Origin of the sequence: Streptomyces sp. CB02009, from assembly GCF_001905825.1 — a bacterium.
Classification (GTDB): domain Bacteria; phylum Actinomycetota; class Actinomycetes; order Streptomycetales; family Streptomycetaceae; genus Streptomyces.
Window position 1 is genome coordinate 1 of record NZ_LIVV01000006.1, and the last position, 55414, is coordinate 55414.

The following is a 55414-nucleotide window of genomic DNA, read 5'->3' on the forward strand; positions in this document are numbered from 1 at the left end:
GCCGAGGAGAAGCAGGTCGTCCCGGTGCACTGACGCACCGACCGGCAGACACCTCGAAGGGCGCCCCGTTCCGTACCCACGGAACGGGGCGCCCCTCGCCGTCCCCGCCACCGTCTCCTCCGGGAGCACCCTTCGTCGCGCCCGGCACCGTCCCCCTCCCGCAGCGCCCTTCGCCGTCCCCGCCACCGTCTCCTCCCGCAGCGCCCGCCACCGTCCGGCGGCCGTAAAAGTGCAGCCCCGTCAATATCAGGTGATATTGGGGCCTAAGTCATACTGAGGACATTCGGGAGGCACTCCATGCGCGGAGCCACGCACGCCAAGTGGGCCGCTCTGGCCACCGCAGTCGCCCTCGCGGCGACCGCCTGCGGTGGCGGCGACGACAGCGGCGGTGGCGGAGCCGACGGCATCGTGAGTTCCTCGTGGGGCGACCCGCAGAACCCGCTGGAGCCCGCCAACACCAACGAGGTCCAGGGCGGCAAGGTCCTCTCCATGATCTTCCGGGGACTCAAGCAGTACGACCCGAAGACCGGCGAGGCCAAGGACATGCTCGCCGAGAAGATCGAGACCACCGACTCGATCAACTTCACCATCACGGTCAAGGACGGCTGGACCTTCTCCAACGGCGAGAAGGTGACCGCCAAGTCCTTCGTCGACGCGTGGAACTACGGCGCCGATCTGAAGAACAACCAGAAGAACGCCTACTTCTTCGGCCAGATCGAGGGCTACGACAAGGTCCACCCCGAGAAGGGCGAGCCGTCCGCCACGTCCATGTCGGGCCTCAAGGTCACCGGCCCCCAGACCTTCACGGTCAAGCTCACCCAGAAGTTCTCCACGTGGCCCATCACCCTCGGCTACGCGGCCTTCTCGCCGCTGCCCCAGGCCTTCTTCGACGACCGCCAGGCCTGGCTGTCGAAGCCGATCGGCAACGGCCCGTACGCCGTCGACTCGTACTCCAAGGGCTCCCAGATGGCCCTCAAGCGCTGGGACGCCTACCCGGGCACCGACAAGGCCCAGAACGGCGGCATCACCCTCAAGGTCTACACCGACAACAACACCGCCTACACGGACCTGACGGCCGGCAACCTCGACCTCGTCGACGACGTCCCCGCCTCCCAGCTCAAGAACGTCGAGGCCGACCTCGGCGACCGGTACATCAACGTCCCCGCCGGCATCATCCAGACCCTGTCGTTCCCGTTCTACGACCCGGCCTGGAACAAGCCCGGACAGGAAAAGCTCCGCCAGGGCCTCTCCATGGCGATCGACCGGAACCAGATCACCGACACGATCTTCCAGAAGACCCGGACCCCCGCCGTCGACTGGACCTCCCCGGTCCTCGGCGAGGACGGCGGCTTCAAGGACATCTGCGGCGACTTCTGCAAGTACGACGCCGACGAGGCGAAGAAGCTCGTCGCCGAGGGCGGCGGCATCCCCGGCGGCACCATGAAGATCTCGTACAACGCCGACACCGGCTCCCACAAGGAATGGGTCGACGCGGTCTGCAACTCCATCAACCGCGCCCTCGGCAACAACAAGGCCTGCGTCGGCAACCCGGTCGGCACCTTCGCCGACTTCCGCAACCAGGTCACCCAGTCGAAGATGGACGGCCCGTTCCGGGCCGGCTGGCAGATGGACTACCCGCTCATCCAGAACTTCCTCCAGCCGCTGTACTACACCAACGCCTCGTCCAACGACGGCAAGTACTCCGACCCCCAGTTCGACAAGCTGGTGAACGAGGCCAACGCCGAGGCGGACACCGCGAAGGCCATCGGGCTGTTCCAGCAGGCCGAGGAAGTCCTCAGGGACGACATGGGCGCCATTCCGCTCTGGTACCAGAACGGCAGCGCCGGCTACTCGGAGCGGGTCAGCAACGTCTCCCTGAACCCGTTCAGCGTCCCGGTCTACGACCAGATCAAGGTCAACTGACGTCGTAGCAGGTCGGCGGCGTACGGCCCGGCCCGCGGACCCCCGCGCCGCCGGGCCGTACGCCTTCCACAACCCTCTCCCCGGAGCCAACCCCCGGAGCCCCCCCATGGGTCGATACGTGATCCGGCGGCTGCTGCAGATGATCCCGGTCTTCTTCGGCGCGACGCTGTTGATCTTTCTGATGGTGAACGTGATGGGCGACCCCATCGCCGGACTGTGCGGCGACCGCCAGTGCGACCCGGCGACCGCCGCCCAGCTGGAGAAGGAGTTCGGCCTCGACAAGCCCGTCTGGCAGCAATACCTCACCTACATGGGCAACGTCTTCACCGGAGACTTCGGCACCGCCTTCAACGGGCAGCCCGTCACCGAACTGATGGCCAGCGCCTTCCCCGTCACCATCCGGCTCACCATCGTCGCGATCCTCTTCGAGATCGTCATCGGCATCAGCCTCGGCGTGGTCACCGGCCTCAAGCGCGGCCGCCCCGTCGACACCACCGTCCTGCTGCTGACCCTGGTCGTCCTCTCCGTCCCGACCTTCGTCACCGGCCTCCTCGTCCAGCTCCTCCTCGGCGTCAAATGGGGCTGGATCAAGCCGGCCGTCTCACCCGAGGCCACCTTCAGCGAACTCATCGTGCCCGGCCTGGTCCTCGCCTCGGTCTCGCTGGCCTACGTCACCCGGCTCACCCGGACCTCGATCGCCGAGAACAAGCGCGCCGACTACGTCCGCACCGCCGTCGCCAAGGGCCTGCCCCGCCGCCGGGTCATCAGCCGGCACCTGCTCCGCAACAGCCTCATCCCCGTCGTGACCTTCATCGGCGCCGACGTCGGCGCCCTCATGGGCGGAGCCATCGTCACCGAACGGATCTTCAACATCCACGGCGTCGGCTACCAGCTCTACCAGGGCATCGTCCGCCAGAACACCCAGACCGTGGTGGGCTTCGTGACCATCCTCGTGCTGGTGTTCCTGCTGGCCAACCTCCTGGTCGACCTCCTGTACGCCGTCCTTGACCCGAGGATTCGCTATGCCTGAGCAGCCCGAGCCGCTTGAGTCGTACGAAGAGGGCCAGGCCATCGCGCCCACCGGCGCCGGCGGCGCCTCCGATCTCGCGACCGCCGAGGGCGAGACCCTGGAACAGAGTCCGTCCGCCGCCGACGGGCGGGCACCCGGCGGCCCGCTGGGCACCGGATCGGACAAGAAGCCCCGCTCCCTGTGGTCCGACGCCTGGCGCGACCTGCGCCGGAACCCGATCTTCATCATCTCCTCGCTGGTGATCCTCTTCCTGGTCGTCATCTCCATCTGGCCCCAGCTGATCGCCTCCGGAGACCCCCTCGACTGCGACCTCGCCAAGGCCCAGGAGGGCTCCCAGCCCGGCCACCCCTTCGGCTTCAACGGCCAGGGCTGCGACGTCTACACCCGCACCGTCTACGGCGCCCGGACGTCCGTGACCGTCGGCGTCCTCGCCACCCTCGGCGTCGCCGTCCTCGGCGGCATCCTCGGCGGTCTCGCCGGCTTCTTCGGCGGCGCCTGGGACGGCGTCCTCTCCCGCATCACCGACGTCTTCTTCGCCATCCCCGTCGTCCTCGGCGGCCTGGTGCTCCTCTCCGTGGTGACCAGCTCCACCGTCTGGCCCGTCATCGGCTTCATGGTGCTGCTCGGCTGGCCGCAGCTCTCCCGCATCGCCCGCGGCTCCGTCATCACCGCCAAACAGAACGACTACGTGCAGGCGGCCCGGGCCCTCGGCGCCTCCAACTCCCGGATGATGCTCCGCCACATCACGCCCAACGCCATCGCCCCGGTGATCGTCGTCGCCACCATCGCCCTCGGCACGTACATCGCGCTGGAGGCGACCCTGTCCTACCTCGGAGTCGGCCTGAAGCCGCCGACCGTCTCCTGGGGCATCGACATCTCCTCGGCGTCGCAGTACATCCGCAACGCGCCGCACATGCTGCTCTGGCCGGCCGGCGCGCTCGCCATCACCGTGCTCGCCTTCATCATGCTCGGCGACGCCGTCCGCGACGCCCTCGACCCGAAGCTGAGGTAGGGACCCATGCTGCTCGAAGTGCGCGACCTGCACGTGGAGTTCCACACCCGCGACGGCGTGGCCAAGGCCGTCAACGGCGTCGACTACTCCGTCGACGCGGGGGAGACCCTCGCCGTCCTCGGCGAGTCCGGCTCCGGCAAGTCCGTCACCGCCCAGGCCGTGATGGGCATCCTCGACGTCCCCCCGGGCAGGATCAGCCAGGGCGAGATCCTCTTCCAGGGCCAGGACCTGCTGAAGCTCAAGGAGGACGAGCGGCGCAAGATCCGCGGCGCCAAGATGGCGATGGTCTTCCAGGACGCGCTGTCCTCGCTCAACCCCGTGCTCAGCGTCGGCGACCAGCTCGGCGAGATGTTCCAGGTCCACCAGGGCATGTCCCGCAAGGACTCCAAGGCCAAGGCCGTCGAACTGATGGACCGGGTCCGCATCCCCGCCGCCAAGGAACGCGTCGGCCAGTACCCCCACCAGTTCTCCGGCGGCATGCGCCAGCGCATCATGATCGCGATGGCGCTGGCCCTCGAACCCGAGCTGATCATCGCCGACGAGCCCACCACCGCCCTCGACGTCACCGTCCAGGCCCAGGTCATGGACCTCCTCGCCGAGCTCCAGCGCGAACTCAACATGGGCCTCATCCTCATCACCCACGACCTCGGCGTCGTCGCCGACGTCGCCGACAAGATCGCCGTCATGTACGCGGGCCGGATCGTCGAACAGGCCCCCGTCCACGAGATCTACAAGGCGCCCGCCCACCCCTACACCCGAGGCCTGCTCGACTCCATCCCCCGCCTCGACCAGAAGGGCCAGGAGCTCTACGCGATCAAGGGCCTCCCGCCCAACCTCCTCGCCATCCCGCCCGGCTGCGCCTTCAACCCCCGCTGCCCCATGGCCCAGGACGTCTGCCGCACCGACGTCCCCCCGCTCTACGACGTGACCGAGTCCCCGGTGAAGCGCTCCAGCGCCTGCCACTTCTGGAAGGAGTGCCTCCATGGCTGAGGCGATTCTCGAAGTCCGGGACCTCCACAAGCACTACCCCCTCACCCAGGGCGTCGTCTTCAAGAAGCAGGTCGGCTCCGTCAAGGCCGTCGACGGCGTCGACTTCGACCTCCGCGCGGGCGAGACCCTCGGCATCGTCGGCGAATCCGGCTGCGGCAAGTCGACGGTCGCGAAGATGCTCGTCAACCTCGAACGACCGACGTCCGGCGAGATCCGCTACAAGGGCGAGGACATCAGCAGACTCTCCCCCCGCGCGCTCAAGGCCGTCCGCCGCAACATCCAGATGGTGTTCCAGGACCCGTACACCTCGCTCAACCCGCGCATGACCGTCGGCGACATCATCGGCGAGCCGTACGAGATCCACCCCGAGGTCGCGCCCAAGGGCGACCGGCGCCGCAAGGTCCAGGACCTCCTGGACGTCGTCGGCCTCAACCCCGAGTACATCAACCGCTACCCGCACCAGTTCTCCGGCGGCCAGCGCCAGCGCATCGGCATCGCCCGCGGCCTCGCCCTCCAGCCCGAGATCATCGTCGCCGACGAACCCGTGTCCGCCCTCGACGTCTCCGTCCAGGCCCAGGTCATCAACCTGATGGGGAACCTCCAGTCCGAGTTCTCCCTGTCGTACGTCTTCATCGCCCACGACCTGTCGATCGTCCGGCACATCTCGGACCGGGTCGGCGTCATGTACCTCGGCCGGATCGTCGAGATCGGCAGCGACGCCCAGATCTACGACCACCCCACCCACCCCTACACCCAGGCGCTGCTCTCCGCCGTCCCGGTCCCCGACCCCGAGGCGCGCGCCCACCGCGAACGCATCATCCTCACCGGCGACGTCCCCTCCCCGGCCAACATCCCGTCGGGCTGCCGCTTTCGCACCCGCTGCTGGAAGGCCCAGGAGCGCTGCGCCCTGGAGGTCCCGCTGCTCGCCGTCCCGGCCGTCTTCCGCCTCACGGACAGCCCGGCGAAGCACGACTCCGCCTGCCACTTCGCCGAGGAGAAGCACGTCGTCCCCACCGAGGAGGGCGGCGAAGGTCCCGGAGCACCGCCGGCGCCCGGCGGCGAAGGCCCCGCGGCGGCACCGGAGCCCGGCGGCGAAGGCCCCGCGGCGGCACCGCCGCCGGAGGACGGGGGCGACGGCGACGACCCCTTCAGGAAGCCCGAATCGCCTTAACGCACCGGCAACTTCACCGAATCGGCTCCGATATACGAACAGGTCAGACTGCACAGCGTACGGCCGTGCGGGTGCCGTGAGCCGGGCCGGGGCGCGCCATGTCGCCCCGGCCCGGACCCATGCGTTCCCCGCGCCCCACAGGTTTCGCGGAACCGCTTGTTTCGCTTGGTGGCGACCGTGAGTATCGGGACCGTGACTGTGACACGACCGGCACGTCTCACGGGCGCCGCGCTGTGCGCCGCGCTCGCCCTCACCGCCGCCGTGTGGATCCTCAAGGACCTCGCCGCGCTCGGCTCACCCGCCGACCTCGCCCGGTACTGGGCCGGGGACCACCACTTCCTCGTCCGGGGACGGTCCGCCACCTCCCTGGTCGACGCCGTGCTGCTCGTCGTCTCCGCGGCCGCCGCGGCCGCCGCGATCCGCTCCCGGCACGCGGCCTCCGCGCTCGCCGCCACCGGCGCCGTGACCCTGGCCCTGCGCCTCCCCGGTCTCTGGGAGCCCGACACCGGCGCCCTCGTCACCGCCCTCCTCGAACTCGCCCTCGCCGCCGGTCTGGTCGTCACCGCCGCCGTCGGCCGCCGCCCGGCCACCGCCTCGTACGAGCCGCTGCCCACGCGCCCGCGCACGGGCCCCGCCGTCGCCGCCGGAGCCCTCCTCGCGACCTCCGCGCTCGTCGTGGCCCTGTGGGAGCTGTACTGGGCCACCGAACTGCCCCTGGAGATCACCGTCGACCGCTTCACCGGCGGCCGGTCCATCATGAAGGCGGCCCTCGCGCCCCCGCCCGGCTGGCTGTCGCTGACCCTCGTCGCCCTCTACGGGACCGGCGCCGTCTCCGCCTTCTTACGGGCCCGCCACAGCCGGGCCGTCGGCCTGCTCGGCGGAGCGTTCCTGGCGGCCGGCGGCCTCGCCGAGGTCGTCAGGACCACCCGCTACGACATGATCGGCGACTTCGCGGACCTCCCGAACACCGCCCGGCTGAGCGTCCTCACCGCCTTCTTCGGGCTGCTCGCCGGCATCGCCGTGCTCGTCCTGCTCGCCGGACGCGGCGCCCCCGCCGACGCGCCGAGCCCGTACCCGCCGGCCGGGATGCCGCCCCCGGCCCCGCCCTACCCGCCGCCGCCCGGCTGGTGACTCAGTCCCGCGTCCCGCCGAGGGACCGCTTCAGGAAGTCCACCTGGAGCAGCAGCAGGTTCTCCGCGACCTGCTCCTGCGGCGTCATGTGGGTGACCCCCGACAGCGGCAGCACCTCGTGCGGCCGGCCCGCCGCGAGCAGGGCCGAGGAGAGCCTGAGCGCGTGCGCGACGACCACGTTGTCGTCCGCGAGACCGTGGACGATCATCATCGGCCGCACGGGCACCTCCGGCGCGGAGAGCCCGTCGTCGGTGAGCAGCGACTGGGCCGCGTACACCTCGGGATCGTCCTGCGGAGTGCCGAGGTACCGCTCGGTGTAGTGGGTGTCGTACAGCCGCCAGTCCGTCACCGGCGCCCCCACCACCGCCGCGTGGAACACATCGGGGCGGCGCAGCACCGCCCGGGCCGCCAGGTAGCCGCCGTACGACCAGCCCCGGATCGCGACCCGGTCCAGATCCAGCGGGAAGCGTCCGGCGAGGCCCTGGAGCGCGTCCACCTGGTCGTCGAGGGTCGGCCCGAAGTCCCGCGTGATCGCCTTCTCCCAGGCCGGGGAGCGGCCCGGCGTGCCCCGCCCGTCCGCCACGACCACCGCGAAGCCCTGATCGGCGAACCACTGGGACGTCAGATACGTGTTGTGCGCGGCGAGCACCCGCGGCCCGTGCGGACCGCCGTACGGATCCATCAGGACCGGCAGCGGACCGTCACCGTCCGCGTACCCCGACGGCAGCAGCACCGCGCACGGGATCCGCCGCACGCCGGCCTCCGTGAGCCGCACGCGCGGGCGGAGCACCGGATCCTGGGCGTACGAGGCCACCACCGCGACCTGCTCGCCGTCCCGCAGCACCCGTGCCACGCTCCCCGGCGTCTCCGGCCGCGCCGACACCAGCACGGTCACCGCCCCCGAACGCACCGCGCCGTGCACGCCGACGCCCTCGGACAGCCGCTCCACGCCCTCACCGGTCACCCGGTACACATGGACCTCGCCGGTCTCCGGGAGAGTCGCCTCCGCGCCCGCGGACGCGGACACGAGGACGTCGTCCTCCCCGACGTCGAGCACCGCCCGCACGTGCAGCGCGGCGTCCGTCAGCACCTCGTCGCCCACGGCCAGGGCCCGCGCCCCGGTCTCGTCCGTGAGCCGTACGAGCCGCCCGTCGCGGGCGCCTTCCGGGCCGGGCCCCGAGGGGGCCCACGCCGGCACCCCCGGCAGCAGCTCCAGCCACACCGGGTCCCGCTCCGCCCGGACGGTCCTCGTCTCCCCGGACTCCGGGTCCACCGCCAGGAAGAGCTGCTCCCGCTGGTCCCGCGCCTGGACGAGCAGCAGCGGCGCCCCGGCCGCCGACCAGTGCACACGCGCGAGGTACGGATACCGCTCCCGGTCCCACACCACCTCCGTGCGGGCCCCGGCGAGATCCATGACGAACAGCCGCACGTCCGCGTTGGCCGTCCCCGCCGCCGGGTACGCCACCGGCTGCGGCTCCCGTTCCGGATGCGCCGGGTCGGCGATCCACCAGCGCCGCACCGCCCGGTCGTCCGCGCGGGCCACGAGCAGCCGGTCCGAGCCGGGTGACCACCAGAAACCCCGGTCCCGGGTCATCTCCTCCGAGGCGATGAATTCGGCCAATCCGTAGGTCACGTGGGCCTCTTCCGGAACGGCCAGCTCCCGGTCGTCCGACCCGTCCGCGCCGACCACCCGCAGCGCGCCCTCCGCCACGTACGCGACCAGGCGTCCGTCCGGCGAGGGCCTGGGGTCGATCACCGGCCCCGGCACCGGCAGCTCCCGCGCCGTCCCCGCCCTCAGCTCGGCCGCGAAGAGCCGCCCCGACAGGGCGAAGGCCGCCAACTCCACGGCCGCGTCCACCGCGTACGCCACGACACCGGCCGAGCCCTCCCGGCTCCGCTCCCGGCGCGCCCGCTCCTGGGGCGACAACTCCTCCTGGCCGCCGGAGAGCAGCACCTCGGGGTCGGCGGCCACCCGCTCCACGGGCGCGCCGTCGCGCGGCAGGTCGAGGACCCAGAGCCGGTGCGTGCGGTCCACGCCGGACGCGGCCCTGACGAACACGACGCGCTCCCCGTCGGGGGAGACCGAGAAGGCACGCGGAACGCCCAGGGTGAAACGCTGGGTACGGGCGTGACGGCGGGGGAAGGAGAGCCCGGCATGGGGTGTGGCCGGCTGCTGTCGAGACGAGGTCATGCGGCTGAAACTAGCGCTGTGCGCCCCCCTCGTGCCTCCGTCCGCCGATCGATGCGGCCGCACGGATAGTTATGATCCGTAGCGCTAGGTGGGTATGCATCCGACGGGCCTGCCCCCTGGCACATGCTGATCGACCGAACCACTCGAATATCCGACCGAAGAAGTGTGGAGGTGAACCGCCGTGGCACTCTCGATCTCCGTGGTGGTGCTGCTGGCGATCGTCGTCTTCCTTCTGATCCGGAAATCCGGGTTGAAGGCTGGTCACGCGGCGATCAGCGCGCTCCTGGGCTTCTACCTGGCGAGCTCGTCCATCGCCCCGTCCATCAGCACCCTCACCACGAACGTGGCGAACATGGTGGGCGGCCTCAAGTTCTGAGCGCGCCCCCGCGCGCCGACCTCGTAGGGTGGGGACATGTCCGATCTCCCCGCCCGCCGTCTGCTGCTCGTGCACGCGCACCCGGACGACGAGTCGATCAACAACGGCGCGACCATGGCCAGGTACGCGGCCGAGGGCGCCCTCGTCACCCTGGTCACCTGCACGCTGGGCGAGGAGGGCGAGGTCATCCCGCCCGAGCTCGCCCACCTCGCGCCCGACCGGGAGGACCGGCTCGGCCCGTACCGGGTCGGCGAACTCGCCGCCGCGATGGCCGAGCTCGGGGTCACCGACCACCGGTTCCTCGGCGGCCCCGGGCGCTTCCGCGACTCCGGAATGATGGGCGTCGAGCAGAACGAGCGCGCCAACGCCTTCTGGAACACGGACGTCGACACCGCCGCCCCGTACCTCGTCGAGGTGATCAGGGAGACCCGCCCGCAGGTCCTCGTCACCTACGACCCCGACGGCGGCTACGGGCACCCGGACCACATCCAGGCCCACCGGGTCGCCATGCGCGCCGCCGAACTGGCCGCCCACCCGGACTACCGCCCCGACCTGGGACCGGCCCACGCGATCGCCAAGATCTACTGGAACCGGGTCCCGCGCCCGGTCGCCGAGGCCGGCTTCGCCCGGCTGCGCGCCGAGGGCTCCGCCTTCCCGGCCGCCGCCGTGATCGACGACGTCCCCGGCGTCGTCGACGAGGACCGGATCACCGCCGAGATCGACGCGGGACCCGAGCACACGGCCCGCAAGAGCGCGGCGATGGCCGCGCACGCCACCCAAGTCGCGGTCGACGGCCCGTTCTTCGCCCTCTCCAACGACCTCGGCCAGCCGATCTTCACCACCGAGTACTACGAGTTGGTGCGCGGCGTCCCCGGCGCCCCCGAGGGCACTCGTGAGACGGACCTCTTCGCCGGAGTGAGCGCATGAGCCCCAAGCCGCCCGCCACCCCCGCGAAGCCCACCCCGCCCCGCGGCCCGGCCGCGCGCACCGTGTCCACCGCGTCCACCGTCTCCCGTAACGCCCGATTCGCCTGGTACGCGGGCCTGGCCGTCCTCGGTGTCCTCGTCGGAACCGCCGGCGCCCTCGTCCAAGCCGCCTGGCTCCCCGTCGGCTTGATCCTCGCCCTCCTCGCGACCGCCGCCCTCTTCTACGGCGGACTGCGGGCCACCGAGACCCAGGTCGGCGTCGTCGCGGGCGGCGTCGGCTGGCTCGTCGCCGTCATCCTGCTCAGCTTCGGACGCCCGGAGGGCGACGGGGTGTTCGGCGGAGGCGTCGGCGAGCTGCTGTACCTCTTCGGCGGCATGGCGATCGCTGTGATGTGCACCACGCTGTCCCGGCTGCCCCGACCGATCCCGTGAACAGGACGACTTGAGACCGCGGACGCCCTGACTTCGGCCGGATTGACCGTCGTCAGTCACCCAGGGGTCAGCTATGTGACGGCGGCGCCCAGTATGGTGGTGCGCGCCGCCGAACCGCCCGGGTCATACGAGCATCAGCAAGAGCGGGCGGTGGAGCCAACCGGGAGATCCTGCTTTGAGTCGTGAAACTGGTCGAGAGACTGACAGTTCGTCCTCCGGCGCCCAGGGGCGCGGTGGAGCCGCGTACCCCTCGGGTACACCGCCGTACGGATCCCGCCAGTATCCGTCGCTCCACCCCTCGCAGGACGCGCCGGAGGAGACCGCCGGCGCGCCCGCACCGCCGGAGGAGCCCAAGACCGAGACGACGCTGACGACCCGGATCCGGATCAACATCCCGGGTTCGCGTCCGATCCCGCCGGTCGTGGTCCGCACCACGGTCAACGAGTCGCCCACGGCGTCGCCGGCCGCCGCGCCGGAGCCCGCTCCCGCCCCGGAGCCGGAGCCCGAGCAGGCGGCGGCCCCCGAGCCGCCGCAGGCCGAGGAGGCGCCGAAGGCGAAGGAGACGAGCGACTGGTTCGCGCCCCGCAAGGCGGCGCCCCCGAGCCCGGCCCCCGAGCCCGCGCTGCCCCCGGCGCCCGCCCCGGCCCCGAAGCCCGCCCCGGCCGCCACCGGACCCGACGACCGGGGCACCGGCTTCGCCGGCTCCGCGACCTCCGGCGTCCCGACGGTCGGCAACGCCCCGTCGAGCCGCCCGGTCACCCAGGGCAGGCCCGGCGGCAATCCCCTGTACGACGGCGGCACGCCCGCCGGCGGCACCCCCCTGTACACGGGCACGCCGGCCGGCGGGACCCCGATGTACGACGGGACCCCCGCCGGCGGCTCGCCGATGTACGACGGCAACCCCGGCGCCGCGCACCCGGGCGCGGGCAACCCGCTCTACGACGGCACGCCCGCCGCCGGCACCCCGATGTACACCGGCACGCCCCCCGGCGGAACGCCGATGTACACGGGCACCCCGGCCGGCGGCACGCCCGCGTACCCCGGTCCCGCCGCGCCGACCGGCCCCACGACGGGCCCGGTCACGGGCACCGCGTCGCTGGGCGGACCCGGCCAGGGCGGACTCGCGGGCCTGGCCGGAGCCTCCGGGCCGGGCCAGGGCACGGGCTCCCCGTTCCCCGGCGGAGGTACCGGCGGAGCACCCGGCGGCGCTCCCCGCATGTCCGACGACACCGCGATCCTCACCCCGCAGGCCCCCGCGCCCAACGCCCCCGGCCGGGGCGGTCCGGGCGGCCCCGCCGGACAGCGCGGACCGGGCCGACCGGACGACGGCGCCGGCCACGGCCATGTCTCCGGCGACACCCTCACCAGCGGCATCCCGGTCGTCCCGCCGAAGGCGGCCCGACCCGACCTCACCCCCCGCATCGAGGAGCAGACGGCCCCGGCCCCCGCGCCGCGCCCCGCCCCCGCGCCCACCCGCGCCGCCCCGGCGAAGAAGGGCCGCTCCAAGCTGGTCCTCGCCGCCGTCGGAGTCCTCGGCCTCGCCGGCGTCGCCTACGGCGCCGGGCTGCTCCTCAACCACTCCGACGTCCCGAAGGGGACCACGGTCCTCGGCGTGGACATCGGCGGCGGTACGAAGGAGGAGGCCGTCAACAAGCTGGACGCGGCCCTCGGCAAGCGCGCCGGGACCCCGCTCCAGCTCGGCGTCGGCGGCAAGAAGGTCCAGCTCGCCCCGGACAAGGCGGGCCTGGCGCTCGACAGCGTCGAGACCGTCCGCGCCGCCGCGGGCAGCGACTACAACCCCGTCTCGGTCATCGGCTCCCTCTTCGGCGGCGAGCGGATCGCCAAGCCGGTCTTCCCGGTCGACGAGGAGAAGCTCGCGGTCACCCTCGCCGACCTGGCCGGCACGTCCGCGTCGGCGAGCGAGGGCACGATCCTGTTCGCCCCGAACAAGGTGACGCCCGTCGAGGGCAAGGCCGGCAAGGGCCTCGACGTCCAGCGCTCGATGATCTCCGTCCGGGACGCCTTCCGCGCGCAGGTGGAGACCGGCCGGAGCACGCTGGTCGAGCTGCCGGTCACCGACCGTCAGCCGAGCATCAGCAAGGCCGAGGTGGACCGGGCGATGAAGGAGTTCGCGACGCCCGCGATGTCCGACCGCATCACCATCCGGGCGGGCGGCCGGGAGATCCAGTTCGGCCCGGCGCGCTCGCTGCCGCAGATCCTCTCCATGAAGGCGGCCGGCGGCCGTCTGGAGCCGGTCTACGACACCAAGGCCATCGAGCGGCTCCTCGACGGCGCCTTCAAGGGCATCATGATCACCAAGGCCGACGGCACCAAGCAGGAGGTCTCGGCCGACGACGTGGCCTCCGTGATGGGCGAGGCGCTGCTCGGCAGGACCAAGGCCGAACGCACCAGGACGATCGAGCTGAACCCGAAGGGCTGACCGCCCGAGCACGGCGTTCCGAGCCCCCGCCCGACGACCGTCGGCCGGGGGCTCGGCGCGTGCGGGGACGCGGCCGGGAGCGGACGCCTCAGTAGTGGGCCACGAGGACGGCGGAGAGGGCCAGCGCGCCGGGCAGGGCCTGGGCGAAGAGGATGCGGCGGTTGGCCGTGGCGGCGCCGTAGAGGCCCGCGATGACGACGCAGGACAGGAAGAAGACCCGGACGCGGAACGCGATCGGGTCGTCGGCGATGAGACCCCAGACGAGCCCGGCGGCGAGGAAGCCGTTGTAGAGCCCCTGGTTGGCGGCCATCGCGGCGGTCTCGCGTGCCGTCCTCGCGTCGAACCCCGAGAAGCGGCGGCCGGTCTCCTTCTCCCACAGGAACATCTCCATCACCAGGATGTAGGCGTGGAGCAGGGCGACGAGGGCGACGAGGATGTCTGCGGTCAGCGGCATGGCCGCATTGTGCCGCCGGGTGCCCGGGGGCCGGGGGAAGGCGCGCAGCGACGCGGGCGGGGCGATCGGTTCGCGAGAATGAACGGTTAATTCCGGATCCTGAGCCGGATATCGGAAAAGAATCAAAAAGGCTCGACGGGGGAGCCTCCGGGCCGGGAAACTGTCCGCAACAGGCCTGCACTCAGGCCTGATTGGACGAAATCCGCATCACATCCGGGGGAAGACATGGCAGCAACTGCCCGCCGTTGGGCTGCGCGCATATCGGGCGCGGGAGCCGCATCGGCCATGATTTTCGGCGGGACGACCGGTACGTCGTTCGCTATCGAGAACCCGCCCACGGTCACCATCAGCGTGAACTTCGGAGTGGTCGCGACCACGCACCCGGACACCGTGGGCTGCAACGGCTACAAGGTGGTCGGGACGGGCACCGCCGGCGGGGCGCCGGTCAACGGAGCCGCGTGGGCGCAGGACGAGGTTGCGTGCACCGCGACCGTCCCCGGCAGGTACGACATCAAGGGGACGGCGACGCTGACGGAGAGCGACGGCGACAAGCTCTTCATCAGCTACGAGCTCTCCGCGCCGCTGTCGTCGGACACCATGGTGTACCCGTCCGGCACGTTCAAGATCCTGCGGGGTGAGGGCACCTTCGAGGACTCGACCGGCGGTGGCCAGATGAGCGCCAAGGTCAACCTGCTGGACCACGCCCACGCCAGCGCCACGCTGACCGGATACATCCGCAAGTACTGGCAGGTCTGACCGGCCCGCCGGTCCACCGCCCCGCCGGGACACCTGGCGGGCGGTGGACCGGGGCCGTTGCCACCCCCCCCCGCGTCGGAAGGGCGTGCGTGCGGGTGCGGACGACCCGGGCCGTGGCCCCGCGCTAGTTCAGCCGTGCCCGCGCCGCCTGCGCCCGGCGTCGCACCGTCGTCGCCGACTCCGGGTCGACCGCGTCCATGACCTGCGCGTACGCCTCCATCTCCACCGCCCCCGTCAGGAAGTCCCCGCGCTGGACGAGCAGCTCGGCGCGCTCGTAGCGGAGTCTCGCCGGGTGGGAGGGGAGGAGCAGGGAGAGCTCCACCGCCCACAGGGCCACGTCGGAGCGCTCGGGGCGGGGGGCCGCCCAGGCACGGATGTTGTTGAGGACCCGCAGCACGATCGCGCCGGGTTCGGCGGGCCGGAGCATCGAGCGGTCGAGGGCCTCGCCCGTCGCGCTCGTCACCAGGAGCTCGGCGTCCGGGCCCGTCATGGCGCGGCCGCCCGCGAAGGGGTCGGCGAGGTTCAGGTCGGCGGGGTCGCCGAAGCCCACGACGAAGTGGCCGGGCAGCCCGAGCCCGTACACGGGGGCCCCGGCCCGCCGTGCGACCTCCATCCAGACCACGGAGAGCAGGATGGGCAGGCCGCGGCGGCGCCTGAGCACCTCGTGCAGGAGCGAGGACTCCAGCCGCTGGTAGTCGGCGGGCACGCCCTCGAAGCCCTCCCGGGTGCCGAGGAGGTCGGCGAGGGCGGTCGTCCAGTCGCCGACGATCCGTGTGGCGTACGGGACGAGCCCGGCGAGGCGGTCGAGTTCGATCTCGGCCTCGTTCAGGTCGTGCCGGGTGACGGCGGGGTCGGCCACCGCCCCGATGAGCAGGCAGAGCCGGGCGAGGTCGGGCCGCTCCGACCGCGCCTCCTCCGCGAACTCGCGCCGCCAGTCCGGCGGCTCCGGGCTCTCGCGGGCGTCCTCACCCGCTGCCCCGTCCCGCCGCGGTGCTCCGTCCTCCGGTCCGTTCTCCGGCCCGTCCTCCGGTGGTGGTACGTCCTCGGTCACGCCTCCGTCACGCCTCCGCCCATCGGTAGTGGTGGTAGTGGTGGTGCGGCGTGAAGCCCATCCCGTCGTACAGCGCCCGGGCGCCGTCGTTGTCGGCCTCCACCTGGAGCCAGGCCGCCGACGCGCCCTCGTCGAGGGCCTGCCGGGCGAGCGCCGTCATGACGGACGTCGCCAGGCCCCGGCGCCGCTGCTCGGGGTCGACCTCCACGGCCATGAAGCCGGCCCAGCGTCCGTCGACCACACACCGTCCGATCGCCGCCGGTACCTGTCCCGTGCCCGCCACGGATGCGAACCACACACTCGGGCCGGACGTCAGCACCGACCGTACAGCCGGGCCCGGTTCGCCGGAGCGCTGATAGCGGCGGAGCCACGACTCGTCGACGGTCCGGGAGAGGCGTACGGCGGAGACGTCGGCGTCCAGGTCGCCGATCGGGGCCAGTGCCGCGATCCGCACCTCGGCGGAGACCTCGCGCCGCCAGCCGTGCCGGTCGAGGGCCGCGCAGAGCAGCTCCTGGGTGCCTTCGGCGCCGGTGGCGGTCTGGACGTACGCGGGGAGCTCCCTGGCCTCGTACCACGCGCGTACGTGCGTCAGGGCGTCGGCGATAGGCAGCCCGGGATCGCCGAGCGGGAGCACCGAGTTGGCCCGCCGGGTGAAGCCGCCGGAGGCCCGCAGGGTCCACTCGCCGAGCATCTCGCTCTCGACCGGCCGCCACGCGCGCGCGGTGGCGCGGGCCAGCTCGGGGAAGGTGGCGGAGGGGCCGCGCCGGCGGGCCGGGGCGGCCGGCACGGTCTTCCCGGCGACCAGGGTGCATTCCGCGATCCGGACGCTCTCGCCGCTCTTTCGTGTGATCAGCAGCACAGACTTGTCCCATGATGTGAGAACTCCGACCGCGTCGGTGAACTTCTCACCCGCCGCCGCTGAGTCCGTCACGTACCGAACGGAGACACGTTTTCCCACGTCAGCGCTGGTAATGCGGACCTCAAGGCGTCCTCCGCCGATGAATTCCACAGGTTCTCCGCCCCTCCTGTTCGGATCGCCCCCGAGAACGGAGATACTAGGTGCGGGCATCGACGACGCCGCGCTCCCGCGCAGACCAGCCCTATCGAGGAGGAACGACAGCGTGACCTACGTCATCGCGCAGCCTTGTGTCGACGTGAAGGACAAGGCGTGCATCGAGGAGTGCCCCGTCGACTGCATCTACGAGGGCAAGCGGTCCTTGTACATCCACCCGGACGAATGCGTCGACTGCGGGGCCTGTGAGCCGGTCTGCCCGGTCGAGGCGATCTTCTACGAGGACGACACCCCGGAGGAGTGGAAGGACTACTACAAGGCGAACGTCGAGTTCTTCGACGAGCTCGGTTCGCCCGGTGGTGCCTCCAAGCTCGGCGAGATCGAGCGCGACCACCCCTTCATCGCCGCCCTGCCGCCGCAGAACGGCTGATCGACCGCTTCAGGTCGCATCCGGTCCCGTACGGCGTCGGCCGCCGTACGGGACCGAGGCGTTTCCCGACGCCTCACCCGCGCACGTACAGGAAGTGAGAGCCAACCCGTGAGCGCAGTCTCTTCGCGCCTGCCCGTCTTCCCCTGGGACAAGCTGGAGCCGTACAAGAAGACGGCCGTGGCGCACCCCGACGGAATCGTCGACCTCTCGGTCGGCACGCCCGTCGACCCGGTCCCCGCGCTGATCCAGGAGGCCCTGGTCGCGGCGGCGGACTCGCCGGGCTATCCGACAGTGTGGGGGACGAAGGAGCTGCGGGACGCGCTGACCGGCTGGTGCGGGCGGCGGCTGGGCGCGGTGGGCTTCGCCCACGAGAACGTGCTGCCGGTGGTGGGCTCCAAGGAGCTGGTGGCCTGGCTGCCGACGCAGCTGGGCCTCGGCGCGGGCGACCGGGTGGCGTACCCCCGGCTCGCCTACCCGACGTACGAGGTCGGCGCGCGGCTCTGCGGCGCGGAGGCCGTGGTCTACGACGACCCGACGGAGCTCGACCCGGCCGGATTGAAGCTGCTCTGGCTCAACTCCCCGTCCAACCCGACCGGCAAGGTCCTCTCCAAGGACGAGCTGACCCGGATCGTGGCCTGGGCGCGCGAGCACGGTGTCCTCGTCTTCTCCGACGAGTGCTACCTGGAGCTGGGCTGGGAGGCCGACCCGGTCTCCGTGCTCCACCCGGACGTCTGCGGCGGTTCGTACGAGGGCATCGTCGCCGTCCACTCGCTGTCCAAGCGCTCCAACCTGGCCGGCTACCGGGCCGCGTTCGCCGCGGGCGACGCGGCCGTGCTCGGCGAGCTGCTCCAGATCCGCAAGCACGGCGGCATGATGACGGCGGCGCCGGTGCAGGCGGCGACGGTCGCGGCGCTCGGCGACGACGCGCACGTGGCCGAGCAGCGCGAGCGGTACGCGGCCCGCCGGGCGGCGCTGCGGGCGGCCCTGGAGGCGCACGGCTTCCGGATCGAGCACAGCGAGGCCAGCCTGTACCTGTGGGCGACCCGGGACGAGCCGTGCTGGGAGACCGTGGCGTACCTGGCGGAGAAGGGCATCCTCGTGGCGCCGGGCGACTTCTACGGCGAGGCGGGGGCGCGGTTCGTGCGGGTCGCGTTCACGGCGACGGACGAGCGGGTCGAGGCGGCGGTCAAGCGGCTCGGCTGACCGCCCACGGCAGACGGAAGGGCCCGGGGAGCATCCGCTCCCCGGGCCCTTCCGCGTGACCGTTCCGGTCGGGTCAGCCGCCGATGGGCAGGCCGCCGAGCGTCTGGCCGGTCGGCAGGCCGCCGAGGCCGCCGCCCAGGGCGCCGCCGGTCGGGCCCTCCGCGCTCTCGGTGGCGGCACCGGCGGTCTTGCCGACGACCTCGCCCGCGCTGCCGGCGGTCTCGCCGGCGACCTGCTGGGCGGCCGGGGTGGCGGTCTTGCCCGCCGCGCCGACGGTCTTGCCGGCGGCGGGGACGGCCGTGCCGACGGCCTGGCTGCCGGTGGCGCCGACGACGCCGGTGGCGGTCTGCGAGGCGCTGTCGACGGCGGTGCCCGCACCGGCGGCGTCCAGGGCGGTGACGCCGCCGAGGGCGCCGGTCGGCGCGAGGCTGTGGTCCAGGGCGCTCGCGGAGCCGGCCGCACCGACCACGGGGGCTGCTCCGGCCGCGATGAGGAGGGCGGCGCGGGCGATCCGACGGGTCAGGGGGAGGGACATGGTGCTCCTTCGACGAGGTGCGAGGTGTTGTTCGGACGCAGTGACAACCGGCCCCGGGGCGGGTTGGGTTGCGGCGGTCGAAGGTAAAGAATTGGCAATGCGTCGTATTGTCGGGTGGGGAGGAAAACGGACGAACGCGTCATTGCGCAGCCATCTGGCGAACCGTCACTTCGCTTGTGCCGCAAGGGAATTGAGCGGGTGGGGCGCGGTGCGCGGGAGACGGCGCGGAAGGGTCGCGAATTCCCCGGACGCGCACCGGTGTCATGCCACGGGCGAGTGAATCGCCGTACGGGTGATCGGCAGCCGATCGGCCGGGATCGAACGGGATCGGCGGGAGACAGGTCCGCGATCGGTGCGGGATCGGTGCGGGGTCGGTCCGAGATCAGCCCGGGATCGGTCCGAGGTTGGACCGAGGGGTGGCCGAGATCGGCCTGGGGTCGGCCGGGATCGGTCCGGGGTCGGTCCGAGATCGACCCGCGGTCGGCCCGGGGGCCGGCCGGGACCGGCCCGGGATCGGTCCGAGGGGCGGTCGAGATCGGTCTGGGGTCGGTCCGAGGGCGGTCGAGGATCGGTCCCGGGCCGGTCCGAGGGCCGGCCGGGGGCGGCCGGGGTCGGTCTGAGGGTCGGCCGAGATCGGTCCGGGGGCGTTCCGGGATCGGTCCGCGGACCGATCCCGGAACGGGATCGGTCCGCGGACCGGTCGGGACGGTCTGAGGCCGGGGTCGGGCGGCTACCTTGCGAGCCGCATCCGGACGGATCCCGCCCCGGAGGCGGGTGCGCCCAGGGTCTCGACGGACTCCGACGCCCCCGCGACCTTCGACCAGCCTCCCCGCGCCTCACCCGCGCGCCACACCCGGTCCCCGTACGCGACCTCCGTGATGCGCAGCGTCTCCGCCCGCGCCACGGCCCACTGCGCCAGCTCCCAGCCGCGCCGCGCGTCCGCGGACGCGTCCCGGGACCCGGCCGCCGACCGCACCGGCACCACGAGCACCGGCGGCTCGGCCGCCGACCGGCCCGCGCTCGGCCCGCCCGTCACGGCCGTCGGCGCCGCCTTCTCGCCGAAGGCGCGCACCAGCTCCGCGCGCACCTTCTCGGGATCGCCCGGACGGCCCTCGGCATCGCTCGCCGTACAGGAGAGGGCGGCCGGGGACCGGCCCGTCAGCGCCGCCGAGAGGAGCGTGGCGTCCGGCTCGTGCTTCGCGTACGCCTGCGGGAAGCCGCTCTTCTGCACCTTCTGCGCCGCCACCGTCAGCGGCAGCCGCGAATACCCCGGGACCTTCTCGAGACCGTCGTAGAACTTCCCCGACGCGTACACGGGATCCATGATCTGCGCCGGCGTGCCCCAGCCCATGGAGGGCCGCTGCTGGAAGAGGCCGAGCGAGTCCCGGTCGCCGTGCTCGATGTTCCGCAGCGCCGACTCCTGGAGCGCCGTGGCGAGGGCGATGGTCACCGCCCGCTCCGGCAGGCCCCGGGTGGTGCCCACGGCGGAGATCATCGCGGCGTTCGACGCCTGCTCCGGGGTGAACTCGTACCGGTTGTCCCCGGTGCCGACACTGCACCGGGGCGTACCGGTACTCCCCGTCACCTGGTGGAAGGCCACGTACGAGGCGAGGCCGACGAGCGCGGCGAAGGCGGCCGCGGAACGGGCGAGGCGGCCGCGACGGCGGGGGCGGGTGGGCTCGGACACGGGCCCACCGTACTGGAGGCCGCGTTAGGGTCGGCACATGGCTGACATCACCCCGCCCGACGCGCCCCTCGACCTGTCCCAGGACGGGGCCGCGCTCACCGCCGCCCTCGTCGACTTCCCGTCCGTCAGCGGGACCGAGCAGCCGCTCGCGGACGCCATCGAGCAGGCGCTGCGCGCCCTGCCGCACCTCACGGTCGACCGGTACGGGAACAACGTCGTGGCCCGTACGAACCTCGGCCGCGGCGAGCGGGTGGTGCTCGCCGGCCACATCGACACCGTGCCGATCGCCGACAACGTGCCCTCGCGGCTCGACGAGGACGGCATCCTGTGGGGCTGCGGCACCTCGGACATGAAGTCCGGTGTCGCCGTCCAGCTGCGGATCGCCGCCACCGTCCCCGAGCCCAACCGCGACCTCACGTTCGTCTTCTACGACAACGAGGAGGTCGCCGCCCACCTCAACGGCCTCGGGAAGATCGCCGAGGCGCACCCCCACTGGCTGGAGGGCGACTTCGCCGTCCTCCTGGAGCCCTCCGACGCCCAGGTCGAGGGCGGCTGCCAGGGCACGCTGCGCGTCATCCTGCACACCGCCGGCGAGCGGGCCCACTCCGCGCGCTCCTGGATGGGCTCCAACGCCATCCACTCCGCCGCCCCGATCCTGGCCCGCCTCGCCGCGTACGAGCCGCGCAAGCCGGTCATCGACGGCCTGGAGTACCACGAGGGCCTCAACGCCGTCGCGATCCAGGGCGGCGTCGCCACCAACGTCATCCCCGACGCGTGCACGGTCACGGTCAACTACCGCTACGCCCCCGACCGCTCGCCGGCCGAGGCGCTGGCGTACGTCCGCGAGTTCTTCGCCGACTGCGACATCGCCGACCTCGTGGTCGACGACGAGAGCCCCGGCGCCCTGCCCGGCCTCTCCCACCCGGCGGCGGAGGCCTTCATGAAGGCCGTCGGCGGCAGCGCCCAGCCCAAGTTCGGCTGGACCGACGTGGCCCGCTTCAGCGCCCTCGGGGTGCCCGCGGTCAACTACGGCCCCGGCGACCCCATCTACGCCCACAAGCGGGACGAGCACGTGCCCGTCGACCGGATCCACCACTGCGAGGCGCGGCTCCGCGACTGGCTGACCGCCTGACCGCCCGACTTCCCTCGTCCCGACTCCCGTAATTTCGCATTTCGTCACCTCTGTGGTCCTACGCTGACCGGACCAGAAGATCGTTGGATCGACGGAGGGAGCAGGCCATGGGTATCCCTGAAGGGGAGACGAAGCCGGAGGAGCAGCGGCTCGGACCGGTGCTCAGGCGCAGGGACCAGGTCCAGCCGGGCACCACGGACCAGCGGCTGCTCGACACCGAGGGCGACTCGGAATGGGTGCACACCGACCCCTGGCGGGTCATGCGCATCCAGTCCGAGTTCGTCGAGGGCTTCGGCGCCCTCGCCGAACTGCCGAGCGCGATCAGCGTGTTCGGCTCGGCCCGCACGAAGCCGGACTCGCCGGAGTACGAGGCGGGTGTGCGGATCGGCAGGGCGCTCGTCGAGGCCGGTTTCGCGGTCATCACGGGCGGTGGCCCCGGCGCCATGGAGGCGGCCAACAAGGGGGCCAGGGAGGCCAAGGGCGTCTCGGTGGGCCTCGGGATCGAGCTCCCCTTCGAGCAGGGGCTCAACCCGCACGTCGACATCGGCGTGAACTTCCGCTACTTCTTTGTGCGGAAAACGATGTTTGTGAAGTATGCCCAAGGGTTCGTCGTCCTGCCTGGCGGCCTCGGCACCCTCGACGAGCTCTTCGAGGCGCTGACCCTGGTCCAGACCCGCAAGGTGACCCGCTTCCCGATCGTCCTCTTCGGCACCGAGTACTGGAAGGGCCTGGTGGACTGGCTCCGCGACTCGGTCGTCGCGGGCGGCAAGGCCTCCGAGCGGGACCTCCTCCTCTTCCACGTCACCGACGACGTGGACGAGGCGGTGGCGCTGGTGACGAAGGAGACGGGCAAGTAGCGGTCCGCGGGGCGGGGGCGACGGTCCTCCGCCGCCCCCGCCCCGTCTGCGCTCCCCGCTACGCCAGACCGCGCCGCGCCACGGCCGGCGCCCGGTGCCCGGCGATGGACGCCACCATGTCGAGCACCTGCCGCGTCTCGGCGACCTCGTGGACCCGGTACACCTGCGCCCCCAGCCACGCGGAGACGGCGGTCGTCGCCAGGGTGCCGAGCACCCGCTCCTTCACCGGCCGGTCGAGCGTCTCGCCGACGAAGTCCTTGTTGGACAGCGACACGAGCACCGGCCAGCCCGTCTCCGCCATCTCCCCGAGCCGCCTGGTCGCCTCCAGGCTGTGCCGGGTGTTCTTCCCGAAGTCGTGACCGGGGTCGATCATGATCGCCTCCCGCCGGACGCCGAGCGCGACCGCCCGCTCCGCGAGCCCCACGGTGACGCGCAGGATGTCGGCCATCACGTCCTCGTACTCCACGCGGTGCGGCCGCGTCCGCGGCTCCGCGCCGCCGGCGTGCGTGCACACGAGCCCCGCCCCGTACTTCGCGGCGACCTCGGCGAGCCCGGGGTCGACCCCGCCCCACGCGTCGTTCAGGACATCGGCGCCGGCCTCGCAGACCGCCGCGCCGACGTCCGCCCGCCAGGTGTCCACGCTGATGACGACGTCGGGATGGCGGCGGCGGACCTCGGCGACGAAACCGACCGTGCGCCGCGCCTCCTCCTCGGCCGTGACCTCCTCGCCGGGGCCCGCCTTCACCCCGCCGATGTCGATGATCGCCGCCCCCTCGGCCACGGCCTGCTCGACGCGGGCGAGCGCCGGCTCGTCCCGGAAGGTGGCGCCCTGGTCGTAGAAGGAGTCAGGGGTCCGGTTCACGATCGCCATGATCACCGGCTCGTGCGGCCCGAATTCACGCCGTCCCAAGCGCAGCATCCCTTTTGTCCTCCCTCGTGTCCGTTCGCCTGCGACCCTAGCCGTCGGTGGCGCATGGCACGATCGGCACGGGACGTTTTCCACTCCGGGGAGAGGCACGCAGGTGTTCTGGTTTCTGCTCATCACGATGGTCGTGGTCGTGGCCGCGGTGACCCTGGCCGTGGTCGGCGGCGGCGACAGCGAGGTGCTGCCCGACGTGGCGCCCGAGGAGCTCGTCGACCCGCTGCCGGCCACCCGCCCGGTCGACCGCGCGGACGTCGAGGCGCTCCGCCTCCCCGTCGCGGTCCGCGGCTACCGGATGGCGGACGTGGACGACGTGCTGGTCCGCCTCGGCGCCGAACTGGCCGAGCGGGACGCCCGGATCTCCGAGCTGGAGGAGGCGCTCGCCGGACCGGCGGCCGCCGGTGGCGAAGAGGACGGGCGGGCGTGACGGCCGGCGAGGCGGTGCCGGGCCCGGACGGGCGGCTGCGCTGCCCGTGGGGCCTGTCGACCGAGGACTACGTGGCGTACCACGACGAGGAGTGGGGCCGGCCGGTCCACGGCGACGACGCGCTGTTCGAGCGGCTCTGCCTGGAGGCCTTCCAGTCGGGTCTGTCCTGGATCACGATCCTGCGCCGCCGCGAGGGCTTCCGGGCCGCGTTCGCCGGTTTCCGGATCGCCGAGGTCGCCGAGTTCGGCGAGGCGGACCGCGAGCGGCTCCTCGTCGACGAGGGCATCATCCGCAACCGGGCCAAGATCGACGCGACCCTGGCCAACGCGAAGCTGCTGGCCGGCTGGGCACCGGGCGAACTGGACGGGCTGATCTGGTCGTACGCCCCCGATCCGGCGAACCGCCCCGTCCCGCGCACGATCGCGGACGTCGCGGCGGTCACGGACGAGTCCACGGCCCTCTCCAAGGCCCTGAAGAAGCGGGGTCTCCGCTTCATCGGCCCGACGACGGCGTACGCCCTGATGCAGGCGTGCGGGCTGGTCGACGACCACGTGAAGGGGTGCATGGCCCGGGGCGGAAGGTAGCCCCAGGCATGCGCGTACGAGGCGTGAGCGGGCCCTGGGGACGCGCCCACCCCTCGTACGGACGGGTTCCGGGGTGCGTCAGCGGCCCAGGTACCGCGGCTTCTCCTTGGCGATAAAGGCGCGGACCGCGATCGTGTGGTCCTCGGAGGCGCCCGCGCGGTTCTGGAGTTCCTCCTCCTTGTCCAGGGCCTCGGACAGGGAGTGGTCGGCGCCGTAGGCGAGGGACTCCTTCAGGGCCGCGTACGCCACCGTCGGGCCCTCCGCCAGCGTGCGGGCCACCTTCGCGGCCTCGGCGGCGAGGTCGGCGGCCGGGACCACGCGGTTCGCGATGCCCAGCTCGTACGCCTCCTGGGCGGTGATCGAGCGCGGGAAGAGCAGCAGGTCGGCGGCGCGGCTCGGGCCGATCACCCGGGGGAGCGTCCAGGACATGCCCGAGTCGGCGGTCAACGCGACCCCGGCGAACGAGGTGTTGAACGAGGCGGTGTCCGCGACCACCCGGTAGTCCGCCGCGAGCGCGAAGCCGAAGCCGGCCCCCGCCGCGACGCCGTTCACGCCCGCCACGACGGGCTTCCGCATGCCCGCGAGCGCCCTGGTGATCGGGTTGTAGTGGTCCCGGACCGTGTTCATGGTCTCCCGGGTGCCGTTCTCGTGGTCCGACATGAGCAGACCCACGTGTTCCTTCAGGTCCTGGCCGACGCAGAACGCCCGCTCGCCCGCCGCGGTGAGCAGCACCGCCCGTACGGCGGGGTCCGCAGAGGCCGTCTCGGCCGCGTCGCGGAGGGCGACTTTCGCCGCCACGTTCATCGCGTTCATGGCCTCGGGGCGGTTGAGCGTGATGGTGGCGAGCCCGTCGCTCACCTCGTACAGCACCGTGTCGGCCATGGGGTTCCCTTCGCCTCTTTGCGTGGTTGACCTGCACAGCATGGCGGAGATCACCCGCCCCGCCCATGTGAGCTGCGTCAAAGATTTGAAGGGCTCCGCCGGACGCCGAGCGGCGAAGTATCGCAGGCCGATCGCCGAAATGTGGGGTTTTGAGAGAGCGCGTTGCGCAAGCGATGCCATTCGATGTTGGTCATCGGGTCCTGCCATGCGGGATAATGACCTGGAAGCAATGTGTTCGAAGCCGGTGACGCGTGCTCCAGGTCATGGAGCTGCCCGGCTGACAAAGAGCTGGTTTCAGGAAGGGGAACAAGCATGGCGGCCATGAAGCCGCGGACGGGTGACGGCCCGCTCGAGGTGACCAAGGAGGGGCGGGGCATCGTCATGCGCGTTCCGCTCGAAGGCGGCGGTCGGCTTGTCGTCGAGCTGACTCCCGACGAGGCCGAGGCTCTGGGCGACGCCCTGAAGAAGGTCGTCGGCTGACCTTCCCTCGCATCCTGAGCACTGCCCCGGCACGGTCCGTCCGTGCCGGGGCAGTGGTGTGTCCGGGGGGCGGAGAGGGAGAAGGGGCCGGGGCCGGGGATGGCGGCAGGGGCAAGGAGACGTAGGGGTCGGGGAAGGGGCGGGGGCCGGGTCGGGCTTCTCAGCCGCGGCGGACCGCGCACAGTAGGCCGTCGCCCACCGGCAGCAGCGACGGGATGAGCTCCTGGCTCTCCCGCACCGTGCGCAGCAGCTCGCGGACCCGCTGGACCTCGGCCGGCTGGGCCCCGGAGTCGACCGTGCGGCCGTCCGCGAAGACGCCCTCGAAGCAGACGAGCCCGCCAGGTCGCAGCAGGCGCAACGATTCAGCGAGGTAGTCCAGGTACTCGAGCCGGTCGCCGTCGCAGAACACGAGGTCGTACCCGCCGTCCGCGAGCCGGGGCAGTACGTCCAGGGCCCGGCCGGGGATGAACCGCGCCCGGTTGCCCGCGAAGCCCGCCGCACGGAACGCCGTCTTGGCGAGCTGCTGCCGCTCCGGCTGGAGGTCCACCGTCGTCAGGACGCCGTCGGGCCGCATGCCGAGCAGCAGGTAGATGCCCGACACGCCGGTGCCCGTGCCGATCTCCGCCACCGCCTTCGCGTCCGCCGTGGCCGCGAGCAGGCGCAGCGCCCCACCGGTGCCAGGCGACACCGAGGGCAGCCCTGCCTCCCGGGCCCGCTCACGGGCCCAGCGCAGAGCTTCGTCCTCGGCGACGAAGGCGTCGGCGAACGACCAGCTCGTCTGCCGGTTGGCGGTAATGGCCCTCTCCTGTCCCCGTAGTTGACGCAACGGTGACTGTATCCGCTGTCAGCGGGAACCCGCAGATGGGACCGGGCGTTCACCAGGGGAGGACGCGGTAGGAGGAAGCCGGGGGACCCGGTTCCAAATTCGCGTAAAGATTCTTATCCGGAGCTAACGGGCGAGGTGGCTATGGTAGGGGCTCCACTGGACACCACCAGAGCCGACAGGGGAGGTGCGGCTGCGCCTGTGGATCGGGGAGGAGTGCTTCGGCGTCTTCTCAGGTCGGCGGGTGAGCCGAAATCCGTGACCGACACCGCTGACCGAATCCGCACCGCAGACTCCGCTCCCACCACCGCGACCTTCGCATCGGATGCGGAATCGCAGGCGTGGACTCCGCCCACCTGGGAGGAGATCGTCAGCACGCACAGCGGCCGGGTATACCGCCTCGCCTACCGGCTGACCGGCAACCAGCACGACGCCGAGGACCTGACCCAGGAGGTCTTCGTCCGCGTCTTCCGCTCGCTGTCGACGTACACGCCGGGCACCTTCGAGGGCTGGCTCCACCGCATCACCACCAATCTCTTCCTCGACATGGTCCGCCGCAAGCAGCGCATCCGCTTCGACGCGCTCGCGGACGACGCCGCCGAGCGGCTGCCCAGCCGTGAGCCCTCGCCGCAGCAGGTGTTCAACGACACCCACTTCGACGCCGACGTGCAGCAGGCCCTCGACACCCTCGCGCCCGAGTTCCGCGCCGCGGTCGTCCTCTGCGACATCGAAGGACTGTCGTACGAGGAGATCGCCGCGACCCTCGGCGTGAAGCTCGGCACCGTCCGCAGCCGCATCCACCGCGGTCGCTCCCACCTGCGCAAGGCCCTCAAGCACCGCTCGCCCGAGGCACGGGCGGAGCGTGCCCTTGCCTCCGTCGGATGGGAGGCAGGGACAGCGTGAGTGGCACACGTCCCTCGTCACCGACCCCCGCGGAGCACCACCTCGGGGACCGGCTGGCCGCGCTCGTCGACGGCGAGCTCGGGCATGACGCCCGCGAGCGGGTCCTCGCCCACCTCGCGACCTGCGCCCGGTGCAAGGCGGAGGCCGACGCGCAGCGCACTCTCAAGAGCGTCTTCGCCTCGGCGGCTCCTCCGCCGCCCTCGGAGGGATTCCTCGCCCGGCTCCAGGGGCTACCCGGGGGCCCCGGTGAGCCGGGAGGCCCCGGCGGACCGAGAGGCCCCCTCGAAGAACTCCTCGGCGCGGGCGGTGTGCGGTCCGACGGTTTCGCCACGGCGGCCGTCGTCACCCCGCACCCCGGGCACTCCGCCCCGCAGACCGGCTTCCGCATCCACGAGGTCGGCGACCGCGGGACGTCCTGGCGCGGCCGGCGCTTCGCCTTCGCGGCGGCCAGCGCCGTCTCGTTCGCGGCCATCGCCCTCGGCGGCACCCTGCCGCTGGAGGCCTCGGTGAACGCGAGCGGCCGCGGCGGTCAGGGCAGCGGCACGGCGGTCACTCCGCTGCGCGCCACCGCCGCGGGCCCGGGCGGCGGCACGGCCCTCTCCCGGGGCACCCGCTCCGGTGAGCGCGGCGCCCAGTCCGTCGACGGCTCGCAGGTGGGAGCGGGGGCTCCGCTGACTCCCGGGACCCCGCCGGCGCTGCCGCACGGGCCGGTGTCGCCGGTCGGTCCCGGCACGGTTCCGGCGGGCGCGGTCCCGCCGGACGCGGTGCGCTCCCCTGCCATGCCGCTGGTGGCGGTACGGCTCCGGGACCCGGCCACGCAGTCGTTCCTGGCCCTCTCGCCGTTCATACGGCCGACGGGGCCGGCGCTCCGACTGGCCTTCGGGTCCGGACCCGCTCCGGCGCCCGGTCCGACCGCAGCACCGCTCGGCTCCCACCGCTGACCCGCGACCTGGTTGAATCCAGGGACAGGGGCGCCCGCCCAAGGGGGCGCGGACGGGTCAGCGGGTTGCGGGGAGAGCATGAACAACGGAAAGCCGAACTGGTGGAGCCGGCCGTCGAGCGCACCGGAGGCGGCACGGATACCCTCGCCGCCTCCGGCCGACGACCGCACGGAGGGCGCCGTCGCCGCGCATGACGCCGACGGCGACTTTCCGCTGCCCGCGCCGCAGCCGTCGCCCGAGGCGCCCGGAGCGCCCGAGGCGCCGGACGCCGGCACCGTCGGGGCCGAGGTGACGGATGTGGCCGCCGCGGAGGACCTCGCGGTCACGCCCCCGGCCGCCGTGACGACCGCCGACGTCCCCGCGCCCGCCGAGGCTCCCGCGCCCACAGAGGCCCCCGCGCCCGCAGAGACCCCCGCCGTGCTGCTGACCAAGAGCGAGGCCCCCGCCCCGGCGGACGCGGTCCCGGCGGACGCGGCCCCGACCGAGGTCCTTCCGGTGACCGGGGATCAGCTGACCGGTGCTCAGGCGACCGCGACCCTCCCGGTGACCGACGGCTCCGCGGCCGAAGGCTCCGGGACCGCAGGCTCCGTGACCGCAGGCTCCGTGACCGACGCCTCCCCGGCCCCGGCCGTCCCGGCGCCCGCCGCCGCGCCCACGCCCCTGCACGCGCCCGACGAGTACCGGACGCCGCCCTACGGCGAGCCCGGCCCCTGGGCGCCCGCGCCGCCCGTACAGCGCCCCCCGGTGCCCGTACCGCCGCAGCAGGCCCACGTACCCCCCGTACCGCCGCAGTCCCAGCCGCACGCGGTGCCGCACTCCCCGTCCCACCCCCAGCCCCCGCTGCACGCGCAGGCCGGCGGCGTGCCGCCGCAGGCCGGTGCGCCCTGGGTGCAGTACGACCCCTGGGGGGCCGGCGGGGCCGGACTGCCGCCGCTGCCGGCGCGGAAGTCCCGCAAGGGTCTCGCCCTGGTCGGGGCGCTCGTGCTCGCGCTCGTCACCGGGGTCATCGGCGGCGGTATCGGCGCGTACGTCGAGCGGAACGGCGGCATCACCACCGTGGAGCTGCCGCAGGCGGACGGCGGTGACTCCGACCGGGCCCCCGACAGCGTGGCCGGGATCGCGGCCAGCGCCCTGCCCGGCGTCGTCACCCTGCACGTCAAGGGCGGCGGTTCGTCCGGCACAGGCACCGGCTTCGTGCTCGACACCAAGGGCCACATCCTCACCAACAACCACGTCGTGGACGGGGCCCAGTCCTCCCGCGACATCTCGGTGACCTTCTCCAGCGGCGAGACCGCCCGCGCCAAGGTCGTCGGCAAGGACACCGGATACGACCTCGCCGTCGTCCAGGTCACCGGCGTCTCCGGCCTCAAGCCGCTGCCGCTCGGCAACTCCGACAACGTCCGCGTCGGCGACCCCGTCGTCGCCATCGGCGCCCCGTTCGACCTCTCCAACACGGTCACCTCCGGCATCATCAGCGCCAAGGAGCGGCCGATCACCGCGGGCGGCGAGAAGGGCGACGGCAGCGACATCAGCTACGTCGACGCCCTCCAGACCGATGCCCCCATCAACCCCGGCAACTCCGGCGGTCCGCTCCTCGACTCCAAGGGCCGGGTCATCGGCATCAACAGCGCCATCCGCGCGGCCGGCGGCTCGGGCGAGGGAGAGGGCGGCAGCGCCTCCCAGCCCGGCTCCATCGGCCTCGGCTTCGCCATACCGATCAACCAGGGCAAGCGCGTCGCCGAGGAGCTCATCAACACGGGCAAGGCCACCCACCCGGTCATCGGTGTGAGCCTCGACATGCAGTTCAACGGCGACGGCGCCCGGGTCGGCGAGAAGGGCAAGGACGGTTCCGCCTCCGTCACGCCCGGCGGCCCGGCCGCGACGGCGGGGCTCCGCCCCGGCGACGTCATCACCAAGGTCGACGGCCAGCGCGTGCACAACGGCGAGGAGCTGATCGTGAAGATCCGCGCCCACCGCCCCGGCGACCGACTGGAGCTCACCCTGACCCGGGACGGCAAAGAGCTGACAAAGACGTTGACGCTCGGCTCGTCCACGGGCACCTGAGCGCCATGTGGCCGACACCGGGAGGTACCCGTCCGGCAGTTTGGGCGGGTACCGTGGACCGGGCCCTTGACCGGCATGAAGGAGCTACTAGGTGTTCAGCGACATAGGCGCACTCGAGCTGGTGACGCTCGTCGTCCTCGCCGTGCTCGTCTTCGGGCCGGACAAGCTCCCGAAGGTCATCCAGGACGTCTCGCGCTTCATCAAGAAGATCCGGGACTTCTCGGACAGCGCGAAGGAGGACATCCGGAGCGAGCTCGGTCCCGAGTTCAAGGACTTCGAGTTCGAGGACCTCAACCCGAAGACGTTCCTCCGCAAGCAGATGGAGCAGAACGAGGACCTCCGGGACCTCAAGGAGCTGCGCGGCACCTTCGACCTGAAGAAGGAGATGAACGACGTCGCCGACGCGGTCCACGGCCGTGAGCCGCAGCCCTCGGCCGTCAACGGCTCCCCGTCGGCCGGTGCTGCCGCCGGCGCCGTCACCTCCGCCAACGGCACTCCCGACCTGCTGAAGAAGCAGGACAAGCCGGGCACTCCGGAGCGTCCTCCGTACGACTCCGACGCGACCTGACGACGGGCTGTCACCGACCCGACGCGCCCAGGTGGCTATCCTCCCTCTGTTGACGGAACGAGGAGGCGGCCGAGATGGAGACCACGAGTCGGGTGGAGGGGGTACCCCTGGCCCGGCGGACCGCCGAGGGCTACCTGGGCGCACCGTTCGCCTGGTACGGCCTGGACGAGGCGTTCACCGGGCCGCGCTGGCTGATGCAGGTGGGCACCGCGGCGGACGGCAGCGTGCAGCACGGGTCGACCGGGCACGGCGAGACGCCGTCGATAAAGACGGACGCGAGCGGCGCGGAGAAGGAGCGGTTCGCGGTCGTCGTGACGGTGGCCGCGAGCCCGGTCCGGCGGACCGGGGACGGCACGGGCGTCCTCGACGCCACCACCGTGTCCTCGGCGGCCTGGCTGGCCGGCTCGGGGCTGCTCGTCCACACCTGGCCCCCCTCGCTCGACCACGCGACGCGGGACAACTGGCTCGACCAGCAGACCGAGACGGCGTTCGAGCTGGCCGACGACCTCGACGGGCCGGAGTGGTCGACGCTGTCGCTGCCGGTGGACGGGGTGCCGATGCCGTTCCACTACCGCGAGTCGGAGTTCGGGTGGGTCCTCGCGGGATCCGCCGCGGACGTGCACATCGGGGCGTACGGGCGCGGCATGAGCGCGTACGGCCTCGGGTTCGCCCAGATCAAGGACCTGGACGCGTACGCCTGACGGCATGACGAAGGGCGCCCCCGAGGGGGCGCCCTTCGTCATCACCTCAGAACTTGTTGCGCGGCGTGATGCCCAGGCTCATGCCCGAGAGGCCCCGCTGGCGGCCGCCGAGCTTGCCGGCGATCGCGCGGAGGGCCGCGCCCGCCGGGGAGTCCGGGTCGGAGAGGACGACGGGCCTGCCCTCGTCGCCGCCCTCGCGGAGCCGTACGTCGATCGGGATCGAGCCGAGGACCGGGACCGTCGCGCCCGTGGTCTGCGTCAGACCGTCGGCGACCCGCTGGCCGCCGCCCGTGCCGAACACGTCGACCATCTCGTCGCAGTGCGGGCACGGCAGGCCCGCCATGTTCTCGACCACACCGACGATCTTCTGGTGGGTCTGGACGGCGATGGAGCCGGCCCGCTCGGCGACCTCGGCCGCCGCCTGCTGCGGGGTGGTGACGACCAGGATCTCCGCGTTCGGCACGAGCTGCGCGACCGAGATCGCGATGTCGCCGGTGCCCGGGGGCAGGTCGAGCAGGAGGACGTCCAGGTCGCCCCAGTACACGTCCGCGAGGAACTGCTGGAGCGCGCGGTGCAGCATCGGGCCGCGCCACACCACCGGCGCGTTGCCCGGGGTGAACATGCCGATGGAGATGACCTTCACGCCGTTCGCCGACGGCGGCATGATCATGTTCTCGACCTGGGTCGGACGGCCGTCCGCGCCCAGCATCCGCGGCACGCTGTGGCCGTAGATGTCGGCGTCGACGACGCCGACCTTCAGACCGTCGGCGGCCATCGCCGCGGCCAGGTTCACGGTGACGGACGACTTGCCGACGCCACCCTTGCCGGAGGCGACCGCGTACACCCGGGTCAGCGAGCCGGGCTTGGCGAACGGCACCTCGCGCTCGGCGGTCGTGCCGCGCAGCGCCGCCGCGAGCTCCTTGCGCTGCTCGTCGCTCATCACGTCCAGCGAGACGTCGACGCCGGTGACGCCCTCGACGCCGGAGACCGCGTCGGTCACCCGCTGGGTGATGGTCTCGCGCATCGGGCAGCCGGAGACGGTCAGGTAGACCGTGACGGCGACCTTGCCGTCCGGTTCGATCTCCACCGACTTGACCATGCCGAGCTCAGTGATCGGTTTGTTGATCTCGGGGTCGTTCACCGTCGCCAGTGCTTCGAGCACCGCGTCTTCCATAGCCATACCGACGATGGTACGGCGCCGACCACCGGCCCATGAAAGGCCTGTCAACGGTCGGGTACGTCACTTCGCCGGGTGTCGGCCGACGGGAATAGATCCCGGCGCTCCTCCAGCTCCCTGATCAGGTCCTGGAGCTCCGAACGGATCCAGTCGCGGGTGGCCACCTCGCCGAGGCCCATCCGCAGCGCCGCGATCTCCCGGGTGAGGTACTCGGTGTCCGCGATGGACCGCTCGTTCTGCTTCCGGTCCTGTTCGAGGTTGACCCGGTCCCGGTCGTCCTGCCGGTTCTGCGCGAGCAGGATCAGCGGAGCCGCGTACGAGGCCTGCAGGGACAGCGCGAGCGTCAGGAAGATGAAGGGGTACTCGTCGAACTTGAGCGGGCCCGGCGCGAAGATGTTCCAGACGACCCAGACGATGATCGTCAGGGTCATCCAGACGAGGAACCGCCCGGTCCCCAGGAAGCGGGCGATCCGCTCCGACAGCCGCCCGAACGCCTCGGGGTCGTACTCCGGAAGGAACTTGGGCCGCCGCTCGCGCGGCAGGTCGAGCCGGATGCGGGCCCCCGGCCGCTCGCGCTCCCGGTCGCGGTCCCGCTCGCGGTCCTGCGTGCGCTCAGCCGCCATGCCCGGCCCCCTCCTCGTGGAACTCGGTCTCGCGCCAGTCCTCCGGCAGCAGATGGTCGAGCACGTCGTCGACGGTGACCGCGCCGAGCAGCGACCCGCTCTCGTCGACCACGGGCGCCGCGACCATGTTGTACGCGGCGAGATAACTGGTCACGGCCGGCAGCGGGGTGTCCGGGCCGAGCGGCGGCAGATCGCTGTCCACGAGCGAGCTGACCAGCGTGAACGGCGGATCGCGAAGCAGCCGCTGGAAGTGCACCGTGCCCAGGTACTTGCCCGTCGGCGTCTCGTCGGGCGGCCGGCACACGTACACCTGCGCCGCCAGCGCCGGCGACAGGTCCTGCTGCCGGACCCGGGCCAGCGCGTCCGCGACCGTGGCGTCCGGCCGCAGCACGATCGGCTCGGTCGTCATCAGACCGCCCGCCGTGCGCTCCTCGTACGCCAGGAGCCGCCGGACGTCGGCCGCGTCGTCCGGCTGCATCAGCGTCAGCAGCCGCTCCTGGTCCTCCTCCGGCAGCTCGGACAGCAGGTCGGCCGCGTCGTCCGGGTCCATCGCCTCCAGGACGTCGGCCGCGCGCTCCTCCTTCAGCTTGCCGAGGATCTCGATCTGGTCGTCCTCGGGCAGCTCTTCGAGGACGTCGGCGAGCCGGTCGTCGTCGAGAGCGGCGGCGACCTCGACGCGCCGCTTGGCCGGGAGGTGGTGCAGGGCGTTGGCCAGGTCTGCGGGGCGGAGCTTCTCGAAGGTGGCGACCAGGCTCTCGGCGCCCTGGCCGTGCTCCTCCAGGGAGAAGCCCGTGACGCCCGACCACTCGACGGTCAGCGTCTCGCCCTTGCGGCTCAGCACCCCGCCCTTCCCCTTGCGGACGAAGACCTTGTCGATCTCCCAGTCGCGGCGGGCGGGCAGCTGCTGGATGGCGACGTCGAGGACGGTGACCTCCTCGCCCTCCTGCCCGCCGGGCCCCACGAGCCGGACGCGCCGGTCGAGGAGCTCGCCGAGGACGAGGCGCTCGGTGGGGCGCGCCTCGAAGCGGCGCATGTTGACGACACCGGTCGTGATGACCTGGCCGGACTCCACACCGGTGATCCGGGTCATCGGCACGAACACCCGGCGGCGGCTCAGGACCTCCACGACCATGCCGAGCAGCCGCGGCGGCCGGCGGCCGACCCGCAGCATGGCCACCAGGTCGCTGACCCGGCCGACCTGGTCGCCGACGGGGTCGAAGACCGGGACTCCGGCGAGGTGGGAGACGAAGATCCGGGGGGCGCCTGCCGCCATGCCACGCGCCTCCTCGCTGCCGCACGATTCGAGTCATTGCCGAGCTTTGCCTGGTTCAGGCTAGCCCGTGCCGTTCCGACCCGCCCCGGCAGTGCCTCCGTACGGCTGCTGCCGGGCGCGTCACCCGGCCCGGGTACGCTGCGGACTGCCGTCCCCACCGGCACGCCGGCCCTCCCGCCCGGCAGAACCCCCAGAACAGAAGACCGCCGCCCGGGTCCCCCCCCGTACGGGCCGCGGTCCGTGTCCCCCACGACATGAGAGGCAGCGCTGATGGCCGTTCGTGCCGCGTCGTCGCGTATCCACCGGGCCGTCGTGCCGCTCGCGCTCTGCGCCGGCCTGACCGTGGGGCTCACGGCCTGCGCCGCCGATCCGGACGAGGGCACCAACGGGGTCGGGAAGCTCTCCGCGGCCGAGATCGAGGGCAAGGCGCGGACCGCCGCGGGCACCGCGCGGGCGGTACGGCTCTCCGGCACCCTGGTCAGCAAGGGCGACACGTTCAAGCTGAACATGCGCCTCAAGCAGGACGGCGCCACCGGCTCGGTGACGACGAAGAACAGCACCTTCGAGCTGCTGCGGGTCGGCGAGGCGCTCTACCTGAAGGCGGACGCGGACTTCTGGTCCCACGAGTCCCAGGGCGGCGACGAGCCGACGGAGGCCGACTCCGAGGCCGCCGACAAGCTCGACGACAAGTACGTGAAGGTGCCGCAGGGCGACCCCGCGTACAAGCAGCTGCGCGGCTTCACCGACATGGACCTGCTGCTCACCGGGCTGACCGGGCTGCACGGGGAGAAGGTGAAGGGCGACCGGGACCAGATCGGCGGGGTCCGCACGGTCAAGGTCAAGGGCGGCGAGGACGGCATGGGCGGCACCCTCGACGTGGCGCTGCAGGGCGACCCGTACCCGCTGCGGTTCGCGCGGGGCGGGGGAGCGGGCCTGGTGGTCCTCTCCGAGTGGAACAAGGACTTCCCGCTCACCGAGCCGTCGAAGGAAGAGATCCTCGACTACGGCAAGCAGCTGCCCAGGACCTGAGCCGGGGCCCGGCCGGAGGCAGGGGATCGGGCCGGAGGCCGGGAATCGGGCCTGAGCCAGGGACCCGGGCTGTGGTGTGGCCGGGGCGGAGACTCCCGGGCCAGGCCAGGCCAAGGCGTGGCCGGGGCAAGGAGCCGGGCCAGGCGTGGCCGAGGCAGGGACCCCCGGGCTGTGGCCTGGCCCGAGGTGGTTCAGCGGCGCTTGCGGCGTGCGAGCAGCTTCGGGAGGCCGGGCGGCACCGGGTCGCGGGTCGTGGCCGCCGAGGGCAGCGGTACGGCCGCCAGGGAGCCGTCCGGCAGCTCCGTGGTCGAGGACCGGGGGTCGAGCCGCAGGACCCGGCACTCGCGCCCCCAGCGGCCCGTCATGGCCTCGCCGTCGGGTGCGTTGAGCCGCTTGCCCTTCAGCTCGGCGACCGCCGCGTCCCACTCCTCGGTGCCGGGCGCGATCTCGCGCACGCCGGCCGTCCAGGAGACGAGCCGGCCGCCCTTGTCCTTGCTGCGGACCGTGACCTCGGCCGTCCCGCCGTCCACCAGGCCCGGCAGCGGCTGCTCGCCGGGGCCGTCGCCGACGACGAAGGCGGCGCCGTCGGACCAGACGTGCCAGAGCGCGCGGGCCGGGCCGGTGCCGCGGACCCACACCAGGCCGGACTTCTTGGTGGCCTCCTCGACGAGGGCGGGCCCGAGCAGCTCTTCAGTCATGGCCCGAAGCCTAGGCGATGGCCCCCGGCCGCCGAGCGGTCACAGCCAACCGTTGCGCTTCAGCGTGCGGTGGATGGTGAAGCAGATCGCGACGATGCCGGTCAGCACCATCGGGTAGCCGTACTTCCAGTGCAGCTCGGGCATGTGGTCGAAGTTCATGCCGTACACGCCGCAGACCGCCGTGGGGACGGCGACGATCGCCGCCCACGAGGTGATCTTGCGCATGTCCTCGTTCTGCGCGACGGTCGCCTGCGCCAGGTTGGCCTGGAGGATCGAGTTGAGCAGTTCGTCGAAGCCGACGACCTGCTCCTGCACCCGGGCGAGGTGGTCGGCGACGTCCCGGAAGTACTTCTGGATGTCGGGGTCGACGAGCCGCATGGGCCGCTCGGAGAGCAGCTGCATCGGGCGGAGCAGCGGCGTGACGGCCCGCTTGAACTCCAGTACCTCACGCTTCAGCTGGTAGATCCGGCCGGTGTCCGTACCGCGCGTCGAGCCCTTCGCGGCCGGCGAGAAGACGTCGATCTCCAGCTGGTCGATGTCGAGTTCGACGGCGTCGGCGACCGCGATGTAGCCGTCGACGACATGGTCGGAGAGGGCGTGGAGCACCGCGGAGGGCCCTTTGGCGAGCAGCTCGGGCTCACCCTCGAGCCGGTGCCGGAGGTTGCGCAGGGAGCCCTGGCCGCCGTGCCGGACGGTGATGACGAAGTCGGGCCCGGTGAAGCACATGACCTCGCCGGTCTCGACGACCTCGCTGGTCGCGGTGAGTTCGGTGTGCTCGACGTAGTGGATCGTCTTGAACACGGTGAAGAGGGTGTCGTCGTACCGCTCCAGCTTGGGCCGCTGGTGGGCGTGGACGGCGTCCTCGACGGCGAGCGGGTGCAGTCCGAACTCGGCGGCGATACCGGCGAATTCGGCCTCGGTCGGCTCGTGCAGCCCGATCCAGGCGAAGCCGCCGTGCTCCCGCACCCGGCTCATGGCGCCGCGCGGGGTGAGGCACTCGCGGTCGTCGACGCGGCTTCCGTCGCGGTAGACGGCGCAGTCGACCACGGCGCTGGAGGCCGTGTGGTCGCGGGTGGGGTCGTACGAGGTGTACGTGGTGGGGGTCTTGCGCAGGGGGTGCCGCAGGCTCGGACGGACGGCGGCGCGCAGGTCACGGATCATCGACATGGGCATGCTCCTTCACGGAGAAGCCGTCGGCGAGCGTGGAACAGCCCGGAATGGGGACGTGGAGCTACGTCGTCCACAAAGCGGGCGGCACCGAGGGATCGCGGTGACGGCGTTCGCTACAGACAGGCAAAGGCGAGATGCTCTTCCGTCGTGCGAGATGCCGGAGAGGCGGGTCCGTACGGATACGGGCCGGGGATCACCGGAAGCGCGGACGCACCGGGCGCGGGTGCGGGGCGGAAGAGCGGCTGGTACTGCCCGATCGACTTCGGTCCATCGCAGCCCCACCTCCTCCGGCCGGTCCCTCGTGAGGGATGACGTGTGACGAGTAGTCGGGAGTTCGGGACTCCCGACCAGCGGCCAAGACTATCAGCCGACTGAGGGTCAATCCCTTCCTTTGCCCGTTCCATACGCGCTTTATGCTCAGGACATGGGAGAAGTTCTTGCTCTTGTCGAGGCCCGGCTGCGGACGGCGCTCGGCGAACCGGACGCACGGGCCGCGGTGACGTTCCTCGGCACGGACCGGATCGAGGTGCTCCGCTTCATGGACGGCGACCTCGTGCGGTACGCCACCCTCGGCATGTCCGCACAGCCGATGGCCGACCCGACCGCCGCGCTCGCCGATCCGGTCAAGGGGCCGCGCGCCGAGCTCGTCCTGACCGTACGGGCCGGCCTCGCCGACACCGACAAGGTGCTGCGCCCGCTCGCGGTGCTCGCCGCGACCCCGCAGGTCGAGGGTGTCGTGGTGGCCGCGGGCGCCTCGCTCGACGTCGGCGACCCGCTCTGGCCGGGCGCCGCCTTCAGTTCGGTCCTGGTCGGAGAGTCCGGCGGCCTGGTCGAGGACCTGGAGCTGGACGAGCCGATGGACCCGGTGCGGTTCCTGCCGCTGCTCCCGATGACCTCGAACGAGGCGGCGTGGAAGCGGGTCCACGGGGCGCAGGCCCTGGAGGAGCGCTGGCTGACGCAGGGCACGGACCTGCGCGATCCACTGCGCAGGTCCGTGGGTCTGGACTGACGGAGCCCCGCACTCGTCGGCGCGGACGGTGCGTCGGGTGCCGGGAGGGGGCCCGTCCACCGGGCTGTCCGGTTCGGGTCCGGGCGGCATGCCGGTCCGGTTCGGGTCGGTCCGGTTCGGGGGAGCCACCGGCCTGCCCGGTTCAGGTCCTCCGGGCGACGGCCCTGGTGGCGATGGCATGGGCGATCGCCAGGTAGACCACCGCGGGGATGCCGTAGTCGAGCAGCACCTGAGCGGTGTGGTGCGCGACGTCGAACAGGCCGATCGACCAGCCCGCGAGCCAGTCGGCGGCGCTGTGGAACCAGCCGACGACGGTGTTCGCGCGGTTGGCGTCGAGCAGGTCCAGCGCGATCCACACGACCAGGATGCCCACGATGACGTGGGCCACGGTTCTTATGACGGAGTCGATGCCTCTCATGGACTCCGTGTTGCCCGGGTCCGGCACCGCAAACCGGCCACGGCGGGTCCGCCCCGCCGTGGCCGGTCCGCGAGGCGTTCAGCGGGCGAAGACCCCGACGCCGTCCTCCGTGGCGTGCTTCGGGGCCAGTTCCCTGGCCTTGCCGGTGAGGGCGTCGCGGCGGACCCGGACGACCACGGCGCCGAGCAGCGCCGCCACGCCCGCCACCACGAACGGCATGTGGACGTCGCTCCACTCCTCGATCTTCGGGGCGAAGTACGGGGCGGCCGCCGCGGCGAACCAGCGGACGAAGTTGTAGCCCGCGCTGGCCACCGGGCGCGGGGCGTCCGAGACGCCGAGGGCGAGTTCGGTGAAGACGGTGTTGTTGACGCCGATGAAGGCGCCCGACAGGACCGTGCAGACGATCGCGGTGGTGTGGTCGCCGTATCCGAGCACCACCACGTCGGCCGCGAGCAGCACGAGCGAGCCGCCGAGGACGGTGAGCGAGCCGAAGCGGCGCTGGAGCCGGGGTGCGACCAGGACCGAGAAGACGGCGAGCAGCACGCCCCAGGCGAAGAACACCGCGCCGGACTTGTACGGCGTCATGTCCAGTACGAACGGGGTGAAGGCGAGCACGGTGAAGAAGGCGTAGTTGTAGAAGAACGCGGCCGCCGCGGCCGAGGCCAGTCCGCCGTGGCCCAACGCCCGGACCGGGTCGAGCAGCGAGGTCCTGCGGGCCGGCTTCGGCTGCTCCTTGAGGAAGACCGCGATGCACAGGAAGCCGATCGCCATCAGCGCGGCCGTGCCGAAGAAGGGGTAGCGCCAGCTGGCGTCGCCGAGCACGGCGCCGAGCAGCGGTCCGCAGGCCATGCCGAGGCCGAGCGCCGACTCGTAGAGCAGGATCGCGGCCGCGCTGCCGCCGGCCGCCGCGCCGACGATCACGGCGAGCGAGGTCGAGACGAAGAGCGCGTTGCCGAGCCCCCAGCCGGCCCGGAAGCCGACGAGTTCGCCGACGGAGTCCGAGGTGCCGGCGAGGGCCGCGAAGACGACGACCAGCGCGAGTCCGGCGAGCAGGGTCCGGCGTCCCCCGATGCGGCTGGAGACGAAGCCGGTGACCAGCATCGCGACGGCGGTGATGAGGAAGTACGAGGTGAAGAGCAGCGACACCTGGCTGGGCGTCGCGTCCAGGCCCTGGGCGATCGACGGCAGGATCGGGTCGACGAGGCCGATGCCCATGAAGGCGACGACGGACGCGCCGGCGGTGGCCCAGACGGCCGGCGGCTGGCGCAGGATGCTGCCTCCGCCGGCGTTCTCTTCTGCTCTCTCCATGGGTGCCGCTCCTCCGCGTCGAGATGGGTGCGATATACATAGAATAAGTTAGAGGAACTAATGAATGCAAGTTACATCTATATCTGCGGGTGGCCGTGGGTGAACGCCACGGGCCGGACGGGTGATCGTCGGTCGACCGTCCTTGACGCGGGGCTCCGGTGGTAGGACCGTTGAGCCCTATGAGGGGCGAACCCAGTTGTCCGAAGTGCGGTGGCCGGGTCAGGGCGCCCGGGCTGTTCGCCGACTCCTGGCAGTGCGACGCGCACGGCGCGGTGCACCCGCTCCAGCCCGTGATCCCGCCCAGCGTCGAGGCCCTCGGCGTCGTGGTGCACCGGTCCCACGTGCCGGTCTGGATGCCGTGGCCCCTGCCCGTCGGCTGGCTCTTCACCGGCGTCGCGTACGCCGGTGACGACCGCAGCGGCGGACGCGCCACCGCCGTCGCCTGCTCGGGTCCGGGACCGCTCGGCGGCATCGGCGAGCTGCTCCTGGTCGCCGAGGAACTCGGCGTCGGCCTCGGCGCCCGGTACGCGGGCATCGACGGCCCCGACCCCGGCGCGGGCATGGCCATCGACAAGCCCCCGCAGACGAAGGTGCTCGCCGCCGGCCGCCCGACCCCGCTCTGGCACGTCAGCGGCGCCCCGCAGGACCGCGCGGTCTTCGCGGGCGAGGCGCGCGGCCTCTGGCTGTGGGCGATCGTCTGGCCCGAGCAGTCCGGCCTCCTGATGTACGACGAGCTGGTCCTGACGGACCTGCGCGACGCGGGCGCCGAGGTCGAACTCCTGCCGTGCGGAGCGCTGACGCCGAGGCTGCTGAGCTGACGCGCGCCCGGCCGGTCCGGGCGGCTCCTTCCGTACGGGCGTGTTCGATTCGCCCGTTATGCTGGAGCGTCCCTCGTCCGTGCCGAAGTCCTGGAGTACCGCGTCGTGCGCATCGACCTGCACACCCACTCCACGGCCTCCGACGGCACGGACTCCCCGGCCGAGCTCGTCCGCAACGCGGCCGCCGCCGGGCTCGACGTCGTCGCGCTGACGGACCACGACACCACCCGCGGCCACGCCGAGGCGATCGCGGCGCTGCCCGAGGGGCTGACCCTCGTCACCGGGGCCGAGCTGTCCTGCCGGGTCGACGGCGTCGGCCTGCACATGCTCGCGTACCTCTTCGACCCCGAGGAGCCCGCGCTCCTCGCCGAGCGTGAGCTCGTCCGCGACGACCGGGTCCCGCGCGCGCGTGCCGTGGTCGGCAAGCTCCAGGAGCTCGGCGTTCCCGTCACCTGGGAGCAGGTCGCCCGGATCGCCGGCGACGGCTCCCTGGGCCGGCCGCACATCGCGGAGGCGCTCGTCGAACTCGGGGTCGTGCCGGACGTGTCCGGGGCGTTCACGCCCGAGTGGCTCGCCGACGGCGGCCGGGCCTACGTCCAGAAGCACGAGCTCGACCCGATCGACGCCATCCGCCTGGTCAAGGCGGCCGGCGGCGTCACCGTCTTCGCGCACCCGCTCGCCGTCAAGCGCGGCCAGGTGCTGCCCGAGGCCTCGATAGCCCGGCTCGCCGAGGCCGGACTCGACGGCATCGAGGTCGACCACATGGACCACGACGAGGCGACGCGGGCACGGCTGCGCGGGCTCGCGAGGGAGCTGGGTCTGCTGACCACCGGCTCCAGCGACTACCACGGCAGCCGCAAGACCTGCCGCCTCGGCGAGTACACGACCGATCCCGAGATCTACGGCGAGATCACCCGCCGTGCCGCGGGGGCCTTCCCGGTCCCCGGCGCGGGGGGACCCGCGGCCTAGGCCGGCTGCCGGGCCCCGTGGGGTCCGGACCCTTTCCGCGGGACCCGTCTCCCGGCCGGTCGGCCGGGCGTCAGGCGCGCTCCGTGCCCCGACCCGTGTCCGGGTGCGGGCCGCGCGGCCGTCCCCGGGCCCGCCGGCGTCCTTCCTCCTCCTGGTCCGCCCCCTCACGGCCCGTGCCGTGCCATGGGGCGGCGCTCTTCTGCCCCGCCTTCGGAATCCCGCATTCCGCACCGCCGGGCCACACCCCACCGTTCGACCTCTCCCGCAAGGCACCCCACCGTGTTCGACGTCGCCGTCTTCGGCTCGCTGTTCCTCACCCTCTTCGTGATCATGGATCCCCCCGGGATCACCCCGATCTTCCTCGCCCTCACCTCCGGCCGCGCGGCCAAGGTGCAGCGCCGGATGGCCTGGCAGGCCGTCGCCGTGGCCTTCGGCGTCATCACCGTCTTCGGTCTGCTCGGCCAGCAGATCCTGGACTACCTGCACGTCTCCGTCCCCGCGCTGATGATCGCGGGCGGCCTCCTGCTGCTGCTCATCGCGCTCGACCTGCTCACCGGCAAGACCGACGAGCCCCAGCAGACCAAGGACGTCAACGTCGCCCTGGTGCCGCTCGGCATGCCCCTGCTCGCCGGCCCCGGCGCGATCGTCTCGGTCATCCTGGCCGTCCAGAACGCCGACGGCGCGGCCGCGCAGGTCTCCGTCTGGGCCGCCATCGTCGCCATGCACGTGGTGCTCTGGCTGACCATGCGGTACTCGCTGCTGATCATCCGGGTCATCAAGGACGGCGGCGTCGTCCTGGTCACCCGGCTCGCCGGCATGATGCTCTCCGCCATCGCGGTGCAGCAGATCATCAACGGCGTCACGCAGGTCATCCAGAACGCCTGACGAGCCGGACGTGCCGGGCGCGCGCCCACCGCCGCGCCCGGCCGGCTCCGGACACCACTGCGCCCCCGTACGGATTCCGCTCTTGCGAAGTCCGTGCGGGGGCGCGGTGCGTGGTGTGGACCGGGCCTGTTACGAGGCCGAGGTCTCGGCGGGGCGGATCCAGATGCGCTGGCCGATCGAGGCGGCCTGCTGCACGATCCGGTTGACGGAGGCGGCGTCCACGACGGTCCGGTCGACGGGCGTGCCGTCGATGTCGTCGAGTCGCAGGATTTCGAAGCGCACAGGCTTCTCCCTTCGTCTGAGTTGATCCTCCTGATGGAGAACTGCGTTACGTACGGGTCCAACGACATGCACCCTGCAAACATTCCTTACGCTAAGGAAAATTTTCGGATGTCTAACTACCGGCGGGTAGGAGGGTGTGGCGGCCGGGCCCGGGGCGGCGGACAATGAGCCCCGTATGAACGACGCAGACACCACTCAGGTGACCGAGACCGACGCCCGCCTGCGCGCCCTCGACGCGCGCCTGGAGCGCACCAATGAGCTCCTCCAGCGGATGCTGGCCGAGGTCGCCAAGACCCCTTCCACACACGCCATCTTCGTCGACGCGGGTTACGTCCATGCTGCGGCCGGGTTGCTGGTGACGGGCACCGAGGACCGGCGCTCCTTCGACCTCGACGCCGAGGGCCTCATCGAGGCCTTCATCGACAAGGCCCGCACGATCTTCGCCGACAGCAGGCTGCTCCGCGTCTACTGGTACGACGGTGCCAGACGCCGTATCCACACCCCCGAGCAGCAGGCCATCGCCGAACTGCCCGACGTCAAGGTCCGCCTCGGCAACCTCAACGCCAACAACCAGCAGAAGGGCGTCGACTCCCTCATCCGCACGGATCTGGAGTCCCTCGCCCGCCACCGCGCCATCAGCGACGCCGCACTCGTCGGCGGCGACGAGGACCTCGTGTCGGCCGTCGAGGCCGCCCAGGGCTACGGAGCCCGCGTCCACCTCTGGGGCATCGAGGCCGCCGAGGGCCGCAACCAGGCCGAGGCGCTCCTCTGGGAGGTCGACAGCCAGCGCACCTTCGAGCTCGACTTCTGCCGCCCCTACGTCACCCGCCGCCCCGTCACCACGTACGAGAACGAGGGCGAGCCGCCGCCGTCCCGCGAGGAGGTGCGCTTCGTCGGCGCCCAGATCGCGGCGACCTGGCTCGGCGAACGCGGCCGGGACCGGCTCGCCGAGCTCCTGCCGGGCGCGCCCTATCTGCCCGGGCCGGTCGACCAGGACCTGCTCGTCGAGGCGGAGCGCCTCCTCAGCCGGTCCCTGCGCGGCCACGCCGCACTCCGGCGGGCCCTGCGGGACGGCTTCTGGCAGCACCTCAAGGGGCAGTTCTGACGGCTGCCCGCGGGCCCGGGGCCGGCGGGCGGCCGTCAGAACCGCCCGCGGCCCGGGGTCAGCGGGCGGTGCTGCGGACCCCGGCGGCCGCCGCCGTCCGCTCCCAGAAGCCGGTGAGGCGGTCCGTCAGCTCCCGCGGGTGCGACACGTTGGGGGAGTGGCCGGCCCCCGCCACCACCGTGTGGTGCGCGCCCGTGCGGGCGGCCGCCGCCGCGAGCGCGGCCGTCGGCCAGACCATCTCGTCCGCCCCGTACGCGATGTGCAGCGGCATCCGCAGCGCGGCCAGCTCCGCCGTCCCGTCCTGACGGCTGAGCAGCAGCCGCCCCGCCCCCGCCAGTTGCGCGATCCGGGTCCGCATCCAGCGCCGCCTAAGGAAGCCCGCGAGCTCCGGAGCGTCGTCGGTGTCCGGCTCCTCGCCCCGGCTGTCGAGCCAGCACATCGCCTGCCACACCCGCTCCTTCGGCAGGAACGCGAGCGCGACCCGCAGCACCCGCACCCGGACGCGCTGCGGCCTGGCGACCCGGCCCGGGCCCGAGGAGAGCAGCGTGAGGGAGCGGAAGGCCGCGGGGGCGAGCGAGGCGGCCGCGCGGGCCACCAGGCCGCCGAACGAGTGGCCGAGCAGATGGACCGGGCCGTCGCCGAGGGCCGAGGCCTGCGCCACCGCGTCGAGCGCGAGCGCCCTGCGGCGGTAGCCGGCCCGGCCGCGGGAGCCCGGGGACTGGTACTGACCGCGCCCGTCCACCGCCACGGCCCGGTACCCGGCCTCGCTCAGCGGGCCGAGCAGGGCCAGGAAGTCCTCCTTGCTGCCGGTGTACCCCGGCAGCAGCAGCACCGTCCCGCGCCGCCCGCCCCGGGGCTCCGTGTCGAGCACGGCGAAGTCGCCCCGCGCGGTCACGAGGTGGTGGGCACGGGTGCCGGGCGGCAGGACGAGGGACCGGGGCTTGCTCATGTCTGGACTGTAACCGCGCGCGCCGGGGACGGCCCGGGGCCCCTGCCCGTCCGGCGGCCGCGGGTGACCGGTTCCGCTCGCACGACCGCGGCCCGGCCCCTGGGGAGGGGCCGGGCCGCGGTCATGAGGGCGGGCGGGATCAGCTCTCGGGCTGAGCGGCCGCGGCCTTCTTGGTGGTGCGACGGCGCGGGGCCTTCGGGGCCTCGGCCTCGGCAGCGGCCTCGGCGACCGGCTCCGCTGCGGCCTTCTTCGTCGTACGGCGACGGGTCGGCGCCTTCGGCTCCGAGGCGTCGGGCGCCTCGGCGACGACGGCCTTCTTGGCCGCGCGGCGACGGGGAGCCTTGGGGGCCTCCTCGGCGACCGGCTCCGCCACGGCCTTCTTGGCGGTACGGCGACGGGGAGCCTTCTTCGGCTCCTCGACCGGGGCCTCGACGGCCGGCGCCGCGGCGACGGGCGCCTCGACGACCGGCGCCACCGTGACGACCGGCGCCTCGACGACGGCGGCCGGAGCGGCCTTGGCGACCGGGGTCGTGATGATCACGGTCGCGGCCTCGGCCGACGCGGCCGGCGAACCGGCGGCCTTGCGGACCACACGACGGCGCGCGGGCTTCTTCGGCTCCTCCTCGACGACCGGCGCGGGCGCCGGCTCGACGACGGCCTCGACGATCGGGGTGGAGGTCACCGGCGAACCGGCGGCCTTGCGCACCACACGGCGACGACGCGGCGCGGGAACCTCGGCCGTGACCGCCGCGGCGGCCTCGGCCACCGGGGCGACGGGCGCGACGACGGCCGCGACCGGCTCGGCCACCACCGGAGCGGCGACGGCGGGAGCGGCGACCTGCTCCGCCACGGCCTTCTTGGCGGTACGGCGACGGGGAGCCTTCTTCGGCTCCTCGACCGGGGCCTCGACGGCCGGTGCCACGGCGACGGGCGCCTCGACGACCGGCGCGGCCTTCGCGGCGCGCAGGGCGGCCGCGGCCGTCTCGACCGTCTGGAACGACACGGTGTCCTCGACCGGGCGGGCGAGGCGGGGACGACGACGGCGCGGGGCCGGGGCCGACTCCTGGGCCACCGGGGCCGGGGCGGCGGGCGCGGTGCGCACGGCCTCCGGACGGGCGGCGGTACGGCTGCGGCGGCGCGGGGTCCTCGGCTCGGCGGCCGGGGCCTCGGCCACGGCGGCCGCGGGAGCCTCGGTCACGGGCGCCGGAGCGGCGTCCTCGACCACGGTGCGGGCGGCCGGAGCCTTCCGCTCGGTCCGGGTAGCCGTCGCCTGCGCGGTCTGCGCGGCCGGAGCCGCCTGGGTCACCGGTGCGGAGCCCGGGGCGCCGACGCGGGTGCGACGGCGGCGGCGCGGGGTGCGCGGGCCGGACTCGGCCTGCGCCTCGTCCGTCACCGGCGCGGTCTCGACGGCCGGGGCCGCGGAGGCCGCCGGCGCGGTGGCGTCGGGCTCGCCGCCACGGGTCCGCCGGCGCTGACGCGGGGTCCGCGTCCGCTCCGGGCGCTCCTCGGTCCGCTCGGTCCGGTCGTTCTTCGGGCCGCGCGCACGGCGTCCGCCGGGCTCGCCCAGGTCTTCCAGCTCCTCCGCGCCCAGACCCGCACGGGTCCGCTCGGCGCGGGGCAGGATGCCCTTGGTGCCCGCCGGGATGTCCAGCTCCTCGTAGAGGTGCGGGGACGAGGAGTAGGTCTCCACCGGGTCGTGGAAGTCCAGCTCGAGGGCCTTGTTGATGAGCTGCCAGCGCGGGATGTCGTCCCAGTCGACCAGCGTCACGGCCGTGCCCTTGTTGCCCGCGCGGCCGGTGCGGCCCACGCGGTGCAGGAAGGTCTTCTCGTCCTCGGGGGACTGGTAGTTGATGACGTGCGTGACGCCCTCGACGTCGATGCCGCGGGCCGCGACGTCGGTGCAGACGAGCACGTCGACCTTGCCGTTGCGGAAGGCGCGCAGCGCCTGCTCGCGGGCGCCCTGGCCGAGGTCGCCGTGGACGGCGCCGGAGGCGAAGCCGCGGCGCTCCAGCTGCTCGGCGATGTCGGCCGCGGTGCGCTTGGTGCGGCAGAAGATCATCGCGAGCCCGCGGCCGTTGGCCTGCAGGATGCGGGAGACCATCTCCGGCTTGTCCATGTTGTGCGCGCGGTAGACGTGCTGCTTGATGTTGGCGACGGTCACGCCCTCGCCGTCGGGCGAGGTGGCGCGGATGTGCGTCGGCTGCGACATGTAGCGGCGGGCCAGGCCGATGACGGCGCCCGGCATGGTCGCCGAGAACAGCATGGTCTGGCGCTTCGCCGGAAGCATGTTGATGATCTTCTCGACGTCGGGCAGGAAGCCCAGGTCGAGCATCTCGTCGGCCTCGTCGAGGACGAGGACCTTGACGTGGGACAGGTCGAGCTTGCGCTGACCGGCCAGGTCGAGCAGGCGGCCGGGGGTGCCGACGACGACGTCGACGCCCTTCTTCAGCGCCTCGACCTGAGGCTCGTACGCCCGGCCGCCGTAGATGGCGAGCACGCGGACGTTGCGCACCTTGCCGGCGGTGAGCAGGTCGTTGGTGACCTGCTGGCACAGCTCGCGGGTGGGAACGACGACGAGCGCCTGCGGGGCGTCGGTCAGCTGCTCGGGCTTCGCCCGGCCGGCCTCGACGTCCAGGGGGACGGTGACGCGCTCCAGGATCGGGAGACCGAAGCCGAGGGTCTTGCCGGTGCCGGTCTTGGCCTGGCCGATGACATCGGTGCCGGTCAGGGCGACCGGGAGGGTCATCTCCTGGATCGGGAAGGGGTTGACGATGCCGACGGCCTCAAGGGACTCGGCCGTCTCGGGAAGGATTCCGAGGTCTCGGAAAGTCGTAGTCAGGGTGCTGCCTCTTCTGTGGACGCGGTGCGAGGCGAACGAAGGGGGTCGTACCGTGCCGGGAACTGCCGGCGCGATCCGGGGGATCGCTGCCGGGTGGCACGGGACCACTGCCGTCGCTCGAGCGTCGTACCGCTGAGGTGACCCTTCCGCGGGTCCGCCGGAAGGGCTGTCGGGCCGGAGCCGATCGGGCCACCGACCGGGCATCCTCATTCATGAGTCGGCCCACCGGATACGTCCGAACGTGCGAAAGCATGTCCGCATACTCAGCAGGCGCCTTATCACTGTACCCCGGAATCGCGCATGTGTGTTGGGAGAAATGGTGATGAGGGCACGGTCACACTGACTGACCAGCGCCTTCCCCCGGTGCCCGAGCGGGCTATTGTGCGCTCCATGGAGACGCCTGACAACGCCACACCCACCGGGATCGCCGCCAAGGACTGGGCGACGGCTTCCGCCGAGCCGCAGTACCGCGCCGCCGTGATCGACCTCCTCGGCGCCCTCGCCTACGGAGAGCTCGCGGCCTTCGAACGGCTCGCCGAGGACGCCAAGCTGGCGCCGACCCTCGCGGACAAGGCGGAGCTGGCGAAGATGGCCTCCGCCGAGTTCCACCACTTCGAGCGGCTGCGCGACCGCCTCGCCGCCGTCGACGCCGAGCCGACCGCGGCCATGGAGCCCTTCGCCAAGGCGCTCGACGACTTCCACCGCCAGACCGCGCCGTCGGACTGGCTGGAGGGCCTGGTCAAGGCGTACGTCGGCGACTCGATCGCCAGTGACTTCTACCGTGAGGTCGCGGCCCGCCTCGACTCCGACACCCGGAGCCTCGTCGTCTCGGTGCTCGACGACACCGGCCACGGCAACTTCGCCGTCGAGAAGGTCCGCGCCGCGATCGACGCCGACCCGCGCGTCGGCGGCCGGCTCGCGCTCTGGGCACGCCGTCTGATGGGCGAGGCGCTCTCGCAGGCGCAGCGCGTGGTCGCCGAGCGCGACGCGCTGTCGACCATGCTGGTCGGCGGGGTGGCGGACGGCTTCGACCTCGCGGAGGTCGGCCGGATGTTCTCCCGGATCACCGAGGCCCACACCAAGCGCATGGCCGCGCTGGGTCTGGCCGCCTGAGCGTCACCCGTACGAAGACGTTCCCGTACGAGGAGGTCGTGCGCGCAAGCGTTCCCGTCGTACGGGAAGGGGGCGGGCGGCGCTGTTCACGCCGCCGCTGATCGGCGCAGCCGCCTGCGGGAGGCCGGCCTGATCAGCAGCGAGAGCAGCACCGCCGCCACCGCCACCGCACCGATGAGGGTGGCGAGGAAGTGGCCGGGGCCGAGGGCCCCGTGGGTGACGAGAGCGCCGAAGACGCCGCCCAGCGCGCCGGTGGCGAGGACGATCACCCGGACGGGGAGGCGGTCGGGCAGCCGGTGCGCGGCGGCCCACGCCAGGGCGAAGCCGAGCAGGGCGGAACCGAGGGCTTCCAGGAACACTGCGGATCACCTCGCGAGGGGTGCGGGGCGGGTGGTGCGGTCGAAGCGTTCCTACCCCAGCGCTCCGGAACGCAATCCTCCCGTACGCCCTGACGTGGTCATTCGGACATCCGAGGGCATGGCGGGACGACGCGCGCGCCCGCACGGCGAAGGGCCCGGTGGACCGTGACGGTCCACCGGGCCCTTCCCGTAGATCCTGGGCTCAGAGCGCGCCGAAACCCACGCGGCGCACGGCGGGCTCGCCGAGTTCCACGTACGCGATCTTCTCGGCCGGGATGAGGATCTTGCGGCCCTTCTCGTCCGAGAGGCTGAGCAGCTGCGCCTTGCCGGCCAGCGCGTCGGCCACGGCGCGCTCCACCTCCTCGGCGGACTGCCCGCTCTCCAGAACGATCTCCCGGGGTGCGTGCTGCACGCCGATCTTGACCTCCACGGCTATGTCCCTCCGAACGGTCAGCGTTGCGCGATTACCGCGCCCTACGCTGCACACATTAGCCCGGTGAGGGGACGCGTACGCCTGGTTGCCGCACGCCAGGAGCGAACAGCCGACGGGAATGTTCAGTGACCCTCGGCGCTCAGCTGTCCGTCCGCGCCGTGCAGCGGGAAGCCGGCGATGCCGCGCCAGGCGAGCGAGGTCAGCAGTCCGACCGCCTTGTCGCGCGGGATGGCGGACCCGCTCGACAGCCAGTAGCGGGCGACGACCTGGGAGACGCCGCCGAGCGCCACGGCGAGCAGCATCGACTCGTCCTTGGAGAGGCCGGTGTCCTCGGCGATGACGTCGGAGATCGCCTCGGCGCACTGCAGGCTCACCCGGTCCACGCGCTCGCGTACGGCGGGCTCGTTGGTCAGGTCGGACTCGAAGACGAGCCGGAAGGCGCCGCCCTCGTCCTCGACGTACGCGAAGTAGGCGTCCATCGTGGCCGCGACGCGCAGCTTGTTGTCCGTGGTGGAGGCGAGCGCCGTGCGCACCGCGAGGAGGAGGGACTCGCAGTGCTGGTCGAGCAGGGCCAGGTAGAGCTCCAGCTTCCCGGGGAAGTGCTGGTAGAGCACCGGCTTGCTGACGCCGGCGCGCTCGGCGATGTCGTCCATCGCGGCCGAGTGGTACCCCTGGGCGACGAAGACCTCCTGGGCGGCGCCGAGGAGCTGGTTCCGTCGGGCACGTCGCGGCAGGCGCGTGCCCCGAGGGCGTGCTGCCTCTGTCTGCTCGATGGCGCTCACGCGGCCTCCCAAAAATCGATCCATGCACGCTGTCGCGCGCGCCGCCATCGTACTTTTGGGTAACCCGGCTGTGCGCGGTGCGGACGCAGAATTTCACGGACCGGACGTCCGGGTCGACAGTCGATTCAAAAGTAAACCGAACAAATCGGCGTTAGTCGTCCGATCAGCGGTAGTCGTCCTCGTCCAGGCTGACGACCCGTGCCTGTTCGGACGAGTCCGCCTCGTTCGCCGAGTCGCGCTCGACATGGGTGAGCTGTTCGTCCTCGCGTTGCTGCAGTTCGGTGTGCTGCTCGGCAGCGTCGGCCTCCGGAATTTCCTGGTCCAGCACGACGTCCTCTTCCTCGGCGAAGCTGTCCGGATCGGTCGGATCGACAGTCATGAGGTTCCTTCCGGAGCTGCGGGGTCGCGGTCGACTCCGATGGCCCTCTCTCCGAGCGTAGGAGCACCTGCGGCTCGCCGCACACGCACCTGTGACGGCACCCACACGTCCGCGCGCGTGATCGTCTCGTAATATTGCGGCCATGTCGTCGACCGAGCTGCCGGAAACCCGGACCGCCGCCGCGCCCTCCACGTCGCGCCCCGCGCGCGCCGTACGGGTCGCCGACGGCGAGGAGCTCCGCTCCGTCTCGCTGCCCGGACTCACCCTGACCGTGCGGGCCCGGCCGGGCGTCGAGCCCGGTCTGCCGCCCGCGCTGTACGTCCACGGCCTCGGGGGCTCCTCGCAGAACTGGTCCACCCTGATGCCGCTGCTCGCGGACGTCGTCGACGGCGAGGCGGTCGACCTGCCCGGCTTCGGCGACTCGCCGCCGCCCGACGACGGCAACTACTCGGTCACCGGGCACGCCCGCGCCGTCATCCGGTACCTCGACTCCAGGGGCCGCGAACCGGTCCACCTCTTCGGCAACTCGCTGGGCGGCGCCGTCGCCACCCGCGTCGCCGCGGCGCGCCCCGACCTGGTCCGCACCCTCACCCTCGTCTCGCCGGCGCTGCCCGAGCTGCGCGCCCAGCGCACGGCCTGGCCCACGGTGCTGCTCGCGGTGCCCGGCGTCGCCTCGGCCTTCGCGAAGCTCACCAAGGACTGGACGCCCGAGCAGCGCGTCCGCGGTGTCCTCTCGCTCTGTTACGGGGACCCCGGGCGGGTCACGGACGAGGGCCTGCGGTACGCCGTGGAGGAGATGGAGCGGCGGCTCGAGCTCCCCTACTTCTGGGACGCCATGGCCCGCTCCTCGCGCGGCATCGTCGACGCGTACACGCTCGGCGGCCAGCACGGACTGTGGCGTCAGGCCGAACGGGTTCTCGCGCCGACGCTCCTCGTCTACGGTGGGCGCGACCAGCTCGTCTCGTACCGGATGGCCCGGAAGGCGGCCGCGGCCTTCCGCGGCTCGCGTCTGCTGACCCTTCCCGAGGCGGGGCACGTGGCGATGATGGAGTACCCCGAGACGGTCGCGCAGGCCGCCCGGGACCTGATCGCCGATCACGGCGGGAGCTGATCCGGGGCGTGGGACGACACAGTCGCAAGGGCTCCGCGCCCTCGGTGGCCGACACCGGACAGCAGGCCGCGGTCCCGCGGCCCCAGCCGGCCGCCGGAGCGCCCGGCGCGCAGCCGGGCCGCCCGCCGCAGGGCGGCACGGGGCGCCGCCGCAGGACCGCGGCCGGCGCGGGCCAGGACCCGAAGGGCACCCCGGCGCACGGCACCCCCGTGTACGGGACGCCCGCGCACGGCACCCCCGCGTACGGCACTCCGGCGCACGGCACCCCTGTCCACGGCACCCCCGCGCACGGCACTCCCGCCTACGGCGGTGGGGCCCACGACACCGGGGCGCACGCGGCCCTCGGGACCCCCGCGCACGGCGTCCCCGTCTACGGCGGCTCCGTACGGGGCGGGCACCCGCAGCACGAGGAGGGCGCCGCGCCCCGGCCGTACGGCGCACGGCGTGGCGCTCCCCGCACCGGGGAGGCCGAACAGGGCGCCGCCCAGGCGCCGTTCATCCCCGGCCCGCGCCGCGAGACGCTCCCCGAGGCCGACGAGCCGGCCGGCCGGGGCGGCCTCGGCCGCACCCTCACCGGTGTCGCGGCCGCGGCCGTCGCCACCGTCCTCGCCGTCGTCGTCACCGGACAGGTCGCCGACAAGGACGAGGCCCAGGGCGCGGCCAGCGCCGCCGGGCAGCCGGACGAGCGGGCCTCCGACGACACCTCCGCCTCCCGCTCCGACGACCGGACCACCCCGTCGGCCCCGTCCGCCCAGGCCACCCCGCCCCCTCCGCCGACGTACGAGCAGCTGATCGCCCGCCAGTACCCGATCGACCCGAAGCTCAAGGGCTCGGGCAAGTTCGGGGCGGTGCCCGGCTTCCAGAAGGCCCCCGGCAAGGGCAACCTGGTCCGCTACCGGATCGACGTCGAGGAGGGTCTCGGCCTCGACCAGAACCTCTTCGCCACGACCGTGTTCAAGACCCTCAACGACCGCCGCAGCTGGGCCGGCAACGGCGAGATGACCTTCGAGCGCATTTCCAGCGGCGAGCCGCAGTTCGTCATCACGCTCGCCAGCCCCGGCACCACCGGCGTCTGGTGCGCGAAGTCCGGGCTCGACACGCTGGCCGAGAACGTGTCCTGCGACTCGGCGCAGACGGACCGCGTGATGATCAACGCCTACCGCTGGGCGCAGGGTTCGGAGACCTTCGGGCCGAAGGCGATGTTCGCGTATCGCCAGATGCTCATCAACCACGAGGTCGGACACCGGCTCGGGCACGGCCATGTGAACTGCGGCACTCCCGGCGCGCTCGCGCCCGTGATGCAGCAGCAGACGAAGTCCCTGGACATCGGCGGAATCAAGTGCCGTCCCAACCCCTGGGTGCACCCCGGGAGTTGAGATCGGCCCCGATACTCGGGTGATCACATCCTGAGACGCGTGTCTCGGGAATCGCGCGAACCGCGTTGACATCGTTCGCGCGTTCGTTCATATTTCTCGGCATGTCGCCCCATCACGTCGATTCCGATCGCGCCGCCTTCGAGCTGGCGCTCATCGGCGTGGCCGGACATTCCGTCGCCGACATTCTCTGTAGCTGACCAGCCCGAGCGCTTCGTCGGCCTGCTTCTCCCGCATTTCCGATGATTCTCCGCGCTCGGGTGTTCTCTCCCCGCAGGCGCGGCTTTCTCCTTTGATCACCTGTGCTCGGTCATTCCCTCCGGATGCCGCCGCTCGCCGCTGCCCGCGTGGAATTCCCCTTCCCGTACCCGCAGTTCTCCGAGAGGTTTTCTCCGATGCGTCAATCGTCCGTCGTTTCGCGCCGCGTGGCAGCGACCGCCGTCAGTCTCGTCCTGACCCTGGGCGTCGCCGCCTGCGCGGGCCCCGAGGACACCGGCGCCAAGGGCGGCACCTCCGGCAAGGCCGCGGGCGCCCCGCAGAAGGGCGGCACGCTGACCGTCCTCAACACCGAGGCCCAGACCGACTTCGACCCCGCCCGCCTCTACACCTCCGGCGGCGGCAACGTCCCCTCCCTCGTCTTCCGGACGCTCACCACCCGCAACCGCGAGGCGGGCGCCGCAGGCACCCAGGTCGTCCCCGACCTCGCCACCGACACCGGCCGCCCCAACAAGGACGCCACGGAGTGGACGTACACGCTGAAGGAGGGCCTGAAGTTCGAGGACGGCACGCCCATCACCAGCGCCGACATCAAGTACGGCATCGAGCGCTCCTTCGCCGCCGAGCTCTCCGGCGGAGCCCCGTACCTGCGTGACTGGCTCATCGGCGGTGACACGTACCAGGGCCCCTACAAGGACAAGAAGGGCCTCGCGTCCATCGTCACCCCCGACCCCCGGACCATCGTCTTCAAGCTGAAGAAGCCCGAGGGCGAGTTCCCCTTCGTCGCCACCCAGACCCAGTTCGCCCCGGTCCCCAAGGCCAAGGACACCGGCGCCACGTACGAGGAGCACCCCGTCTCCTCCGGCCCGTACAAGGTCGTCAAGAACGAGAACGACGGCGAGCGCCTGACCCTGGAGCGCAACGAGCACTGGGACGCCGAGACCGACGAGGAGCGCAAGGCCTACCCGGACAGGATCGACGTCCGGTCCGGTCTCGACGAGGCCGTGATCAACCAGCGCCTCGCCACCTCCACCGGGGCCGACGCCTCCGCGATCACCACCG

Annotated in this window: 57 protein-coding genes (1 of these 57 cut by a window edge); 34 read left to right on the top strand and 23 right to left on the bottom strand. The window is 72.6% G+C overall.

Annotation, left to right across the window (positions count from 1 at the left end; genetic code table 11):
- The first annotated feature begins 297 nt into the window (after positions 1-297).
- The 6 genes from AMK27_RS23810 to AMK27_RS23835 all read left to right on the top strand — a co-directional run bounded on the left by AMK27_RS23810 (position 298) and on the right by AMK27_RS23835 (position 7257).
- The gene (locus AMK27_RS23810) at positions 298-1923 is read left to right on the top strand and encodes a peptide ABC transporter substrate-binding protein (protein ID WP_073911959.1); all 1626 of its coding nucleotides are present in this window, start codon (positions 298-300) and stop codon (positions 1921-1923) included.
- Between the two features lie 106 nt (positions 1924-2029).
- The gene (locus tag AMK27_RS23815) at positions 2030-2953 is read left to right on the top strand and encodes an ABC transporter permease (RefSeq protein WP_073911962.1); all 924 of its coding nucleotides are present in this window, start codon (positions 2030-2032) and stop codon (positions 2951-2953) included.
- A complete protein-coding gene (locus AMK27_RS23820) occupies positions 2946-3965 on the top strand; it encodes an ABC transporter permease (protein ID WP_073911964.1) in 1020 nt (339 codons plus the stop codon). The genes AMK27_RS23815 and AMK27_RS23820 overlap by 8 nt, the downstream gene beginning before the upstream one ends.
- A 6-nt stretch (positions 3966-3971) precedes the next feature.
- Positions 3972-4955 (top strand): ABC transporter ATP-binding protein, encoded by a 984-nt coding sequence (locus AMK27_RS23825; protein ID WP_073911966.1) that lies wholly within the window; start codon positions 3972-3974, stop codon positions 4953-4955.
- Positions 4948-6126: an ABC transporter ATP-binding protein gene (locus tag AMK27_RS23830; protein WP_073911968.1), complete on the top strand. Its 1179-nt coding sequence runs from the start codon at positions 4948-4950 to the stop codon at positions 6124-6126. Before AMK27_RS23825 ends, AMK27_RS23830 begins: the two co-directional genes overlap by 8 nt.
- A gap of 192 nt (positions 6127-6318) precedes the next feature.
- On the top strand, positions 6319-7257 hold the full coding sequence (locus AMK27_RS23835; protein WP_073913154.1) for a hypothetical protein: 939 nt from the start codon (positions 6319-6321) through the stop codon (positions 7255-7257).
- A gap of 1 nt (position 7258) precedes the next feature.
- On the opposite strand, the gene AMK27_RS23840 is transcribed toward AMK27_RS23835, so the two are convergent.
- Positions 7259-9448 carry a S9 family peptidase gene (locus AMK27_RS23840; protein ID WP_073911970.1) on the bottom strand — a complete coding sequence of 730 codons (2190 nt, stop codon included), beginning with the start codon at positions 9446-9448 and terminating at the stop codon, positions 7259-7261.
- 181 nt (positions 9449-9629) lie between these two features.
- Between AMK27_RS23840 and AMK27_RS23845 the strand changes: the two genes are divergently transcribed.
- From AMK27_RS23845 to AMK27_RS23865, 4 genes are all read left to right on the top strand, one after another.
- Positions 9630-9824 carry a hypothetical protein gene (locus tag AMK27_RS23845; protein ID WP_030320669.1) on the top strand — a complete coding sequence of 65 codons (195 nt, stop codon included), beginning with the start codon at positions 9630-9632 and terminating at the stop codon, positions 9822-9824.
- 36 nt (positions 9825-9860) lie between these two features.
- A complete protein-coding gene (gene mshB / locus AMK27_RS23850; protein ID WP_073911972.1) occupies positions 9861-10751 on the top strand; it encodes an N-acetyl-1-D-myo-inositol-2-amino-2-deoxy-alpha-D-glucopyranoside deacetylase in 891 nt (296 codons plus the stop codon).
- Entirely contained in the window at positions 10748-11182 is a 435-nt protein-coding gene (locus tag AMK27_RS23855) for a DUF6113 family protein (protein ID WP_073911974.1), read from the top strand. The genes mshB and AMK27_RS23855 overlap by 4 nt, the downstream gene beginning before the upstream one ends.
- A 175-nt stretch (positions 11183-11357) precedes the next feature.
- Positions 11358-13622 (top strand): hypothetical protein, encoded by a 2265-nt coding sequence (locus AMK27_RS23865; RefSeq protein WP_198955931.1) that lies wholly within the window; start codon positions 11358-11360, stop codon positions 13620-13622.
- An 88-nt stretch (positions 13623-13710) separates the two neighbouring features.
- On the opposite strand, the gene AMK27_RS23870 is transcribed toward AMK27_RS23865, so the two are convergent.
- Positions 13711-14076 carry a DUF1304 domain-containing protein gene (locus AMK27_RS23870; protein ID WP_073911978.1) on the bottom strand — a complete coding sequence of 122 codons (366 nt, stop codon included), beginning with the start codon at positions 14074-14076 and terminating at the stop codon, positions 13711-13713.
- Positions 14077-14361: 285 nt separating this feature from the next.
- On the opposite strand from AMK27_RS23870, the gene AMK27_RS23875 reads away from it, so the two are divergent.
- A complete protein-coding gene (locus AMK27_RS23875) occupies positions 14362-14832 on the top strand; it encodes a hypothetical protein (RefSeq protein ID WP_073911980.1) in 471 nt (156 codons plus the stop codon).
- A gap of 124 nt (positions 14833-14956) precedes the next feature.
- Here AMK27_RS23875 and AMK27_RS23880 read toward each other — a convergent pair whose 3' ends face one another.
- Positions 14957-15883, bottom strand: coding sequence for a transglutaminase family protein (locus tag AMK27_RS23880; protein WP_073911982.1), 927 nt, complete (start codon positions 15881-15883; stop codon positions 14957-14959).
- Between the two features lie 7 nt (positions 15884-15890).
- Positions 15891-16892, bottom strand: a complete 1002-nt coding sequence (locus tag AMK27_RS23885; RefSeq protein ID WP_073911985.1) for a GNAT family N-acetyltransferase — start codon at positions 16890-16892, stop codon at positions 15891-15893.
- Between the two features lie 112 nt (positions 16893-17004).
- Between AMK27_RS23885 and fdxA the strand changes: the two genes are divergently transcribed.
- Positions 17005-17325 (top strand): ferredoxin, encoded by a 321-nt coding sequence (gene fdxA, locus AMK27_RS23890; RefSeq protein ID WP_015035968.1) that lies wholly within the window; start codon positions 17005-17007, stop codon positions 17323-17325.
- 108 nt (positions 17326-17433) lie between these two features.
- A complete protein-coding gene (locus tag AMK27_RS23895) occupies positions 17434-18528 on the top strand; it encodes a bifunctional succinyldiaminopimelate transaminase/glutamate-prephenate aminotransferase (RefSeq protein WP_073911987.1) in 1095 nt (364 codons plus the stop codon).
- Positions 18529-18601: 73 nt separating this feature from the next.
- Here the strand turns inward: AMK27_RS23895 and AMK27_RS23900 are convergent, their stop codons facing one another.
- Positions 18602-19063, bottom strand: coding sequence for an ATP-binding protein (locus AMK27_RS23900; RefSeq protein WP_073911989.1), 462 nt, complete (start codon positions 19061-19063; stop codon positions 18602-18604).
- A gap of 730 nt (positions 19064-19793) precedes the next feature.
- Positions 19794-20750 (bottom strand): hypothetical protein, encoded by a 957-nt coding sequence (locus AMK27_RS23905; protein WP_073911991.1) that lies wholly within the window; start codon positions 20748-20750, stop codon positions 19794-19796.
- Positions 20751-20787: 37 nt separating this feature from the next.
- Between AMK27_RS23905 and dapE the strand changes: the two genes are divergently transcribed.
- Positions 20788-21882: a succinyl-diaminopimelate desuccinylase gene (dapE, locus tag AMK27_RS23910; RefSeq protein WP_073911993.1), complete on the top strand. Its 1095-nt coding sequence runs from the start codon at positions 20788-20790 to the stop codon at positions 21880-21882.
- Positions 21883-21989: 107 nt separating this feature from the next.
- Positions 21990-22739 carry an LOG family protein gene (locus AMK27_RS23915; protein ID WP_055603473.1) on the top strand — a complete coding sequence of 250 codons (750 nt, stop codon included), beginning with the start codon at positions 21990-21992 and terminating at the stop codon, positions 22737-22739.
- A gap of 58 nt (positions 22740-22797) precedes the next feature.
- Here the strand turns inward: AMK27_RS23915 and folP are convergent, their stop codons facing one another.
- Complete coding sequence (folP, locus tag AMK27_RS23920) at positions 22798-23658, bottom strand: dihydropteroate synthase (RefSeq protein ID WP_073911995.1); 861 nt, start codon at positions 23656-23658, stop codon at positions 22798-22800.
- 103 nt (positions 23659-23761) lie between these two features.
- On the opposite strand from folP, the gene AMK27_RS23925 reads away from it, so the two are divergent.
- Positions 23762-24088: a hypothetical protein gene (locus tag AMK27_RS23925; protein ID WP_073911997.1), complete on the top strand. Its 327-nt coding sequence runs from the start codon at positions 23762-23764 to the stop codon at positions 24086-24088.
- Complete coding sequence (locus AMK27_RS23930; RefSeq protein WP_073911999.1) at positions 24085-24672, top strand: DNA-3-methyladenine glycosylase I; 588 nt, start codon at positions 24085-24087, stop codon at positions 24670-24672. Before AMK27_RS23925 ends, AMK27_RS23930 begins: the two co-directional genes overlap by 4 nt.
- Before the next feature lie 78 nt (positions 24673-24750).
- On the opposite strand, the gene AMK27_RS23935 is transcribed toward AMK27_RS23930, so the two are convergent.
- Complete coding sequence (locus tag AMK27_RS23935; RefSeq protein WP_073912002.1) at positions 24751-25554, bottom strand: enoyl-CoA hydratase/isomerase family protein; 804 nt, start codon at positions 25552-25554, stop codon at positions 24751-24753.
- Between the two features lie 312 nt (positions 25555-25866).
- Between AMK27_RS23935 and AMK27_RS23940 the strand changes: the two genes are divergently transcribed.
- On the top strand, positions 25867-26034 hold the full coding sequence (locus tag AMK27_RS23940) for a DUF3117 domain-containing protein (RefSeq protein WP_009997451.1): 168 nt from the start codon (positions 25867-25869) through the stop codon (positions 26032-26034).
- A gap of 160 nt (positions 26035-26194) precedes the next feature.
- Here the strand turns inward: AMK27_RS23940 and AMK27_RS23945 are convergent, their stop codons facing one another.
- On the bottom strand, positions 26195-26860 hold the full coding sequence (locus AMK27_RS23945; RefSeq protein WP_073912004.1) for an O-methyltransferase: 666 nt from the start codon (positions 26858-26860) through the stop codon (positions 26195-26197).
- Between the two features lie 141 nt (positions 26861-27001).
- Between AMK27_RS23945 and sigE the strand changes: the two genes are divergently transcribed.
- From sigE to AMK27_RS23970, 5 genes are all read left to right on the top strand, one after another.
- Positions 27002-27760: an RNA polymerase sigma factor SigE gene (gene sigE, locus AMK27_RS23950; RefSeq protein WP_073912007.1), complete on the top strand. Its 759-nt coding sequence runs from the start codon at positions 27002-27004 to the stop codon at positions 27758-27760.
- Complete coding sequence (locus tag AMK27_RS23955) at positions 27757-28701, top strand: anti-sigma factor family protein (RefSeq protein WP_073913159.1); 945 nt, start codon at positions 27757-27759, stop codon at positions 28699-28701. Before sigE ends, AMK27_RS23955 begins: the two co-directional genes overlap by 4 nt.
- A 78-nt stretch (positions 28702-28779) precedes the next feature.
- Positions 28780-30765, top strand: coding sequence for a trypsin-like peptidase domain-containing protein (locus AMK27_RS23960; RefSeq protein ID WP_079188580.1), 1986 nt, complete (start codon positions 28780-28782; stop codon positions 30763-30765).
- Between the two features lie 91 nt (positions 30766-30856).
- Positions 30857-31333 (top strand): sec-independent translocase, encoded by a 477-nt coding sequence (locus tag AMK27_RS23965; RefSeq protein WP_073912013.1) that lies wholly within the window; start codon positions 30857-30859, stop codon positions 31331-31333.
- Positions 31334-31407: 74 nt separating this feature from the next.
- Positions 31408-32034: a hypothetical protein gene (locus AMK27_RS23970; RefSeq protein WP_073912016.1), complete on the top strand. Its 627-nt coding sequence runs from the start codon at positions 31408-31410 to the stop codon at positions 32032-32034.
- A 46-nt stretch (positions 32035-32080) separates the two neighbouring features.
- Here the strand turns inward: AMK27_RS23970 and AMK27_RS23975 are convergent, their stop codons facing one another.
- From AMK27_RS23975 to AMK27_RS23985, 3 genes are read right to left on the bottom strand one after another with little or no spacing between them, the layout of a single operon-like run.
- Positions 32081-33214 carry an Mrp/NBP35 family ATP-binding protein gene (locus AMK27_RS23975; protein WP_073912019.1) on the bottom strand — a complete coding sequence of 378 codons (1134 nt, stop codon included), beginning with the start codon at positions 33212-33214 and terminating at the stop codon, positions 32081-32083.
- A gap of 44 nt (positions 33215-33258) precedes the next feature.
- Positions 33259-33834, bottom strand: coding sequence for a DUF1003 domain-containing protein (locus AMK27_RS23980; protein WP_073912022.1), 576 nt, complete (start codon positions 33832-33834; stop codon positions 33259-33261).
- On the bottom strand, positions 33824-35107 hold the full coding sequence (locus AMK27_RS23985) for a magnesium transporter MgtE N-terminal domain-containing protein (RefSeq protein WP_073912025.1): 1284 nt from the start codon (positions 35105-35107) through the stop codon (positions 33824-33826). Before AMK27_RS23985 ends, AMK27_RS23980 begins: the two co-directional genes overlap by 11 nt.
- 270 nt (positions 35108-35377) lie before the next feature.
- Here AMK27_RS23985 and AMK27_RS23990 point away from each other — a divergent pair, with 270 nt between their 5' ends.
- Complete coding sequence (locus AMK27_RS23990) at positions 35378-36136, top strand: hypothetical protein (protein ID WP_073912028.1); 759 nt, start codon at positions 35378-35380, stop codon at positions 36134-36136.
- Between the two features lie 191 nt (positions 36137-36327).
- Here AMK27_RS23990 and AMK27_RS23995 read toward each other — a convergent pair whose 3' ends face one another.
- Positions 36328-36834: a hypothetical protein gene (locus AMK27_RS23995; protein WP_073912031.1), complete on the bottom strand. Its 507-nt coding sequence runs from the start codon at positions 36832-36834 to the stop codon at positions 36328-36330.
- A 39-nt stretch (positions 36835-36873) separates the two neighbouring features.
- Positions 36874-38001 carry a magnesium and cobalt transport protein CorA gene (locus AMK27_RS24000; RefSeq protein WP_073912034.1) on the bottom strand — a complete coding sequence of 376 codons (1128 nt, stop codon included), beginning with the start codon at positions 37999-38001 and terminating at the stop codon, positions 36874-36876.
- 427 nt (positions 38002-38428) lie between these two features.
- Between AMK27_RS24000 and AMK27_RS24010 the strand changes: the two genes are divergently transcribed.
- Positions 38429-39013: a suppressor of fused domain protein gene (locus AMK27_RS24010; RefSeq protein WP_073912037.1), complete on the top strand. Its 585-nt coding sequence runs from the start codon at positions 38429-38431 to the stop codon at positions 39011-39013.
- Between the two features lie 142 nt (positions 39014-39155).
- Here the strand turns inward: AMK27_RS24010 and AMK27_RS24015 are convergent, their stop codons facing one another.
- Entirely contained in the window at positions 39156-39401 is a 246-nt protein-coding gene (locus AMK27_RS24015; protein ID WP_445194869.1) for a hypothetical protein, read from the bottom strand.
- A 108-nt stretch (positions 39402-39509) separates the two neighbouring features.
- The gene (locus tag AMK27_RS24020; RefSeq protein ID WP_073912040.1) at positions 39510-40739 is read right to left on the bottom strand and encodes an MFS transporter; all 1230 of its coding nucleotides are present in this window, start codon (positions 40737-40739) and stop codon (positions 39510-39512) included.
- 179 nt (positions 40740-40918) lie between these two features.
- On the opposite strand from AMK27_RS24020, the gene AMK27_RS24025 reads away from it, so the two are divergent.
- From AMK27_RS24025 to AMK27_RS24035, 3 genes are all read left to right on the top strand, one after another.
- Positions 40919-41557 (top strand): DUF6758 family protein, encoded by a 639-nt coding sequence (locus AMK27_RS24025; RefSeq protein WP_073912043.1) that lies wholly within the window; start codon positions 40919-40921, stop codon positions 41555-41557.
- Between the two features lie 105 nt (positions 41558-41662).
- Positions 41663-42526, top strand: coding sequence for a PHP domain-containing protein (locus AMK27_RS24030; protein WP_073912046.1), 864 nt, complete (start codon positions 41663-41665; stop codon positions 42524-42526).
- 279 nt (positions 42527-42805) lie between these two features.
- The gene (locus AMK27_RS24035) at positions 42806-43411 is read left to right on the top strand and encodes a MarC family protein (RefSeq protein WP_073809041.1); all 606 of its coding nucleotides are present in this window, start codon (positions 42806-42808) and stop codon (positions 43409-43411) included.
- Positions 43412-43540: 129 nt separating this feature from the next.
- On the opposite strand, the gene AMK27_RS41940 is transcribed toward AMK27_RS24035, so the two are convergent.
- A complete protein-coding gene (locus AMK27_RS41940; RefSeq protein ID WP_086024648.1) occupies positions 43541-43693 on the bottom strand; it encodes a hypothetical protein in 153 nt (50 codons plus the stop codon).
- A gap of 175 nt (positions 43694-43868) precedes the next feature.
- On the opposite strand from AMK27_RS41940, the gene AMK27_RS24040 reads away from it, so the two are divergent.
- On the top strand, positions 43869-44798 hold the full coding sequence (locus tag AMK27_RS24040) for an NYN domain-containing protein (RefSeq protein ID WP_073912049.1): 930 nt from the start codon (positions 43869-43871) through the stop codon (positions 44796-44798).
- Positions 44799-44856: 58 nt separating this feature from the next.
- Here AMK27_RS24040 and AMK27_RS24045 read toward each other — a convergent pair whose 3' ends face one another.
- A complete protein-coding gene (locus AMK27_RS24045) occupies positions 44857-45747 on the bottom strand; it encodes an alpha/beta fold hydrolase (RefSeq protein ID WP_073912052.1) in 891 nt (296 codons plus the stop codon).
- A 139-nt stretch (positions 45748-45886) separates the two neighbouring features.
- Positions 45887-48493 carry a DEAD/DEAH box helicase gene (locus AMK27_RS24050; protein ID WP_073912055.1) on the bottom strand — a complete coding sequence of 869 codons (2607 nt, stop codon included), beginning with the start codon at positions 48491-48493 and terminating at the stop codon, positions 45887-45889.
- 483 nt (positions 48494-48976) lie between these two features.
- On the opposite strand from AMK27_RS24050, the gene AMK27_RS24055 reads away from it, so the two are divergent.
- Positions 48977-49699 (top strand): ferritin-like fold-containing protein, encoded by a 723-nt coding sequence (locus AMK27_RS24055; RefSeq protein WP_073912058.1) that lies wholly within the window; start codon positions 48977-48979, stop codon positions 49697-49699.
- An 86-nt stretch (positions 49700-49785) separates the two neighbouring features.
- Here the strand turns inward: AMK27_RS24055 and AMK27_RS24060 are convergent, their stop codons facing one another.
- From AMK27_RS24060 to AMK27_RS24075, 4 genes are all read right to left on the bottom strand, one after another.
- The gene (locus tag AMK27_RS24060) at positions 49786-50058 is read right to left on the bottom strand and encodes a hypothetical protein (protein WP_073912061.1); all 273 of its coding nucleotides are present in this window, start codon (positions 50056-50058) and stop codon (positions 49786-49788) included.
- Between the two features lie 202 nt (positions 50059-50260).
- The gene (locus AMK27_RS24065) at positions 50261-50488 is read right to left on the bottom strand and encodes a DUF3107 domain-containing protein (RefSeq protein ID WP_030207540.1); all 228 of its coding nucleotides are present in this window, start codon (positions 50486-50488) and stop codon (positions 50261-50263) included.
- A 125-nt stretch (positions 50489-50613) separates the two neighbouring features.
- Complete coding sequence (locus AMK27_RS24070) at positions 50614-51273, bottom strand: TetR/AcrR family transcriptional regulator (protein WP_073912064.1); 660 nt, start codon at positions 51271-51273, stop codon at positions 50614-50616.
- Between the two features lie 163 nt (positions 51274-51436).
- Positions 51437-51652 carry a hypothetical protein gene (locus AMK27_RS24075; protein ID WP_073912067.1) on the bottom strand — a complete coding sequence of 72 codons (216 nt, stop codon included), beginning with the start codon at positions 51650-51652 and terminating at the stop codon, positions 51437-51439.
- 142 nt (positions 51653-51794) lie between these two features.
- On the opposite strand from AMK27_RS24075, the gene AMK27_RS24080 reads away from it, so the two are divergent.
- The 4 genes from AMK27_RS24080 to AMK27_RS24090 form a co-directional block, all read left to right on the top strand.
- Positions 51795-52763 (top strand): alpha/beta fold hydrolase, encoded by a 969-nt coding sequence (locus AMK27_RS24080; RefSeq protein ID WP_073912070.1) that lies wholly within the window; start codon positions 51795-51797, stop codon positions 52761-52763.
- Positions 52764-52771: 8 nt separating this feature from the next.
- On the top strand, positions 52772-54139 hold the full coding sequence (locus AMK27_RS24085) for a DUF3152 domain-containing protein (RefSeq protein WP_073912073.1): 1368 nt from the start codon (positions 52772-52774) through the stop codon (positions 54137-54139).
- A gap of 101 nt (positions 54140-54240) precedes the next feature.
- Positions 54241-54336: an Ms4533A family Cys-rich leader peptide gene (locus tag AMK27_RS44365; RefSeq protein WP_338014326.1), complete on the top strand. Its 96-nt coding sequence runs from the start codon at positions 54241-54243 to the stop codon at positions 54334-54336.
- A 195-nt stretch (positions 54337-54531) separates the two neighbouring features.
- A protein-coding gene (locus tag AMK27_RS24090) for an ABC transporter substrate-binding protein (RefSeq protein WP_198955932.1) crosses the window boundary here: on the top strand, positions 54532-55414 show its 5' portion. The gene runs 848 nt beyond the window's last position; 883 of the gene's 1731 nt are visible here — the first part of the coding sequence; it begins with the start codon at positions 54532-54534; its stop codon lies beyond the right edge, outside the window.

Bases quoted from the DNA above. Each gene is read 5' to 3' on its own strand.
- AMK27_RS24050 (WP_073912055.1), bottom strand. From the start codon at position 48,493: ATGACCCTCCCGGTCGCCCTGACCGGCACCGATGTCATCGGCCAGGCC.
- AMK27_RS23825 (WP_073911966.1), top strand. From the start codon at position 3,972: ATGCTGCTCGAAGTGCGCGACCTGCACGTGGAGTTCCACACCCGCGAC.
- AMK27_RS23980 (WP_073912022.1), bottom strand. From the start codon at position 33,834: ATGGCGGCTGAGCGCACGCAGGACCGCGAGCGGGACCGCGACCGGGAG.
- AMK27_RS23975 (WP_073912019.1), bottom strand. From the start codon at position 33,214: ATGGCTATGGAAGACGCGGTGCTCGAAGCACTGGCGACGGTGAACGAC.
- dapE (WP_073911993.1), top strand. From the start codon at position 20,788: ATGGCTGACATCACCCCGCCCGACGCGCCCCTCGACCTGTCCCAGGAC.
- AMK27_RS23960 (WP_079188580.1), top strand. From the start codon at position 28,780: ATGAACAACGGAAAGCCGAACTGGTGGAGCCGGCCGTCGAGCGCACCG.
- AMK27_RS23940 (WP_009997451.1), top strand. From the start codon at position 25,867: ATGGCGGCCATGAAGCCGCGGACGGGTGACGGCCCGCTCGAGGTGACC.
- AMK27_RS23995 (WP_073912031.1), bottom strand. From the start codon at position 36,834: ATGACTGAAGAGCTGCTCGGGCCCGCCCTCGTCGAGGAGGCCACCAAG.
- AMK27_RS23870 (WP_073911978.1), bottom strand. From the start codon at position 14,076: ATGCCGCTGACCGCAGACATCCTCGTCGCCCTCGTCGCCCTGCTCCAC.
- AMK27_RS23935 (WP_073912002.1), bottom strand. From the start codon at position 25,554: ATGGCCGACACGGTGCTGTACGAGGTGAGCGACGGGCTCGCCACCATC.
- mshB (WP_073911972.1), top strand. From the start codon at position 9,861: ATGTCCGATCTCCCCGCCCGCCGTCTGCTGCTCGTGCACGCGCACCCG.
- AMK27_RS24055 (WP_073912058.1), top strand. From the start codon at position 48,977: ATGGAGACGCCTGACAACGCCACACCCACCGGGATCGCCGCCAAGGAC.
- AMK27_RS24075 (WP_073912067.1), bottom strand. From the start codon at position 51,652: ATGACTGTCGATCCGACCGATCCGGACAGCTTCGCCGAGGAAGAGGAC.
- AMK27_RS23830 (WP_073911968.1), top strand. From the start codon at position 4,948: ATGGCTGAGGCGATTCTCGAAGTCCGGGACCTCCACAAGCACTACCCC.
- AMK27_RS24010 (WP_073912037.1), top strand. From the start codon at position 38,429: ATGGGAGAAGTTCTTGCTCTTGTCGAGGCCCGGCTGCGGACGGCGCTC.
- folP (WP_073911995.1), bottom strand. From the start codon at position 23,658: ATGCTGCGCTTGGGACGGCGTGAATTCGGGCCGCACGAGCCGGTGATC.
- AMK27_RS23840 (WP_073911970.1), bottom strand. From the start codon at position 9,448: ATGACCTCGTCTCGACAGCAGCCGGCCACACCCCATGCCGGGCTCTCC.
- AMK27_RS23990 (WP_073912028.1), top strand. From the start codon at position 35,378: ATGGCCGTTCGTGCCGCGTCGTCGCGTATCCACCGGGCCGTCGTGCCG.
- AMK27_RS24000 (WP_073912034.1), bottom strand. From the start codon at position 38,001: ATGTCGATGATCCGTGACCTGCGCGCCGCCGTCCGTCCGAGCCTGCGG.
- AMK27_RS23900 (WP_073911989.1), bottom strand. From the start codon at position 19,063: ATGTCCCTCCCCCTGACCCGTCGGATCGCCCGCGCCGCCCTCCTCATC.
- AMK27_RS23915 (WP_055603473.1), top strand. From the start codon at position 21,990: ATGGGTATCCCTGAAGGGGAGACGAAGCCGGAGGAGCAGCGGCTCGGA.
- AMK27_RS23815 (WP_073911962.1), top strand. From the start codon at position 2,030: ATGGGTCGATACGTGATCCGGCGGCTGCTGCAGATGATCCCGGTCTTC.
- sigE (WP_073912007.1), top strand. From the start codon at position 27,002: ATGGTAGGGGCTCCACTGGACACCACCAGAGCCGACAGGGGAGGTGCG.
- AMK27_RS24045 (WP_073912052.1), bottom strand. From the start codon at position 45,747: ATGAGCAAGCCCCGGTCCCTCGTCCTGCCGCCCGGCACCCGTGCCCAC.
- AMK27_RS23820 (WP_073911964.1), top strand. From the start codon at position 2,946: ATGCCTGAGCAGCCCGAGCCGCTTGAGTCGTACGAAGAGGGCCAGGCC.
- AMK27_RS24020 (WP_073912040.1), bottom strand. From the start codon at position 40,739: ATGGAGAGAGCAGAAGAGAACGCCGGCGGAGGCAGCATCCTGCGCCAG.
- AMK27_RS24080 (WP_073912070.1), top strand. From the start codon at position 51,795: ATGTCGTCGACCGAGCTGCCGGAAACCCGGACCGCCGCCGCGCCCTCC.
- AMK27_RS23810 (WP_073911959.1), top strand. From the start codon at position 298: ATGCGCGGAGCCACGCACGCCAAGTGGGCCGCTCTGGCCACCGCAGTC.
- AMK27_RS23985 (WP_073912025.1), bottom strand. From the start codon at position 35,107: ATGGCGGCAGGCGCCCCCCGGATCTTCGTCTCCCACCTCGCCGGAGTC.
- AMK27_RS24025 (WP_073912043.1), top strand. From the start codon at position 40,919: ATGAGGGGCGAACCCAGTTGTCCGAAGTGCGGTGGCCGGGTCAGGGCG.
- AMK27_RS23970 (WP_073912016.1), top strand. From the start codon at position 31,408: ATGGAGACCACGAGTCGGGTGGAGGGGGTACCCCTGGCCCGGCGGACC.
- AMK27_RS23875 (WP_073911980.1), top strand. From the start codon at position 14,362: ATGATTTTCGGCGGGACGACCGGTACGTCGTTCGCTATCGAGAACCCG.
- AMK27_RS23855 (WP_073911974.1), top strand. From the start codon at position 10,748: ATGAGCCCCAAGCCGCCCGCCACCCCCGCGAAGCCCACCCCGCCCCGC.
- AMK27_RS44365 (WP_338014326.1), top strand. From the start codon at position 54,241: ATGTCGCCCCATCACGTCGATTCCGATCGCGCCGCCTTCGAGCTGGCG.
- AMK27_RS24040 (WP_073912049.1), top strand. From the start codon at position 43,869: ATGAACGACGCAGACACCACTCAGGTGACCGAGACCGACGCCCGCCTG.